The following is a 57,671-nucleotide window of genomic DNA, read 5'->3' as shown; positions in this document are numbered from 1 at the left end:
CCAACGCCCCCACCTTGACGGCAAACGCCACCGCCGCGGGCACCGTCTCTCCCGTTGCCAGCGCATAGGCAAAACCGGCGTTGAACGCGTCTCCCGCTCCTGTCGTATCGACCACGTCCACCTTGTGGCCGGCAACGCGGCCGAACGCCCCGTCTTCCGTCAGATACGCGGCACCCCGGGCGCCGAGCGTGGTGACGATGGTCCGCACCCCTTTGTCCTGCAGGCGGCGCATCGCATCGGCCAGCTCGGTGCGTTCGTCCGCTTCGGCCAAGAGGTACAGCTCCGTCTCGTTCGGAATCATCACGTCCACATGCCGGAGCAGGTCGTCGGGCAGCGGCCGGGCCGGAGCCGGGTTGAGCACGACCGCCTTGCCGAGCCGCTTGGCCGTCTGCGCCGCGTACTGGACCGTCTCCAGTGGAATTTCCAACTGCAGGAGAACCGCGTCCGCCTGCCCGATCCGTTCCAGGTGCCGGTCGATGTCGGCCGGGGTGCAGTGTCCGTTTGCCCCGGCGACGACGATGATCTGGTTGTCTCCCTGGGACAGCAGGATCGAAGCGACGCCGGTGTGGGTGCCGCTCACGGTTTTGACCGCGCTTGTCTCGATGCCTTCCCGTTGCAGGGATTGCAGCAGTTCCGCACCAAACGGATCGCCGCCGACGGCCCCGATCATCGCGGTCCGCGCTCCCAGCCGGGCAGCGGCCACCGCCTGGTTGGATCCTTTGCCGCCGGGGATGAAATGCACCTGGCTGCCGGACACCGTTTCGCCCATCTGGGGCGGTCGGTCCGCTTCCACCACGATGTCGATGTTCAAACTGCCGATCACGACAATCGAAGGGGTCTTGTTCATGCTTCCGCTCTCCTTTTCGTGGATTCCCGCGCGACGAGGGTGACCTCCAGCTCGTACAGCTTTGCCTCCATCACGCCGGTCTCAATGGTTTCCATCAGGACTTTGGCAGCAAGCGATCCCATCTCGTAAATGGGCTGGGCCACCGTGGACAGCTCCGGCTGGGTCAGCTCGGTCAGGCCGATCCCGTCAAAGCCGATCAGCGCCACGTCCTCCGGCACTCTTGCGCCCAGTTGGTACAGCGCTTTCAACGCGCCGACCGCCATCAGATCGTTGCCGCAGAAAATGCCGTCCACGTCCGGATGCCGCTTCCACAGCTCCTTGACGGCGGCAAACCCTCCATCGACGCGGAAGTGGCCGGGCACCATCAGGCTGGGCGTGTACCAGGGAAAGTGCATCACCGTTTCTTCGTAGCCGAGCAGCCGTTTCTTCGCCGTGATCAGCTCCTGCGGGCCGTAGATGTGGGCGATTTTCCGGCACCCCACGTCCAGCAGGTGGCGGACCGCCAGTTTTGCCCCCTCGTAGTTTTGCGAGCGGATCACACTGCACAACTGCCGGGTGGGCGCCCGGTCGAGAACGACAAGCGGGATGTTGCTGCTCCGCATCTGCTCCACGTCTTCCTGCCCCAGGGTGTTGGAGGCGAAAATGATGCCGTCGACGTACTTTTTGCGAAGCATCTCGATGTAAGACTTTTCCTTCTGCCCCTGGTCGTCGGAGTTGCACAGAATCACCGTGTACCCCTGCGCCTGTGCCGCGTCCTCCACGCCGCGGGCCATCTCGGGAAAAAACGGGTTGGTGATGTCGGGCAGAATCAGGGCGATCGTGCCCGTCTGTTTGCCGGCCAATCCCCGCGCCACCGCATTCGGTTCGTACCTGAGCTGCTCGATGGCTTTGCGCACTTTTTGTTCCGTTTCCTTGTTCACGTAGCCGTTTTGGTTGAGCACCCGGGACACCGTCGCCACGGAGACGCCCGCCAGTCTGGCTACATCGCGAATCGTCGCCATCCATGCTTCACCGTCGTCCTTCGGTATGTAACCGGTTACACATGTTTGGAAAAAAATGAATGATCGGAATCTCCAATCATATGTAACCGGTTTCATGTATTCGCTTACACTATACGCCCGTGCATCGGCGGATGTCAATACTTTTCTGCCGCGCCCGAAACGGACTGGACGACGCGGCCGTCGTTCAAGCAGGGCGACGACGCGGGCCGCAGCTTGTCCGCTCCCTGCCGCGCGAAAAAACGGGAAGCGGGCGTCCGCCGAGACACCCGCTTCCGTTTGCTGTCCACACATACACCTTGACTATTCGTCGTCGAGAACCAGCGCGAAGACGATCCCCGGTCCGTGCACGCCGATCGTCAAGTCGTTCTCGATGTCGGCCGAACGGCTGGGGCCCGTGATAAAGTGAATGCCCGCCGGCAGCCCGTTCCCGTTCCATGCGGCGATCTCGCGCAGGACCTCGCCCATTCTCGTCTTGATCGCGGATGCCTTCACGATGCCCATGAACGCGGTGGGCAGCAGGCTGATCGAGCGGCCCTGGGACGGCCCGGAGGTGATCACCACCGTCCCGGTATGGGCGATGGCAAAGTCAACGACGGCGATCCCCAGGTCGGCGCCGGCCGCTTTTTCCAACAGGCGCGAGTGCCCGCCCCTTTCGCCGGTTTCCTTTTGCCAGACGTGAACCTCGGCCTGTTTCAGACGGGCGTCCACCCGCATCTCCTCCAACAGCGGATGATCGGATCGGATCACCTGCTTCACGTTCGTCTCGGCGGCAAACGCCTCGAGAAATTCCCCGAGGGCAGCCGCGTCCGGGAAACGCTTGGCAATCCCGCCCAGGCTCTCCCAGTTTTTCATGAACAGCGCCACGTTTTCCTCCCTGTCCAGGGCATAGCCGTTCCAAAAATCGGGCGCTCCCTTCACCGTGCGCTGCGGCGGCGCGGTGAGCCGCGGCCGTCCCAGGCGTCCTGCGATCCGCTCGAAGAACGCCTGTTCCTTTTCCAGAGACTCGCGATGCAGCCGATCGATTTCCACCTCACGGCCGTTTGGGGAAAGGTTGCGGTTCATGGGCGTTCCTCCTTTGCTCGAGCTGATCCTGCAGCCGTTTGCGGATCTCTTCGCTCATCTCCGTCCTTTCGTCACGCAGCTCCTGTTCCAGGGCGGACCAGCGCTCGCGGAAAGACTGCTCGGCCAAACCCGGCAGCACCCGCCCCGCGTTCCATCCCTTGAACGGGCCCCACTTGGCGCGGATCACGCCGTTTCGCAGAAGCGCCGCCTGTCCGATCCGCCCCAGCCTGATCGTTCGCCGAAACGCGTGGTGACTGGAGGCTGCCAATCGAAACGCCTTCATCCCCAGCCTCTCCGCGGGGGCGGTCAGGCCGCTCTCCACATTTCTTCTCCGGATGTAGACCAGCATGTCGTGCAGGGGAATTTTGACCGGACACGCTTCATAGCAGGCGCCGCAGAGACTGGAGGCGTTCGCCACCTCTCCCCACTTTGCCCGGTCTTCGTTCAGCACGGGCGTGAGCACGGCGCCGATCGGCCCGCTGTACACCCAGCCGTAGGCGTGGCCGCCCACGTGCCGGTAGACCGGGCAGGCGTTGAGGCAGGCGCCGCAGCGGATGCAGTTGAGCACTTCCTGAAACTCCGGGTCGCCCAGTTGGCGGGACCTCCCGTTGTCGATGATGATGACGTGCAGCTCTTCCGGCCCGTCGCCGTCTTCGCTGCGCCGCGGACCGGTAATGGCGGACATGTACACGGTCAGTTTCTGTCCGGTGGCGGAGCGGGGCAAAAGCGTCGCCATCACTTCGAGATCCTCCCAGGAGGGGATGATTCGCTCCATCCCCATGAAGGTGATTTGCGTCTTGGGCACGGTGCTGACCATTCTGCCGTTCCCTTCGTTGGAAAACAGCACGATGGAACCGCTTTCAGCAATGGCGAAGTTGCAGCCGGTCATGCCGATGTCGGCCGCGAGGAACTTTTCCCTCAGCTTGGCGCGGGCAAATCCGGCCAGAATCGCCGTTTCCGCCGGCAGGGAGGTTCCCGCCACCTGGGAAAAGAGCTGCGCCACCTGGCTCTTGTTCTTGTGGATCGCCGGAATGATGATGTGGGACGGCGTTTCCCCGGCGAGCTGGATGATGTACTCCCCCAGATCGGTCTCCACCGCTTCGATCCCGTTCTCCTCCAGCGCCTGGTTGATGTGCAGTTCTTCGGACACCATCGACTTGGACTTCACCACCGATTTCGCCTGTTTCGCCCTGGCGATGCGCATGGTGATGTCGACCGCTTCCCTGGCGTCCGCCGCGAAGTGAACGTACCCGCCGGCCGCCCTGAGGTTTGCGACAAATTGGCTCAGGTAGTAATCCAGATGGGCGATCGTGTGCAGCCTGATCTCCCGCCCGCGTTCGCGCCAGGCTTCCCAGTTGCCCAGTTCGTCCGCCGCCGTCTGCTTGCCTGTGCGCAGCTTCTCGGTGGTAAACTTGACGGCACTTCGCAGAAACTGGTCGCGCAGCGCGATTTTCGCCCGTTCCTTCAAGGTATCGGCCGTATGATATCCGCTCATCGTCTGCCGCTCACCCCTTCGTACAAGAGTTCCGCCAGATGCATCACCCGCACGTGTTTGCCTTCGTGCGTCAATCGTCCCCCGATGTTCATCAGGCAGCCCATGTCCGTTCCGACCAGGACCTCGGCCTCCGTCTCCAGCACGTGCTCCGCCTTTTCCGCCGCCATCGCAAGCGAAATGTCGGGGAGCTTGACCGAAAACGTCCCGCCGAATCCGCAGCAGTCTTCGGCATAGGGCAGCGGAACGAGCCGAAGCCCCGCCACCTTGGACAGCAGGGAAAGCGGTTCGTCCTTGACGCCGAGCAGACGGCTTCCGTGACAGGACGGATGATACGTGACCGTGTGCGGAAACGACGCCCCCAGATCGGTCACCCCCAGGACGTTGACGAAAAACTGCGAAAATTCATGTGTCTTTTCGATCAGCGCTTCCGCCTTTTGCAAATAGACCGGGTCGTCTTGAAACAGCGCGGGATAGTGATGGTGAATCATCCCCACACAGGAGCCGGACGGGGCGATCACGAAGTCGCTGTCTTCGAACGCGTCGATGATGGTCTTGGCCGCATCTCGGGCCGCGTCCCAGTACCCGCTGTTGAACGCGGGCTGGCCGCAGCAGGTCTGCACGTCGGGAAAGCGGAGCCGGATGCCGTACCTGGCGCACAGGCGGGCCACCGCTTCTCCCACGCGGGGATAGACGGCATCAGACAAACAGGTGACAAAGAGCGAGACGTTCATCCATGCTTCTCCTCCAGTTCGTCGGTTGGGTTTGCCTGACCGATAAATACGTCAGGTTATCTGATGAATTTACACCAGACTATCATAATTCAGGAAAAAAGTGTAGAGTGGAATTATCACTGCCATGGAGGTACCCGGATGTTTCTGCATAAAAAAAACTATGAAATCATCGCCGAGGAATTGCAGCGGATCATTGAATCCGGCCTGCTCAAGCCCGGTGACAAACTGGATACGATAGAAAATCTGGCCAAGCAGTACCACGTCAGCCGCTCCACCATCCGCGAGGCGTTGAGCCACCTCAAGGCGCTGGGGCTGATCGAGTCGCGGCAGGGCGGCGGGACGTTTGTCAAAAGCCCCCCGTTCCAATCGGCGGAGACGATGCTGCACCTGAATAACCCGCAGGTGGAACTGCTGCAGATCATGCAGGTGCGCAAGATTCTGGAGATCGGGTGCGTGGAACTGGCCGCCGCCAACCGCACGGACGAGAACATCGAAGAGCTGGAGCGGATTCTCAAGCAGATGAAAGAAGCGCTGGGAAATGAAGAGATCAGCCACCTCTACGACGTCAACTTCCACCTGGCCATCGCCCGCAGCACGCAGAACCCGATCCTGCAGTCGCTGATGGAGAACTTTGCGTCTTCCCTGTTTCGCACGATGCAGGACATACGAAAGCTGTGGCTGCATACCGAGTCGGCCATGAAACTGTACGAGGAACACAAACTGCTGGTGGAAGCGATCAAAAATCGCGACGCCAAACGGGGGATGGAGCTGATGGCCAAACACCTGCAGCGGTCCGAACTGCCCCTGACCAAGGAAAACAAATGAACAGCGAGCCCTCAGCTCCGCCCCTTTTCCGGACGGGCGGGGGCTCGTGCCGCATTCTGCAGCGATCGACCAATCAAAAGATTCAAAAAATTGTCTTGAATCTTTTCTTCCAGCTTTTTATAATCGAGGTAATCCGCTGACAAAATTCATCAGATGACCTTACCATATGATGAATTTTGTCACTCGCGTTCATGTCCACCGGAAAGGAGGGCGCTGCCGGTCATTCGCCTTGACGTTATTGCAAACGCTTTCTTTGGTTCGTATGCTGTTCGCTCGTGACGGAACGGACTGCTCTACCGCCCATTCATCAGGTGACCTTATCACATGATCCGTTCCCTGCGCTGAACTCATGTTGAAACGGGGGTTTTTTTCCATGACGTGGACACAAGCAGTCGCTCCCCTCGGAGGGAGTATGGCTCTCTCGGCCCTGGCGGCACTCGTCCCGATTCTGTACTTCTTTTGGGCCTTGGCGATCAAACGCATGAAAGGGCACGTGGCCGGCATCACCACGCTGTTCCTGGCCGTGCTCGTCGCTGTTTTGGCCTACGGCATGCCGGTCCGGATGGCTGTCATGTCGTCGCTTCAGGGAGCCGTTTACGGCCTCCTGCCGATCGGCTGGATCATCATTTCCGCCGTGTTTTTGTACAAGCTGACCGTGAAGACGGGCCAGTTTGATTTGATCCGCGCCTCAGTCGTGTCGATTACGGAAGACCGTCGTCTGCAGGTGCTCCTGATCGCCTTTTCGTTCGGCGCGTTTCTGGAGGGGGCGGCCGGCTTTGGCGCTCCGGTGGCCATCACGGCCGCACTGCTGGTCGGTCTGGGCTTTCATCCGCTTTACGCGGCCGGCCTCTGTCTGATTGCCAACACCGCCCCGGTCGCATTTGGCGCGATCGGCATTCCCATCCTCGCCGTGGAGGGGCCGACCGGCGTGCCCGCGATGGAGATTTCCAAGATGGTCGGGCGGCAGCTTCCGTTCCTCTCCGCCTTTGTGCCGTTTTACCTGATCGTCATCATGGCGGGGGTCAAAAAAGCGGTGGAGATCCTGCCGGCGATTCTGGTCTCCGGCGTCTCGTTTGCGCTTACCCAGTACCTCACCTCCAACTTCATGGGACCGGAGCTTCCGGACATCCTGTCCGCGCTCGTCTCCATCGTCGCGCTGGCGCTCTTTTTGAAAGTCTGGAAGCCCAAGCAGGTGTTTCGCTTTTCCGCCGAGCAGGCCTCCTTCGAGCTGGCCGTCGCTGCCGCTTCATCCGGCCATGTCGGCCCGAGGCATTCCTCTTTCCAGGTATTCAGGGCGTGGTCGCCGTTTGTCGTGCTCACCGTCTTCATCTTTCTCTGGGGGCTTCCCCCTGTCAAAAAGGCCCTGCTCGGCGCATACGAGGGGAGCAATCCCCTGTTGAACCTGCTCAATCCGCTCGGGAAGTGGCTTACCTTTGCCCCGGAGGTCCCCGGCCTGCACAAGCTGATCATCGACACAACCGGCAAGCCGATTGCCGCCGTGTTCAAACTGGAACTGTTGGCGGCCGCCGGCACGTCGATCCTGGTCGCCGCCGTCGTGACCAAGTTCATCGTCGGGATTTCCTGGAAGGACTGGCTTTCCACCTTCGCCGAAACGCTGCACGAACTGAGGTTCCCGATTGTAACCATCGCCTCGGTTGTCGCCTTTGCTTATGTGGCCAATGCGTCCGGCATGAGCACGACACTGGGAACCCTGCTGGCTTCCACCGGCGTGCTGTTCCCATTCTTCGCGCCGTTCCTCGGGTGGCTCGGCGTGTTCATCACCGGTTCCGACACTTCGTCCAACCTGCTGTTCGGACATTTGCAGAAAGTGACCGCCACACAGTTGGGAATCGATCCCGTTCTGGCGATCGCTGCCAACACCAGCGGCGGCGTCACCGGCAAGATGATCTCGCCGCAATCGATCGCGGTCGCCTGTGCCGCCGTCGGGTTGGCCGGAAAAGAGGCCGATCTCGTCCGCTTTACGCTGAAGCACAGCCTCATCCTGGTGGTGCTGGTCGGCGTGATCACTTTCCTGCAGTCCAATGTCCTGTCGTGGATGATTCCGTGATGCGCTCCCGTCGCCGATGGGCTGGGCATTTGGCATGAAAAAAGAGCGAAGCAGACCGCGCTGCTTCGCTCTCTTGTGTTCCGATGACCGCTCGCGAAAGGCTGACGGCCGTCATCCGTACAGGAAAATGGCCGTCACCACAAAAGGGAGGCCGATCAGAAAAAAGCGTCCCGCCCATTTCAGCCGCTGCTTGCGATCCTCCGCCGTTTCCGTCGCGTGGTTGGCGCGGATCCGGTCGCCGCTCAGCAGCGCTCCCGAACAGACCGCACCGAACAGCCACGCTGCTCCGCCGACGACGGCAAAGGCGTTCCAATAGCCGAAACGCAGTCCGGCCGCCAAACAGGCCAGCCAAAGCCCGGCACATACGACCGCGTACTTCACGAGACCACCCTCCCCCTTTTTGCGTACCATTCCCTTTCTTTCGCTCGTCGGGTCTGCTGCGACGATGCAGCAGCACATGCCGCTCATGCTGCGTCAGACGGCATCTTGTCCCCCGCTGGACGGTGCCATACCCCACGGGACAGTGCCATTGATCAAGCCTGTGCCCGGTACACCCGCCTGCCCGCCACATAGGTGGCCTCCACGCCGTACGACGGGTTCAGCACCGTAATGTCCGCGTCGTACCCCGCCTCCAGGCGCCCTTTTTGTCCGCCCAGGCCCACAATCTCCGCCGGCGTCTGCGACGCCATGGCGACCGCTTCCGGCAGCGGCACGCCGCACAGGGTCACCATGTTCTGCACCGCCCTGTTAAGCGTCAAAATGCTGCCGGCCAGCGTGCCGTTCGCCAGTTTGGCCTGCGTTCCGCGCACGTGCACTTCCTGGCCGCCCAGGTCGTACACGCCGTCGCCGAGCGCCGCCGCCCGCATCGAATCGCTGACCAGGGCCAGGCGGCCGGCCGATTTCAGCCGATACAAAATGCGCATCACGGCCGGGTGCACATGCTCCCCGTCGGCGATCAGCTCCGTGCTCAACTGTTCGTGCACCATCGCCGCTCCGACCACCCCCGGCTCGCGGTGGTGCAGCCCCGTCATGGCGTTGAAGCAGTGGGTAAAGTGCTGCACGCCGCACTCCACCGCATGCTGCGCCTGGGCAAACGTGGCCCCGGTATGCCCGGCGGAGACGATGACCCCCTGCTCCTTCAGCCAGCGGATCGCCTCCAGCGCTTCCGGCTGCTCCGGCGCGATCGTCACCACTTTCAGCAGTCCTCCCGCCAGCTCGTACAGCCGGCGCACCTCCGCCAGTTTGGGCGCGACGATGTGGGCCTCGTTTTGCGCCCCTTTGTAGCGCGGATTAATCCACGGCCCTTCCAGGTGAATGCCCGCGACGGCCGCTCCTTCCGTTCCGGCGCGGCTGACCTCGGCGATGTTGCGGATCGCCTTTTCCAGCTCCGCGTAGGAGGCCGTCATGGTGGTCGCCAAAAACGAAGTGACGCCGAATCGGGCCAGCGCCCGGGAGATCGTCTGCAGCGACTCCGGCGTGCCGTCCATTGTGTCGCAGCCGGCGATGCCGTGCATGTGTATGTCGACAAACCCCGGACAAATCCAGCCGTCCTTCACCATCTCCACCCGTTCCGGCAGCGGTCCGGCGTACCCGGCTGCCGCTCCCGCGTAGGCGATTGTGCCGCCGTCCACGACGACCAGGCCGTCCTCCAGGCACCTTCCCCCCGTGACCACCGTTCCCCGCAGGGCAAATGCTTGATTCATCCTCGATCCCTCCAAATGCTGCCTCTTCTCCTGACAAGTCTCGTGCTGCCGCTCGGTCGGACGATGGCCGTGAGGATCTGCCGGCTGTCTCGGACGGACTGCCGCGCGGCTACGGCGAAAGCCGCTTCTCCAGCTCAATCTCGTCGCGCAGCGGAATGCCGTCGCTGCCAACGGCCGGGATTTGCGGCTTGATCCGGCGCGCCTGCTCCACGGCGTTGCGGTGGACGGCGACCAGCTCGTACCCCCGCTTTTGGTAAAAGCGCAGGGCGTTCAGGTTGTCGTTGGTCGTCAACAGCCACACGCGTTCCATCCCGCTGTCGCGCGCCACCCGTTCCACCGCCAGCATCAGGGCGGTGCCGACGCCGATGCCTTCCCGCACGCTGTCCAGCGAGACCACCTGCAGTTGGCCGTCGGCGATGGCGTAGGTCACCAGCCCGACTGGCTCCTCGCCGCAGAAGGCGACAAATCCGGGCAGCTCGTCACAGGCAAACACCTGCTGCCCGCAGCCGTACACCATCTGCGGGCTGCCCCAGTGTTCGCGGAGAAAGCCGCCCAGCCACAGCCGGTCCGACTCGACCAGGGCTCTGACACGAATCTCGTTCATGCTTGTTCCTCCTCTATTGTACCGCAATCAGCCCCGCCAGCCGAACGCATATTGCGCCGCCAGGAAGACGGGCAGGGGTTCCGGCGGGGTCCCGTCGGCACGCGGGCGAGCAGCTGCGGCGCACTCTCCTACTCTTCATCCACGGCCGACAGCTTGACAACCAGGGCCCACTTTGCCTGTTTCAGCCGCTCGGGGGAGAAATCCATCACGTACAGGACGCCTTCGTCCGTCGCCTGCATGCCCCAGACGGCTGCTTCCTCCTGTTCGGAAACCACTACGCTGTCGTGGAGCTGGATGAGCCCGCTGGCCGTATGCTTTTGGTCGGCGGCCAGTTCCGTCCGGTAGCTGGCGTGTCCCTTGTCGTCGACAAAAGCGGCCGTGATCACGTACCGCGAGTTGCCCGCCCGGTTCTCGTCCGGCTCCGTGACGGAGATGAGAAACTGGCCGTCGTAATACCTGCTGCGGTTGGACGCGCGGGTCAACTCGCCAAACGTTTTCCCTGTCTTCGTGCCGACGCCGTTTTCCCACACCTCGAACACGGCGCGGATCGCCTCTTTCTTCCCTTCGTAGGACACCTTGACGGCCCCCGACATGACTCCCAGGAACGGTTTGAATTTTTTGTCTTCTCCGGCAAACAAGTCAACCGGTTCGATGCGCAGCATGCCTGGCTGCGTCCGCACGGAAGTGGAGCATGCCAGGAGCATCAGCGACGACAGCACAAACAGGACGATGCGCAGCGGATTGCCCATGGTTCGCCATTCCTCCCTTCGCCCGAAAATCCCCGCCCGACCGGATGTTCGCGCGGCCAAGCGGGGGATAACCTGCGGCGTCCGGGAGACTCCGACGGCAGCGCCCCCGGCCGCGATGCCGTTCTACGACCGGCCGGCAAAACGGGCCATCGCCTGTTCCGTTTCCTCAACCAGCCGGCGCATCAGCGCGGCCGCGTCCATCTGACGGGAGAGGCCGACCCCCTGGCCCGCCCACATCGACAGGTAGTCGCGCTGGCGCTGTTTCGCCGCCGCCTGCCGGATGTCGCGGGTCAAGGCGTTTTGCACCGGATAGGGCGGCACTTCGTCCCTGTACGGGGCCATCTCCCGCATGAACCGGTTGCAGACGCCCCGCGCCGGCTTGCCGGAAAAAGCGGTTGTCAGCGCCGTCTGGTCGTCGCCTGCCTCCAGGATCGCCTGCTTGTGCAGCGGATGGGCGCCGCTCTCCGTGCAGACCAGAAACGCCGTTCCCACCTGGACGGCCTCCGCTCCCAGCGCCAGCGCGGCGGCGATTCCCCGCCCGTCCATGATCCCGCCGGCAGCGATGACCGGGACGCTCAGCCTGTCCGCCAACTGCGGCACCAGGGCCATCAAGCCGACCAGGTTGTCGGGCGAATCGGGCAAAAACGAGCCGCGGTGCCCGCCCGCTTCGCTGCCCTGGGCGACCACCATGTCCACGCCGCTCGCCTCCAGAGCCACGCCTTCGCGTACCGTGGTGGCGGTGCCGATCACCGTGACGCCCCGCCGTTTCAGCTCTGTCATCCAGCGCTCCTCCAGGATGCCGAACGTGAAGCTGAACACGGGCACTTCCTCCTCCAGCACCGCCGTCATCTGCTCTTCAAACGGTTCGACAAACCGGCCGACGTCCGGTTCTTCGGGGATGCCCAGCCGCCGCCGCGCTTCGTTCATCAGCCGCCGGACGTTTTCGCCCGGACGCGTGTCGCCGGTGATCTCCTCCGGGATGAACAGGTTGACCGCAAACGGTTTGTCGGTCAATTGACGGATGGCGCGAACCGCACTGCGGATCTGCTCGCCGCTCATGTACCCCGCCCCGAGCGAGCCCAGCCCGCCCGCATTCGAAACGGCGGCGACCAGCTCGGGTGTCGTCGCCCCGCCCGCCATCGGGGCCTGGAGTATCGGCCACTGCACGTGCAGTCGTTTGGTTGCCTCGTTTGTTGGCCACATGAATGATACGCTCCTTTCCCAATCAGAATCAGCGTTTTCCGGATTGGCCTTCGCCGTCCGGGCCCACGAGTTCCAGAAAATGTTCCAGAATCCGCGCGGTCAGCCCCCAGATCACACGTCCCTCCACCCGGTAAAACAAATGGTGGACGGTGCCGGTCCGCCACGGATACCGCTCGCCGCCCGGTATCAGATGATAGGGGTAGTCCGCTCCCGGCTCCACCTTCATCTTCACCGGGTACGCCTCGGGCCGGGTGGCGGCAAGCGTTTGCAGCGGCACGCAAAACACCTCTTCCACTTCGGCCGGATTGGGCGACATGCCCGCAAGCGAGTCGATCTGCCCGACGAACGGGTAGATGCAGGCAAACGGCGTCACCACCGTATCCAGCGTCCCGACCCGGCGGATGCGTTCGGCGGACAGCCCCAGTTCTTCGCTCGTCTCGCGCCGGGCCGTCTCCCACGGAGAGGCGTCTCCCTCTTCGGCCCGCCCTCCCGGAAAACAGATTTCGCCGGCCTGCCGCCGCATCGTACGCGCCCGCTTTTCAAACAGCACCGCCAACGTTCCGTCCTCCCGCTCCACCAGCGGCACCAGCACGCTGAAGCGGCCCAGGCGCTTCTCTCCCATGATGCCGGGCTGGCGCTGCCGCAGCGCGTCGGCAATTCCGGTAACGGACAGAGAATGGTGATGCGTCGGTTCTTTCTGGTTCACTCGCCGCCCTCCTTTTCATGATGGCGCTTCCATGGGGAGAGAGCCGCTCCCCCCTGTACCGCCAGCCGGGAACGAACGGACGCCCAGGCGTTCTCCCCCTCGGCTCCGCCAGTTCCGCCGCATCGTTTCGGTCATGTCGTTCCTGAAGTTCAACTCCCTATGTAGTTGGACACCTCCAGCAGATTTTGGCCGGGATCGCGGGGGCAGCACCGGATGATCCAGCCTGTCGCTTCCACCTCCCGACAGAGGCGCTCTCTTTCGGCGCAGCATGGGCATCGCTCGCCAAAAAGACGCAGTCCCTTTTTTATCAGGGTACCACGTCTTTTGACAGGCTGAAACGGGTAATTGATTTTCGCTGCCGCCATGTTGTATGTTACCGCAGGCTGTGCAGGGCATAGTCCCGCTCCACTTTGCAGATGCGGGCGACGTAGTGTTCGTACCAGACGGTTTTTCCTTTGGCTTGGGCGGCCCGATGCTCCTCATGACGCTTCCACTCGCGGATCGCCTCCAGAGACGACCAGTAGGAGACGGTCACGCCGAAGCCGGACGCGTCACGCACGCTCTCGACGCCGAGAAAGCCCGGCTGCCCGGACGCAAGCCGCACCATGCGCTCGGCCATTTCGCCGTAGCCGTTTTCTCCCTCCGTTCGCTGCGACGTGAAAATGACGGCGTAATAGGGCGGTTCCGGTGTCTGGGCAAAGCGGTCCATCATGGGGGTGTCCTCCTGTCCGATCAACAGCCCGATCCTCCGTACAGCCAAGAATGACTCTTTCCGCTCTCGACCAGCCGGTTACAGACCGCTGAACGTGTGATGTTTTGTTTAGGCTTTTGGTTTACTCTACTTTATCCAGCACGAACAAATTAGATGTTTTCTCTTCTCGATAACCGATAAGTTGTTCGCCGAAAGAGAACGGCAAAAACCATCGGAAAACGTTGTAACTGTTCTCCATCATCTCCTTCACATTGTCTGCATAGGTGATGGTTGTCTCAACGCCAACACCGCCCATCACAAAATCTTTGTGTTCTACCAGACTGCCAATTTCTCTGGAAAGTCTTTCATAAAACCGGCGATTTCTCTCCGACACATGATCTGCATCCAATTCCGGGTATCGGTCCAGATCGTCGATGCCTTTCCTTGTATAGAGGGTTACGTTTAGTTGGGCCCCCATTCAAATCACCTCCGTCTGGTACGCGTAGCACCCTATCCGAAAAGGATGCGAAAAGGCACCACGCATCGTCTGCCAAATGGTTCGTCCTTCAACGCTTTTGCATGTCGAGACGGGTGACGGAGCAGACCTGTCATTCGCGGCCCCAAAGACCTCGTCCGTCCTCATCGGACTCCGATCACATCAAAGCGTTTCGCGGTTATGTACACGCGTTTATCCAGCCAACCGATCGGGATCGTGCTTGCCTCTGAAGGAGCCAGCAGCAATCCCCCGATATCTGTTTGAAACCATATCCAGTCGTTTGGATCACGATCTGCGGAAGAGCCAACGTGCCATACCTCCTTATTGATCGGATACGTTCCCACCCTTCCCGAAAATGCTACCACTCCATCACCGGAATCCCGTTCTCCGGCGCGACCGGCTTCACGGGGCGGCCGCCGGAACGGACCAGCGTGTAATACTCGTAGCAGCCGATCACCCCGTAGTCTCCCTCCATGACGCCGGGGTAGGCGCGGTTGACGGAGTAGACCTGGCTTTGGTGGGCCCGGAGCGCCTCCCCTTTGCGGTCGCGGTAGCGGGTGATGTCCACCTTGCCGGTGATCGGCACGGCGGGCGCCGGTCCTTTGTCCGGGCAATGGTCGTAGTAGTGCGGGATGGAGACGAAGTACAGATCGGGCCAATCGTCCGGCGGCAGTACCTGCTCCGCCTGCTCCACCGCCATGCCGGTCGCGCGGCAGACGGCGATGTGGTCGGGATGGCCCGTCACCCCGTCGGGGGGAAACGTGACCACCACGTGTGGCCTCCACTCCACGATGGCGGACGCCAGCCGTCCGGCCAGTTCGCGGGGATCGACTTCGGCCAGCCCGCCGTCGGGATAGCGGTACAGCTCCAGCCGCGTAATGCCGAGGATGTGCGCCGCTTTGGCCAGCTCCTGTTCGCGGTGGCGGGCCAGCGCTTCCCGGCTGTCGAGCGCAAACGGGCCGGAACGCCCCTTGCAGCCGGACGTGACGCAGATGAGGCAGGTCTCCTGTCCGGCCTCGCTGCATTTGGCCAGCGTCCCGCCGCAGGCAAACGATTCGTCGTCGGGATGGGGAAAGACAAACATCAGTCGTTTCATGACTACACCTCCTCGCTCTCGCCGGCCCGTTTCTCCAGATAGGCCAACCCTTTGGCAATCACGCCGAAGATCGGATCGTTCTGCGCCTTGTCGATGGTCACCTGCGGCGTGTAGCGGCGGGCGTGCTCGATGACGATGCGGCGGACGCGCTCGTCGTTTTGCAGCACGCCTCCCTGCAGGATCATCTTGAACGGCTGCTCTTTCATCCGCAGCCGTTCGATGACGGCGCGGGCGGCGAGAAACAGCTCTTCGCCGGCGGCCTCCAGGATCGACGCGGCCACCCGATCCTGCGAGTCGGCCGCCTGGCTGACGAACGGCGACAGTTCGCCCACTTTTTCCACGGAATAGTCCGGACCGTACGTCCAGTTGAACAGTTGGTCCACCCGGTCGAGCCCCAGGTGCGGCAGCAGCAGGCTCTCCAGCAGCGTCGGCTCGCCGCGGCCGTCCGCCGCTTTCAGCACGGCCATGATCGCCTGTTTGCCGATCCAGTACCCGCTGCCCTCGTCCCCGACGCGGTGGCCCCATCCGCCCGCCCGCGCCGTCTCGCCCGCCCGGTTCACCCCGAAGGCGATCGAGCCGGTCCCGGCGATCACGAGAATGCCCGGCTCCCCGTTGGTCGCTCCCAGCAGGGCGGCAAAGCCGTCGTTCTCCACGATCAGGTGGCGAACGCGAATCCGCAGCATCTCCAGGACGTCGCGGACCATGCCCGTGATCACCTGCCGGTCGTGCTCCGTATCCAATCCGGCCAGGCCGAACACGGCGCACTCGACCTCCCACGCCGCGCCGCTTCCGCTGTCGTCGGTAGCGGCTGCCGGCAGTCGCCCCGCCGCCTCCGCCAACGCCTGGCTGATCGCGGCCGCCAGTTCCCGCGCGGCCGCTTCCCTGCCAATCCCCTGGTAGTTGCAGGAACCCGCCCGGCCCGCGCCGAGCGTCCGCTTTGACCGGTCGGTCAGGACGGCGAGGCATTTCGTGCCGCCGCCGTCCACGGCCAGCAGGGGGATGTGTACCGCCGTCATTTCCGTTCACTCCATTCGGCCATGACCTGATCCAAATGGCGCATCGCCTGGTCGCACGCCTCCCGGGCCTGCTTCAGCCAGGCCATTTCCGCCTGCAGCGACTGCCTCCGTCCGCCGATCATCCGCTTCATCTCCTCCGCGTTGGGCCCGCCGGGCAGCTTGCGAACGGCGACGAAATGAACCGGATCGAGCGCCTGGCGCAGCTGCTCGGCCGTGATCGCCAGCGTCCGTCCGATGACCTCCCGGGCAGCCCGATTGACCAGATCGAGGCTGATTTCGTCCGCCCGCAGCCCTTGGGCTGCCGCCTCCTTCACCACGCGGCTGACGATGTGGTGCGAAGTGCGGAAGGACAGCCGGTCGGTGCGCACCAGCGTGTCGGCCAGCTCCGTCACCGTGGCAAAGCTGCCTTTGGCCCGCGCCAGCAGCCCCTCCTTGTTTACCTCCATCGTGCCGACCACGCAGGCCATCAGGCGGTACATCTGCTCCAGCACGGCCAGGCTGCGCCAGGCGTACGGCTGCATGTCGTCCTCCGTGTCGACGATGTCGCCGAACGGCGTGTTGTGCATCATCGTCAAGACGACGGCGGCGCTGCCCGCGCTGGACGAGAGCAGGGAGCGCATGTGCTCAAACGAGACGGGATTGCGCTTTTGCGGCATGATCGAGCTGATCTGCACGTACGGATCGGCCACTTTCAGCACGTCAAACTCCTGCGTGCACCACTGCAGCATGTCCTGCACCGTCCGCCCCAGGTTGATCGCCGCCAACTGCACGGCGGCCGCCGTTTCACCCAGGTAGTCCGCCCCGCCGATCGCGTCGTAGGAATTCTCCACCAATTCGTCAAAGGCGAGAAGCTGCCGCATCCGCTCACGGCTGATGGGAAAGCCCGAGGTGGTCAGCGCCGCCGCTCCCATCGGACTGCAGTTGCAGGTGCGGTAGGCGCTGATCAGGCGGCGGATGTCCCGCGACAGCGAGTCGGCCGCGGCCGTGACGTAGTGGGCCATCGTCGTCGGCTGCGCCTGCTGGGTGTGGGTGTAGCCGATCATCACCGTCTCTGTGTGTTCTTCCGCAAACAGGAGCAAATGCTCTTTCAGAGAGAGCGCCGAAGCCAGAGTGACCAGCAGTTTTTCGCGCAGCACCATGCGGTAGATGGTGACGCCCATGTCGTTGCGGCTGCGGGCCAGGTGCAGATTGCCGGCCACGTCCCCGGCCAGCTCCAGGAGACGGCTCTCTACCTGAAAGAACAAATCTTCAAACTGTCCGGTATAGGATGAGCGGCGCAGCTGGTCCAAGTCGATGGCGGTGAGGGCGCGGGCAATCGCCTTCGCCTCGTCCTCCGTGATCAGCTCCTGCTCGCGCAGCATGATCAGATGCGCCTTGTTGATCGCCATCATCGGCGTCAGCAGATGGGTTTTCGCTTCCGCAAAAGCCGGTTCCAGCACGGCCTCCGCGTACGTCTTTCCGGGGAACCGGGCTCCCTCCCGTTGAAAAATCCGCTCTCTGTAGTCCATTGTCGTATCTCCTTCCCTGCCGTTTCCTTGCTACTGTTTTTTCCGCGGTCCTCCAGCCTGCCGGGGAGCCGGGAAAAGCGGGGAAGACGGCCGGCTGCGGCCGTCTCTCCCGTCCCGTTTTCCTGCCTTATGGCTTCAAGCTGACCATGTTGACGAACATACGGATGGCTCCCGGCACCAGGGCGGGGATTTCACGGTACCAGACGAGCGAGCTGTAGGTGTACGTCCCTTTGCCGTATTTCGCGGTGAGGAACGTGCCGGTAAACTCCTTCTCGCCCGGATCGCCGTTTGCGATCAGCTCCACGTACTCCTTGCCCCACTGCGACGGGTTGTAGGCGGAACGGTCCTGAATCCAGCCGTTCCAGTCTTCCTCCGTGATCTTGTTGGGCGTGGTGAAAATGGGATGCTCCGGCGCAAGCATGGTAACCTTTGACTGTTCATCGGTGACGCGCCATTCAATCAGCGGCGTGCCGATCGTGATCGGGTACGGCGCCAGCTCCGGCTTCCACTTGTCCTCCGGCTTGTGGTACTGCACCACCAGGTTGCCGCCGTTTTCCACGTACTTCAACAGGCGGGCGTTGCTCGAAATCAGTTCGGGACGGAACCCGTACGCACGGATGCCCAGCACGATCGCATCGTACTGGCCGAGGTCGCCAGACTCGATGTCCTGGGCACTGAGGCGGGTGACGTCAACGCCGACCTGCTGCAGGTACTGGTCGATGTTGTCAAAGCCGCTGGAGACGTACCCCACTTTCAACCCCACCGGCACTTTCAGGTCAAACGCCTGAATCGCCAGCTCCGCCGGTTGGACGAAGTAGGTGGTGCCGATGTGCGGATAGTGGATCACCTGGGCGCCGTGGCGGCTTTCCCTTGCCCCCGCGCGGGCCACGGCCGTCACCGTGTACGTGCCCGGTTTGACGGCGGCGGACGGCTGTACCGTAAACGCGGCCGACTTTGTCTCCCCCTTGGCGGCAAACGACAGCGGACTCGCCTTCGGTTCCACCGACCAGCCGTCCGGGACGTCCAGCGAGATGTCCGCTTCCGCCGCACCCGGATTGTAGTTCTTTACCGTCACCTTCACCGGAATCGGCTCCTGCGGCTTCAGCGTGTTGAGAACAGCTGCGCCTGGGTTGAGCGACAGCGAGAACGGCGGCAGGACGGCGACGGCGTCGGACGGGACGGCGCGGCTGACCGCGGTGGAGCCAAACGCCTTGTACGACACGTCCGCGGTGACGGACGGCGGCAGATACGGCTGGAACAGCGGCGCGTCTTTCGGCACCTCCACCTCGTACGCGGCCGTGACGGTCTGGTTGTACCCCACCTGGTCGAAGCTGGTCGCCCCCAGCGGTTTTGCCCGCCATCCGTCCGGCACGTTCAGCTTCAGCCTGACGTTTTTCAGCGGTACCTGTCCGCCGTTGTACGCCGTCACCTTCACGGTGGTGGTCTGACCGGCGACCAGTTCGCCTGTCTCCGGCCTTACTTTGGCCACCAGCGACAGCGCTTCCGCACTCGCCGTGTACAACTGCCTTTCCTTTACCTCCAGACGGTGCGTCAGGTCCGCCCTGGTCTCCTCGTCCAGTCTGGCTCCCTTCACGGCGGTCAGCGCCCTCTGCACGTCCGTCAGCATGTCGTGCACTTCCCTGGCCACGTCGGCAAAGCGCGGGTAGGCGGCGATCACTTCGTCCGCGTCCTTTTGCAGGGTCCTAAGCTCCCTGGCCAGCGTTTCCCCGTCCGGCTTGCCGGCCACTTCCCTGGCCAGGTCGTCATAAGTGTAGGCGATGCCCTCAAAAAAGTCCTTCTCCCTGGCTTTGGCCGGAACCGTCGACTGCTCCAGCTTGTAGTAGTTGAAGCTGGGCCCTTCGTCGTAGTGGCGCCCCATCCCCTGGCTCTTGTGCATGAAGCGGGATTCCTCTCCCAGCTGCAGGTAAGACGCGCCGTACACCTCGTCGTACTCGCCGACCGGCACGCGAACCGTGTAGTCCTTTTCATCCGCCGGGACGTACAGCTTTTTTGCCTGCCAGGGGCGCAGCCCGTGTTGCAGGTGCTCCGGAAACACGGACGGATCGGCGGCGTCCTTGAACGCTTTTACCGTGATTACGTTGATGGCGCGGTGATGTCCGTGCGTGGAGGGTTCGTTCAAAAACGCGGGGATGACCACGTCCGGCCTTAGCTCGCGAATCTTGCGGATCAGCCGTTCGTAGACGACCTGTTCTCCCCATTTGGCCAGTGTCTCGTCCGGGCTCTTGGAAAAGCCAAAGTCGTAGATGGGATCGTTGATCGCTTCGCTGAGGATGCCCAGCGTGACATTGGTGACCTTGGACGCTTCCTGCAGTTCGCGCGTGCGGATGATGCCCAGCGCGTTGCCCAGCTCGCTGCCGATTTCGTTTTGGCCCCCTTCGCCGCGGTTGGCGATGATGCTGAACGTGTCCACGCCTTTGCCAAGCGACAGGTACGCGAGCATCGCGCTGTGCTCGTCATCCGGGTGAGCCCCCGTGTTCATGGCGCTGGCGATGGTAGTCAGCGGCTTGATCGCTTTCCACAAGTCGACCACGCCCCGGTCGGCATGGGCGGTCCGGGGCGCCAGCGGCCATACCAGAGTGCCGGCCAGGGCCACGGCTGATGCGACGGAAAACAGCTTGGCAAATGTCCCCTTTCTCAATGAACGCTCCTCCCTTTCCTGTTTGGGATTGATGTATGCATCAATCATGGCCTCCCGGGAAGCCGGATCCTGCTGTCGCCATGGATTGACCCGCGGAAGCTGAAACGGACATGCACGGACGCTGCCGTCTTTCGGGACGGGAAAGCGCACGGCGCCTGCCTACACCGCCGTGCCCGCCTTGTCGCCGGCCAGTTTTCTGGAGATGAACAGGACGATGATGATGACCGTAATTTGCAGTACGCCGTATGCGCACGCGGTGCCGAATTCGAACGTGTACATGCGCTGGAAAATGGCGACCGACAGCGGCATTGTCCGCGGCGTGAAGATCAGGATCGAGGCGACGAACTCGCCGATGCACTGGACGAACGCCAACAGCGTGCCGGCCAAAATCCCGCCGAACGCCATCGGAAAGACGACGCGGCGGAAGCTGTACCACCACGACGCCCCCAGATTGCGCGCCGCTTCCTCCACCGACGGGTCCATCTGCATCAGCGTGGCCGACGTGGAGCGGAACACCAGCGGCAGATGGCGGACGAAATAGGCGAGCGGAATGATCCAGAAGGTGCCGATCAGCACCTGCCCGAAGCTGAAGACGGTCGGCTCGCTGAACGCGGCGATCAGGTTGACGGCGACGACGGTGCCGGGCAGGGCCCACGGCAGCATGATCAGCACGTCGAGGAGCGTTTTGCCGCGAAAGCGCAGCCGCACCATCGCGTACGCCGCCGCCACCCCGAACAGGACGATGCCGACGGTGGCGATCGCGCTCAGTTCCAGGCTGTTGGCAATCGGCCGCCAGGTCTTGCTGTCCGTAAACAGGTCGATGTAGTGGTCCAGCGTATACTGCGGCGGGAGAATCTGCACCGTCCAGGTGCCGTCCACCGAGAACGAGATCAGCACCATCACGAGGATCGGCAGCATCAGGATGACGATGCCGATGAAGGCCAGCACCATGCAGACGCAGCGGCCCGCTTTGCTTTTCACCTCGGTCCGGTGCACGCTGATCCCCTTGCTCAGGTTCTGGTAGCTGCGCGCTCCCTGGTACCAGCGCATCAGCAGCAAAAAGGCGATGGAGACGACGGACAGGACCGTCGACTGGGCGGCCGCCATGTCCAGGTCGCCGTTGGTCCGGGACAGGTAGATCTGCATCGTCATCGTCCGGTCGATGCCGAAGATCAGCGGCGCCGTGTAGGATGCCATGGAGATCATGAACACCAGGAGCGACGACGCCACCATGGCCGGCGTCAGCATCGGCAGGATCACCCGCCGCCAGACGGTAAAGCGGTTGGCGCCCAGGCTTGCCGCCGCCTCTTCCAGCGACGGGTCCAGTCCCTTGATCGCCGCCGAAGCCGTCATGAAAAAATAAGTGTACATGGTAAAGGTGTGGACCACGACGACGCCCGGTATTCCTTTCAGCGCAAACGGCACCTGCTCCAGACCGAACAGTTCCTTGAACAATCGAGGGAATATGCCGCTTTCCCCGTACAGAAACGTAAACGACAGCACGCCGATGAGCGGCGGCAGCGCCATCGGCACCAGGGCGAGCACGGAGAGGATTTTCCGCCCCGGAAACTCGTAGCGTTCCAGCAAAAAGGCCATCGTCACGCCGACGATGCCGCAGGTGATGACGCTCAACACGGATATGTAGACGCTGGTCCAGAGCGCTTCCAGGTTGGCCGTGTGCTCCAGGCTGAAGAAGCGGGCGTAGTTTTTCCACGTGAGCTGCCCGTCCACGCTGACGCTGGCGACGAACGTTTCAAACAGCGGATAGATGACGTAGGCCAGCAGGATCAAGAACAGCGGCGAAACCAGCACGTAGACAAAGGACGGCGAAGCGGTGAAGGACATCCGTTTGGACGGTGCCGCGGCTGGCTGCAGTTCTGCTTTCACTAGCTCCTCCTCCTTATCCCGCAAAGTAGATGCTCGCTTTCGGAATGTGCAGGGCAATGGTCTCTCCGCGCTGTTTCAGCGGCCGTCCCTGGCTGATGGACATGCTGCGGAGCTGATGGGGGCCGACGCTGGTCACGTAGTTGACGCACGCGCCCGTAAACTCGGCAAGCACGACAGTGCCCGCCACCACGTTCTCACCGTCCGCTCCCGCGCTTTCCTGCACCGATTCCGGCCGGATCGACAGGGCCACTTTTTCGCCCGGCGCCAGCCGTACCTGCGGCGACGCGTTGTGCATATATCCGGTAAGCACGAGGTCAGGAGCCACCCGCACCCGCACTTCGCTGCCGTCGATGCCCGCCACGATCCCCTCCCACAGGTTGGTTTCGCCGATGAACGACGCGACGAAACGGTTCACCGGGCGGTGGTAGATCTCGTGCGGCGTACCCACCTGCTGCACTTCGCCGCCCTGCATCACCATCACCCGGTCCGACATGGACATCGCCTCCGCCTGGTCGTGCGTGACGTAAATGGTGGTAATGCCCAGTTCCATCTGCAATCGTTTGATTTCGTACCGGGTTTCTTCGCGCAGCTTGGCGTCCAGGTTGGACAGCGGTTCATCCAGGAGCAGAATCTGCGGCTCGATGACGAGCGCGCGGGCCAGCGCCACCCGCTGCTGCTGCCCGCCGGAGAGCTGGTCGATCCGGCGTTCGCCGTATCCTTCCAGGCGGACGAGCTTCATCATCCGCTCCACCCGTTCCTTCACTTCCGCTTTCGGAATGTTGCGAACCTGCAGTCCGAAGGCGATGTTCTCAAATACGGTCATGTGCGGAAACAGGGCGTAGTTTTGGAACACCATGCCCGTGTTGCGCTTGTGGGGCGGCAGCGACGTGACGTCCCGGCTGCCGAAGCAGATCCGCCCCCTGGTGGGATAGTAAAAGCCGGCGATCATCCGCAGGGTGGTCGTCTTGCCGCAGCCGCTGGGCCCCAAAAACGTGAAGAATTCCCCTGATTCGATGTGAATGTGAACGTCTTCGACCCCTTTTGCGTTGCCAAACCGTTTGCTGACGTGATCAAGTGTTACGCTGCTCATCAGGTGTCCTCCCTCTCGAGATTGGCAGGGCGCCGCCCGGCGCACGCGACAGCCGGAGCCGGGCGGGAACCGAACGCGGCCAGACGGAAAGGATCCCCCTTCCCGTCTGGTCCGGCTGCCCTCAACCACTTACTTTTTGCTTTTTCCCTTGATGTTTTCGTCCCAGTACTGCATCCATTCCTTTTCTTTCGCCGCCATCACGTTCCAGTCGAGCTCCAGCGGTTTCAGCTCCAGGTTTTTCATGAAGTCGGGCAGTTCGTCCTTGCTGATGTCGGTGCGGGACGGGAACTGGTAGCGCTCTTTTGCCAACTGCGCGGCGATTTCCGGGCTGAACAGGAACTCGTAAAACTTCTTGGCCGCATCGATGTTCTTGGCCCCTTTGACGATCCCGACGCCGTCGACGAGGATCGGCGCGCCGCTCTTCGGATAGACGAAGTCGTACGGATGGTTGTTCTGCTTGCTTTGAATCAGGATGTCCTGCAGGTTCCACAGGGAAATGACGCCCTCCTGGCGGTCCAGCTTCAGGTAGAGCTGGGTCGGGTCCTGGGTGTACTCCTTGGTGTTGGCGTCCAGTTTTTTCAGCCATTCATACCCTTTCTCCGGCGTGTCCGGACCCTGGCGGTAGATCATCGCCGCGTAGATGGTCCGCATCGTGCCGGACGGCAGGACGTTGCGGATCACGATTTTGTCCTTGTACTTGGGATCGAGCAGGTCGTCCCAGTCCTGCGGCGCTTCTTCCTTCTTCAGCGCCTGCGAATTGAACATGATCACCTCGGGCAGCAGCATTTCGCCGTACCAGCGGTCCTGCGGGTCCTTGTACAGATCGGGGATCTTGTCCGCGAACGTCGGTTTGTACGGCTCCAGGAGTCCCTCCTCCGCCGCCGTGCTCAGCGCGGACTGCGTGCCGCCCCACCAGAAGTCCGCCTGCGGATTGGCCTTTTCGGCACGCACGCGCTCCAGGATTTGCTGCGCACCCATCTCCATCGGTTCCACTTCAATATTCGGATATTTTTCTTTAAACTTGGGCAGGACGATTTCAAAAATGTTTTTGTCCCGCGCGGTGTAGACGACCAGTTTTTGCTTTTCGCCGGATGATGCCGGCTGCGCCTGTTCACCGGACTGGCTGCCGGTGCCGCTGTCCGCCTGTCCTCCGCCGGAACAGGCGGCGACGGTCAGGGCCAGCGAGCCGGCAAACACGCCGCGAAGCCATTTTTTCCATGTGCTGTTGGACGTTTTCACAACCAAATCCCCCTTTTTTTCACCCTATTTGTCCAGCAATTTCGTGGACGGAAACGCTTCCAAGACACTGTGAACGGCCCCGATCAGCCCCGCCTCTTCGCCGAGACTCGCTTTTTCCAGACGGGGCACGACGGGCACCCATTCCGTCAGCCAATCGTGAATCTGCTTCACCCCTTTTTCGTCGATATGGACCATCTCTCCGCTCAGGATCAAAAGCTCCGGGTTCAACACGCTGACGATGTTGGCCATCGCGTACGCCCAGTGGCGGTACACGTCGTCCAGCAGCCGCGCGGCCTCCCGGTTGTCCTGCCGGGCATGACCGATCAGCGCCTCTATGATACTCGACCCTTCCTGAAGGTCGGAGAGAAAGGCCTTCGCCTGCTCTTCGATACCGGGGACGGAGTAATGCGTCTCAAACACGCCGTACGCTCCGTCCCGCCGGCTGTGTACGGGGCCGATCAGCATGTAGCCGATCTCGCCGGCCGCGTCCCGGCTTCCCCGGTAAAACTGGCCGTCCAGCATGATGCCGGAGCCGATCCCCGTGCCGACGTAGATGTAGACAACGTTGGAACAGCCGACACCGACACCGCGGACGCACTCGCCCAGGGTCATCATGTTGACGTCGTTGTCGATGATGACCGGCACACCCAGCCGCTCCTCGATGGTCTGCCTGATCGGCGATCCCATCCAGCCCGTGCTGGGAGCGAAGCTGACCGTGCCGCTGCCCCGCTGGGTGACCCCGGGCAGGCCGACGCCGATGCCCAGCAGCCTGTCGCGCGGCAAACCGCTCTCGGCCAGCAGACGGTCCAGTCCCGCCGCCAGGTCCTCGATCACCCGCTCCCCGTCGGCCGGCTGGGCCAGCCGCTTGCGGTACCGGGCCAAAAACTCGCCTTTCAGGTCGGCCACCGCCATCTCCAGCGCGGAGCCTTCGAACACCGCTCCGGCAATGGCGTACGCCTGGTAGTTGTACTCCAACAGGATCGGCTTTCGTCCGCCGCGCGAGTCGCCCATCCCCACCTCTTGGAGCAGCCCCTCCTGAATCATCTCCTCCACCAGGGCGGAGACGCAGGGGCGGCTGAGCTGCGTCTGTTTGGCGATGTCGGCGCGGGAGATCTGACCGTGCTGAATCACCTGCTGCAAGATCTCTTCCTTGTTCCACTTTTTCACCAGCTTGCTGCTGCCCGTTTTTCTGGAAGAACGCACGCCTTTTCACTCACCACCAAACAGTTAGTTAACCTTACTAACAAAGTTATCCAAATTATACCGCCCAATCGCAGAATAGTCAAACTATTTTGATGCATATGGCTTGCGGCAAAAAAAGATAAACAGGATATTCTTTCCTGCCAACTGCCGGTGTGTACCATCATCCTTTTGGAACCGCGTCCCCCTCATTTTTTCTTGCCGAACTCCGCACCCGCTCAGCGTTCTTCGCCCCGCCGCTGAATACACATGAAGTACGTCTCGGACGTTTTTCCTTTCGTATCACACCGATTCCACCGGCTAAGGAAGTGAGACATCGTGAAGCGAACCGGGAAATCCGGCATCTCCATCATCACCTGCACCAAGCGCCCCGGCATGATGCGCAACCTGTTTCACAATTATCTGCGGCAGCGCGGGGTCAACAAGGAATTGATCGTGGTGCTGAACAACGATGTGCTGAGCGAAGCGCTCTACAAAACATACGCCCGTTCGTTTCCCAACGTGTCCGTCTACAAACTGCCCGGACGGGTGTCACTCGGCGCCTGCCTGAACTTTGCCGCAAACAGGGCCCGCTTTCCCTACCTCGCCAAATTTGACGACGACGACTACTACTCCCCCCGCTACGCGGCTGACACGCTGCGCGCGTTTGCCCGATCGAAGGCGGCGGTCGTCGGAAAACGAACCTTTTTTACGTACGTTCAGGGATTGCGGCTGCTGATCCTGCGCTTTCCGGGGAACGAACACCGGCGGACGCGGCTGCTCGCTGGCGGGACCCTCGCGTTTCGACGGAGCGTGTGGAGCCGGGTCCGTTTTGCCAACCGCTCCCTGGGGGAGGATGTCACGTTCCTGCGGAGCTGCCGCCGACGGGGCTTTCGCATCTACTCCGGCAGCCGTTTTCACTACTGTGCGATTCGCCGGAAAAACGTCCGCAGCCACACCTGGAAAGCGGGCTACCGTTACCTGCTCTCCCAGCCGCACAAGCGGATTGCCCGCACGGCCAACTTTCGCAAGTTCGTCGGCGGATAAAAGCTGTCTGACGCAGAATCGAGGCCAGACGCTTCGAGCTCATCGCCGCTGATCGCCGCGAAGGAATCCGTCCCCGACACCCTCTTCGCCCGCGCTGTTCCCGACCGTTCACTGGAACCGGTGGCGACGCCAAAAAAGAGAAGCCTCCTAGCGAGGAGGCTTCTCTCTCACGGCGAACGGGGTCGCCGCGTTCAAAAAGGGCCGTATCCGATCAACTGCGCAACGACGACGGCGACCACGGCAATGGCGTATTGGGCGACAATCAGGGGAAGGATCCACTTCATCCAGCGCGACCAGGGAATGCCGGCCAAGGCCAGTCCGGCCATAAAGTACCCGGAGGTGGGAATGAAGATGTTGGATATCCCGTCGCCAAACTGGAACGCCAGCACGGCCGTCTGCCTGGTGACGCCGACGAGGTCCGCCAGCGGCGTCATGATCGGCATGGTCAGCGCCGCTTCACCGCTGCCGGAAGGGACGATAAAGCTCATCACCGTCTGCAGCACGAGCATGCCCACGGCGGTGAAAGCGGGCGGAATCGCCTGGATCGCGGCGGAGGCGTAGTACAGGATCGTGTCGAGGACGTGCCCCTCGTTGAGCACGACGACGACCGCGCGCGCCACGCCAATCACCAGCGCTCCGGCGATCAGCCCGGCCGCCCCCTTCATGAAGGAGTCGACGATCGTGTTGGCGGAGAGCCTGCCGATCAGTCCGATGACAATGCCCAAGAGCAGGAACAGGCCGGCAATCTCCGTGATGTACCAGCCGTATCGGATCACGCCGAACGCAAGCACGAGGAAATTGATCAGAAAGCAGATCAAAATCCACTTGTGCCGCGTGGTCAGCACGACGTCCGAACGCAGCAGCTCGTCCGCGTTTGTTCCCTCGAAGCCGCCGAAGAAGCCGAGTGAACGGTCTCGTTTTACCTTCATCGCATAGCGGTAGACAAACCCGACGGAGACCAGGTACATGACGGCAAACACCCCGATGCGGAAGCCCGCGCCGGAAAACGTGGGCAGCTCGGCAATGCCCTGGGCCACTCCGACCGTAAAGGGATTCATGATCGCCGACGTGAAGCCGACCGAAGCGCCCACCAGCACGATCGCCGCTCCCGTGATCACGTCAAAGCCCAAGGCGACCGCCAGCGGAATCATGACCGCGATGTAGGGAATCGTCTCCTCCGCCATCCCCATCAGCGATCCTCCCATGGCAAAGAAAAACATCATGATCGGGATCAGCCACTTCTCCTGGTTTTTCAGCTTGCGGGAAAGGGTGACGATCAGCGCTTCGATCGCTCCCGTGGTCGTCAAGATGCCGAACGTCCCTCCAATGATGAGGACAAAAAAGATAATGCCGGCCGCTTCCTCCATCCCGGTATGAATGCTGTTGACAAGCCCCAGCGGCTTCACCGGCGAGGAGTCGACAAACTGAAAGGACTGCGGATCGACGACGCTTCTGCCGTTTACCTCCACTCGCGAATACTCACCCGCCGGCAGCACGTAGGTCAGCGCGACGGCGATCGCCAGCACGGCAAACAGCAAGACGAATACGTTGATTTCCTTCCCTTTGGAAACAGCGGGAGTGGAAACCGGTTGTGGTTGACTCATAAGCATCCCCCCTTTGTTTTCCTGGTTTTCATCGTAGCACCATTATATTTATGCGATCAACTGTATTTTTATAAAATTTTACCGGTAACCGCCTCCGCTCAGCCGCGGGACCGCAAAAACTCCGACACCTTGACCAGTCCGGCGCGCAGCACTTCGGTATCGCAGGCGTACCCGATCCGCACATGCCCTTCCAGATCAAAACAGCTTCCGGGAGTCAGGAAGACGCCTGTCGCCTGAAACAGGTCGAGGCAGAAGGTCTCGGAGGGAACGGGCAGGTCGTATTGGAGCAATGCCGTGGTCCCCGCCTGCGGCTTCACGTACGAGACAAGCGGCTCGCGCTGCACCCACTCGTCCAGGATGTGCAGGTTGCGCCGGACGATTTTCCCGTTCCGCTCCATGATCTTGTCGCAGTTTTTCAGCGCGTGGACGGCCAGCGCATCGTCCAGCAGGCCGCAGCTTATCGTGGTGTAATCCCGATGCTTGAGGCACTCCCGAATCACTTCCAGCGGAGCGGCGATCCAGCCCAGGCGCAGCCCGGCCAGCGAAAACGCCTTGGACATGCTGCCCGTGCTGATGCCTTTCTCGTACAGGTCGACGATGGACGGAACCTGGGCGTCCGGGTCCTGGTACAGGCCGCGATACACTTCGTCGCACAGGACGAAGGCGTTCACGGAGCGGGCGATGCCGACGATGTCCGCAAGCTCCGCTTCGCCCATCAGCGCTCCGGACGGGTTGTTCGGGTTGTTGATGACGATCAGTTTGGTCTGGCTGCTGACGAGGGAACGGAGCTCGTCCGGGTCGGGACGAAACCCGTTTTCCGGCCGCAGCCGCAGCAGTTTCACCTCCGCGCCGAACGATTCCGGCACCGAGTAGAGCTGCTGGTAGGTGGGATGGACCACGATCACTTCGTCACCCGGCTGCACGAGCGAATAGAGCACCAGGTAGTTGGCGCCGATTGCGCCGTTCATCGCCAGGACGTTTTCCGGCCGCATGGAACGGTACAGACCGGCCACCAGCGAGCGAAACTCCGGTGAGCCCTCGATGTGGCCGTACGTCAGCTTTTGCTGGGACAGCTCGCGAAAAAAGCGGTCCGGCTCGTCGGACAGCCGGATCAGCTCCTCCAGTGTCAGCGAATCGACGCACGTCTCCGCGATGTTGTAAACGGCGTCCTTTTCATACGTGTTCATCCACTCTTCCACTTTGAACGGTTTGACCTGCATGGCACTCTCCTCTTCCTTTCCACGCGCACCACGTATTCGCGCCGTTTGTTCTTTTCCTAACATTATCATAGTTTTCAAAAGTGAAAAAATAAAAATGCGCACGGATGACAATGGCACAACCGCAGGGGCGCAAACAAAACGGCTGCCCGGGAGGGGGGTGATCCTTCCCCCGCCCGGGCAGCCTGAATACGCACGGACCGTGCCTGCACCCGCACGGTTACACGTTGAACCTGCCCACCATCTCCTGCAGGTCTTCTGCCATCTTCGCCAGCGCCGCGGCCGACGCGTTGATCTCTTCCATGGAAGCCAACTGCTGCTGAGCTGCGGCCGAAACGTTCTGCGTGCCCAATGCCGCTTCCTCCGCCACTTCCCGGATCGTGTACGTCGTCTCCACCACGCGCTTCGTGCCTTCGGTCAACTGCTGCACCGCGCCGGACACCTCCCGGATCCGGCCGGCCAGCTCTTCCACTGCCGAGCGAATCTCTTCGAAGGAAGCGCCTGCCGCATGCACCACGTCAATTCCTTCCGCCACCTCATGGGTAACGGTGTGCATGGAGCGAACCGCGTCGTTCGTCTCCTGGCGGATCATCGCGATCAGTTCGGCAATCTTTTGCGTGGATTGCGTCGTCTGCTCCGCCAGCTTCCGCACTTCGTCCGCCACCACGGCAAATCCCCGCCCGTGCTCACCGGCCCGCGCTGCTTCGATGGCGGCGTTGAGCGCCAGCAGGTTGGTTTGATCGGCAATCTCGGAGATGACGTCGACGATGCTGCCGATCTCCTGCGAGCGCTTGCCCAGTCCGTCCACGGTATGCGCCAATTCCTTGACGGTGGCGTTCATTTCCGTCATCTGGTTGATCGCCGTTTGCACGGTCTGGCTGCCGGAAGCCGCTTTGCCCGCCGCTTCGGAAGCCAGCCCGGCCACCTGCTGCGTGCTGCCGTTGATCTGTTCCGCGGCGCTTGCCATCATGTTGACCACCTGGTACGCCTCTTCCACGCTGGCTACCTGCTTGTCCGCCCCGACGGCCACTTCCTGAATCGCGGAAGAGATTTGTTCGCTCGCCTTGCTGCTCTGGTCCGCGCTCGCCATCAGCTCCTCCGCCGACGCCGCCACCTGGACGGCTCCCTGGTTCACCTCGGCCAGGACAGACTGCAGCGACAGGCGCATGCCCTCGAAGCTCTCCGCCAACCGGCCGATCTCGTCCCTGGCGTTTACCTTGACCGGTTCGGACAGGTCGCCCTCGCTGATTTTGGCGGCGGCAGCCATCAACACGCCGAGCGGACGCGTGATCGAGCGGACGATCCACAGCACAATCGCGGCGCCGCCTATCACAGAGCCGGCCACAATCGTCAGAATGGCGGGCAGCACGCGTGCGGCATCCGCATCCGCTTCGCTGACGTAATAGGTGCCCGCCAGCTTCCAGCCGGTCAGCCCGTTGGTGACATATGCCATTTTCTTGCTCAGTCCGTCCTGGTTGACGTACTCAAACGTGCCCGCTTCTGTCGTATAGAGGCGGTCTATGTAATCCGCCTTCTCCGCTTCCGTCCCCGCTTTCTGCTCGGGATGGACGATGAACTTCCGGTGTTGGTCCATCAGTACGACGTAACCTGATTTGCCGATTTTGACCCGGCTGGTGATCTTGGCCAGTTCCTCCAGGTTGAGGTCGAGCCCGACCACCCCGTGCCCGTCCTTGGTAGTCCGGGCAATGGTGATGACGACGCGGCCCGTGGACGCGGCGACGTACGGGTCGGTGATGACCGTTTTTCCCTTGTTCTCCATGGCCAGTTGGTACCAGGGTCTGGTACGCGGGTCATACCCGGCCTTATTGACCGGCACCGTACTGACGAACGCGCCCGTCTCCGTTCCGATGAACAGATTTTCCCACTCCTTGTGGAGGGTGTAGGTTTCCTGCAAATACGCATGCGCTCCGGGGTCGTTTTTCTTGAGCCCCTGTCCCGCCAGATGGGAAGCAATCCGCTCCGCCTCCTTCACCTGCAGGCCCAGGTAGGAATCAATCGTTCCGTCCAGGGTCTTCACCTGCTCGTCAGCCCGCTGCAGCAGTTGGTTCTCAATTTCCTTCTTGGCGCTGTAGAAAGAGACCCAACCGATCAGCAGACTCGGCAATAGCAGAATCACGGCAAAGGTCAGCAGCAGTTTTCCTTTCATCTGCAGCGAAAGGATTCGTTTTCGCGCGGTACGCCCATTCATGTCGATTCCTCCTGTTGTTGATCGAGCTGAAAGAAAAATAAAAAAAACAGGCCATTCCGAAAAAAATGAACAGCCGTCCATCATTATACAAATATTTCCCGAAAATTACAAGGCATGCATATCCTTTTTCTCCATATTTTTACCCGGACTGTTTTTCCCCAGCTCATGCTTGATGAACAGATAGCGCTCGATCTCCCGCAGCAGGTAAAACAGGGCCGCGCGGGTTTCAAACTCCTCCCGCGTCTTGGGCAGGGCCGTCTGCTGGATCTCTTCCCGCATCACCCGCAGCTTGTCCAAAAAGCGGTACGCCGTGTTGCCGGGGTGGATGGCGCGGCTCAGCCGCTCGAGAAAATCGGCGATCTGATGCCCCTGCGGCACCTGCACGTCCAGCGTCGAGACGATCGGCAGCATCCGCTCCAGCAGTTCAAACTGCTTTTCCCGCATGACGAAATACTGGTAGTAGGTGTCGTCCCGCCGGCCGATGCGGTTTTCCACTTCGCGCCAGGCCAGCTCTTTCGCCTGCTGCAGCAGCCTCTCCGTCTCGATCATCTCCCGGCCGTCCCAGTCGCTCTGGCCGTGGCGCAGGTAGTAGCAGAACTCCTGCAAAATGACGGCAAAGTTGTTCTCCACCGCCGCCTGCATCGCTTTCAGCTCTTTTTCCATGCTGGGCATGTACAGGTTGGCGAGAAGCGCCACCCCCACCCCGATGGTGAGCAGGGCCAGCTCGTTTGCAATCGTGGCCGCGTCCATCCGCTCAGCGGAGTAGAGATGCAGCAGCACGACCATGCTGCTCACGAATCCTTCCTGAATGCCGAAGCGGACAGCCAGCGGCAAAAAGACCAGAATCAATAGCGTCAGCGCGGCGGGATGATAGCCGAACAGCGCGAACACGCCGATCCCGACCGCCAGCGCCAACAGGCAGGCGAGGATGCGGTTGACGGCCGCGCGTATCGACTGTCTTCGCGTCACCTGGATGCAGAGGATGGTAATGATGCCCGCCGATGCGTAAAACGCCAGGCCCAACTGCTGCGCGATAAAAATAGCCAGGCCTGCGCCGATCGCGGTTTTGATCGTTCGGTATCCAATCTTCATGGCCATAACGTCCCCATCCTTCTCTTCCGGGGTTGTCTCGGGCCGTTTCGGGCGCGTGCCGGCGAACAGCCGGCTTCGCCGAAGCGAAACGGCGGAGGCTCCTTTTACGATAGCAAAAACCGGCGGCAAATCAAAGTGATCCGCTGCGATCTCCCGCGCAAAGCGAAAAAAAAAAAAGCGGAGGACGTCCTCCGCTTCAGACTGACGGCAACCCGATTGCATCGAAGGAGAAACGCCGGAAGCGGCGCGGGACCGCACGTCACTTCAGGTCTCTCGCCTCCAACAGCGCCTTCATCAATTTGGCCGCCTCCGCCCGGGTCAGCGTTTTGTCCGGCTGGAACGCGTCGGCTGACGCGGAAGGAAGCAGTCCGTAGGCATGGACCAGGGCGACGGCGGGCACCAGCCGCTTCTCCACATCCCGATACGGCGACACGAACAGCCCCGGTTTTTCCAGCAGTTCGCCAAATCCCAGCAGGCGGGCGGCCATTTCCGCCGCTTCCCCGCGGGTCGCCGGGCGATCCGGCTCAAACCTTGTCCCCTCCTCGGGGATCAGTCCGTATTGAATGGCTTTTTGGATGACGCCGTACAGCGGATGTTTCACGTCGACGTCGGCAAACTGGTACGCCTTGCGATCTTCGTCTCCGAAATAGGGAGGCCGCAAAGGCAACCCGATGCGGTTGACCATGCGCGACAGCATCTGCACCATGTCTCCACGCGTCACCGCTTTGTCCGGTTCCACCTTGCCGTCGGTGACCGCCAGCAAGCCCTCCCGGATGGCGAACTGCAGCGCTTCCTTCTCCGCATGACCGTCAATGTCCTGCGGGATTTCTTTTTGGCGCAAGTCGGCAAAACTGAGCCACTCCCCGGTCACGGCGTCCACGACCCCCTGATCGCCGACGTAGCGGTAGACGAGCAGCGGCTTGGAAGTGCCGGCCGGCATCCCGTTACGCGGCAGCTCCGGCAGGAAATAGGTAAGCATCAGCTTCTTCCGCTCTCGCTCCGCTTTGGCCGCCGCCTTTCGGTCAATCTTGGCCGCCGTCTCCTCCGCTCTGACAGGTCCTTCTTCGAACAGGAGCAGCTCTTCCGCTTCCCCGGTTTCGGGATTGACCGTCACGCGGAACTCCCTGTCCTCGATCGGGACGCCGTCCTTCAGCCAGCCGAACGTAATCGCGAAATTCCGCCCCCGCTCCAGCACCTCCTCCACGTTCGCGCGGGACGGCTCGCGGTCAATGAGATAGATGTCCCCCAGCCGGTCGGACAGCAGCGTTTTTACCAGCTTGACCGCGCTCTCCTGCGCCGCTTTCCACGACACCGCCTTCTCGATTTTCCGTCCTCGTTCGTCGGGATATCCCGGTTCCCCGACGCGGTATTCGACCAATTCCCCGCGGTCGCTGACGCTGATCTCGACCGGCTCCACGTTTTTGCCCTGGACGTGCAGCGGGGTAAATTCAAAACGCCAGTGTCTCGTTTCCACGCCGTCCGGTCCCGAGCTGGAACCGCCGCCCCTGCTGCCCTCGGAACGATAGCTGCCGGGGAGCCGCTTGACCAGCTCTTCCGCGATCTTCTGCGCCTCTTCCTTGCCGATCAGCCTGTCCGCTTCGCGGCTGTTGTCCGTGCTCCCCAACGGCTTGATCCCGCCTTCCTCGGCCGGCTCGCCGAGTGCGTTCAGCACCGTTCCGGTCGCCGCGTCCACAAACTGCGGATCGGTCTGCCCGTAGCGGTAGACCAGGCGGTACCGGTTCCGGTCCGCCTGGTAACGTCCCGTCAGCTCGTTCGCCCGCGTGTAGACCAGCGACGGCGCGGCTTTTTCAGCCAGGAGCCGCTCCGCCTCGTCGACCCCGATCGCCGCTTTGGCGTCAGGCAGTTCTCCCTGGTACCACATCCGTAGAAACGAGACCACTTCGCCGTTTCGGCCGACGATCACCTGAAAGCCGTTTCCCAAAAAAGGCGTGTCGCCTTCCATGCGCGTAAAGGAAAAGACGCGCTCTCCCCACGGATCAAGCGAAATATGGAGCAGGCCGGGGTATTCGTTGGGCTTGGACAGCTTCTCCCGCTCCGCTTTGGGGACGGCCCGCTCGAGAAACTGCTCCGCCGTCCGCAGCGCCTGTTCCTCGCTGACGGCCGGCGACGAATCGCTTTCCCGCTTTTCGCTGTAGTGTGAATACTGCATCAATTGTCCCGTCACCGCGTCGACGGCGGCAGACACATATCCCTCCCTGTCTTTTACCCAGGACAGGTTCCACAGCGGCCGGTCGTATGGCGAATTCCGGCTTTCATCGAGGTACGACGTCCGTTCCATTTTGTAATCCGCCGGTATGTCCAGAAGCTGCCGCACCTGTTGAACCGCTTGCTCCTGCGTCAAGCCGCCCGCCTGCTGTTCGGCGGCGTAGGCTTTCGGCAGGCTGTTCCCCCACACGCCGGCAAGCGGGACGGGAACGCCGGTCAGCAGCACGGCTGTCGAAAGTCCCGCCGCCACCTGCAGCGTCTTTTTTTTGGTTGTCACGCAAACACCTCTCCCTTCATTGTCGTTGGAAATTGATACCATTTTACCTCAGAGGCTCTTCGTTTGGACACCCTTTCTTACCAGTAGAGTTTGTTGTAGTAGCGCGGCTGTACAACAATCTGAGCCCGGTTCAATACCGGGCTCAGGTTCCGAATCGGGGGTTTCTTTACCAGATTGCTGGATGGGAGTAAGACCCAATCTTTGAGAATAATAGATCGACAGAAAATTTTAAACCATTAGCAATTGGAGTATGTGGCTTCCCAATACGTTCCTCTATCATAGAAGTACTGCAGTTCCAAGGTTTCTCCGGCATAAGGCAAATAGTTTGGTACGTAATCCCAATCATCCTTATAGAGTTTAAACGTTTTCGTGATACATGCAGCAACCGTTACCTTAGCATCTGCTGCTTTAACCGCTTCCACTCCTGCACCAGTTAGAAAGGTCAAACTGGAGAAAATCGCCACTGCACTTAGCAATACCTTTTTGCGGAACACAAAAATCACCTTCCATAAAATGTATTTCATCTTTCTAATTGGAATTATATACAAAAAAGGTAGTTTTTTCAATCCTCTTTTTGAAATAGTAGTCTCCCTCTCTCCATCCGGATTCAACTCATTTCAAACTAGGTCACTATGGCAGCGGCGTCGTAAATTTTTTGCAATAGAATGGTCGGTAGTTTCTGTTAACAATCAACCTAAACAATCCATACATGGAAGAAAATACTATATTTTCGCTGTTTAGTAAATGAGGTTTGCCGATTTTTATCGCAACGAATACGGAACAATCAGGACAAGTACGACAAATGCTAACTCTCCCAACTGATCTCCAGCAGTTTCTTCATGCCCACAACGAAAAGGATTATCAGTGTTTGCCGACGTTATGTTTTGGGAGAAGGACACAGGTGAGAAGCAGGATATGGTTCCTGTACAGCGGTTTCATTCTTTTTAAATATAAATAAAAAAATCTACCCCGGCTGCACCGCGGGTAGATTGTGGTTGATGGGTTACACCTGCAGCATCTGCGTGAGCGACTCGGGCGTGACGATGTTGCCCACCAGGAAGTTGCCGAACTCCCCGTAGCGTGCGCTCACTTCGTCAAAGCGCATTTCGTAGACGATGTGCTTGAACTCGAGCGGGTCGTTGGCAAACAGGGTCACGCCCCACTCCCAATCGTCGAAGCCGACGGAGCCGCCGATGATCTGCTTCACTTTGCCGGCGTACTTGCGGCCGATCATCCCGTGCGAGCGCATCATCTCGGCACGCTGCTCCATCGTCAGCATGTACCAGTTGTCCTGCAGGTTGCGTTTTTTGTTCATCGGGTAGAAGCAGATGTGCTCCCACTTCGGCAGAATCGGGTAAAGACGCTCCCGGATGTGCGGATTGGACTTCGGGTCTTCGCCGGGATTATGTACGTAGTTGCTCAGCTCCACCACGGAGATGTAGGAGTACGGCGCTTGGGTGTAAGCGGCGAAGCGGGTCTTGTTGAACGCCGTCTTGATCGCGTCCAGCTCCTGCATCGTCGGGCGCAGGAACAGGAAGACCAGATCCGCCTTGTGCCCCAGGATGCTGTAGATGGCGGTGCTGCCTTCCTTCTCCTGTTCGTTTGCCTCCCACTCGCGGATCAGGCCGAGCAGCTCGTCCAGCGCGGCCTGGCGCTCTTCGGCCGAAGCGGCTTTCCACTTCTCCCAATTGATCGTGCGGAAATTATGATAGGTATACCAGCCTTCCAGCGTAAGCAACGCCTCGTTCGTGCTCATCAGGATCAACTCCTTACGGTAATCTGGTGCATTCTCCTTGGACACTCCCAGTATAGCATAACGAACGAGGCGTTATTCGAAACGAATTGGTGAACAAGCGCAGCAAAACGGACCGCTCACACCAGGCGGCCTCTGCCTCTCGTCTCGGCTGCCAGCAGCGCGGCCGCGTCCTTGTCCACGATGACGGTCACGTCCGGATGAAGCTGCAACAGCGACGCGGGCACGTCGGGCGTCCTCTCCCCTTCCAGCATGCGGCGCACCGCTTCCGCCTTGGCCTCGCCGCTCGCGAGCAGGAGGATCCGCTTCGCCGCCAGAATCGTTTTGATCCCCATCGATACGGCTTTCGTCGGCACTTCGTCGATCGAGTCGAAAAAGCGCGCGTTCGCCTTGATCGTACTTTGCGCCAGCTTCACGACCCGCGTGGTCGTCTCCGCGTCTGACCCCGGCTCATTGAAGCCGATGTGGCCGTTTCTGCCGATGCCCAGCACCTGTATGTCGATGCCTCCCGCCGCCGCGATCGCCTCTTCATACCGCCGGCACTCCGCCTGCAGGTCGGGTGCATCCCCGCGCGGGATGTTGGTCTGCTCCAGCGGGATGTTCACGTGGCGGAAAAAGTGCTCCTGCATGAACGTGCGGTAGCTTTGCGGATGATGCGGTGGCAGTCCGACGTATTCATCCAGGTTGAACGTCGTCACCCGTGAGAAGTCAACGCCCTCCTCGCGGTGCAGCCGCGCCAGTTCCCGGTACATGCCGATCGGCGTGCTGCCCGTAGCCAGTCCCAAAACGGCCGTGGGCTTGGCTGCCACCACCTGCGCCACGACGCGCGCCGCCTCTTTGCTCAACGCCTCGTAATTCTCCGCAATCAACAGCTTCATGCTCTCTCCCCCATCCAGCCGTTTCAGTATTTTTTGTCCAGCACCGCTTTTGCCGTTTTTTCCTTGTAGGTCAGCGCTTTCTCCTTGATGCGCATGGCGAGTGCCGTGCACAGGATGTCGATGACGTGAAGCTGGGCGATTTTGGCCGCGAGCGACCCGCCCTGCAGCGGCCCTTCCTTGGCTGCCGTCAGAAGCGTGATGTCAGCCACGTTCGTGATCGGCGAGCGGCGGTAGTGGGTGATGCACAGCACCGTCGCCCCCGCTTCCTTCGCCACTTTCAGCGAGTCAATCGTATCCTTGGTGCTGCCCGACACGGAGATGCCCACGGCCACGTCACCGGGGCCCAGCGTGGCGGCGGCCATGGCCTGCAGGTGCGCCTCGTAAAAGGCGTCCACTTTCAGGCCGAGGCGCAGGCACGTGTATTTGGCATCCTGGGCGGTCACCCCGGATGTCCCCACGCCGTAAAAGTGGATCGTGTTGGCGGCTTGCAGCAGGTCGACACACCGTTCCAGCTCGATCGGGTCGATGAGCGAGCTGGTGTCGCCGACCGCCTGCACGTTGGTGGCCGTCACCTTTTGCGCGATGGTCGCGAGCGAATCCTCCTCCGTTACCTCGCCGTGCAGGTTTTTGACCGGATGGACCAGCTCCTGGGCCAGCGCCAGCTTGAACTCCTGGTAGCTGCGAAAGCCGATCTTGCGGCAGAACCGCAGCACGGTGGTTTCGCCCACGTCCGCTTTTTCCGCCAGGTCGATGACGGAGGAGTAAATCACGCTCTCCGTCTGGCTCAATACGATCTCCGCCACTTTTTGCTCAGATTTGGTAAACGACGGCCGCAAACTCTGAATGCCCAGCAGGGTGGTATTGGTTTTGGCCGCGCCGCCGGACGCTCCGGCCGTCCGCTCTTCCTGATATGCCGTCATCGGTTTCCTCCCCCGTCCATCGCCAAAAGAAAACGGCTGTATTCCTACAGCCATTATACGCAAAAGCGGAGCATTCCGCCATATTAGACGACAAAAGTGGAGAAGTTCTCCGATTCATACCCGACCGCCCGGATCGTTGGGCAATCCCGTTTCCGCGATCATCCGCCGGTCTTGGGGGCACTTGTCCGGCCGCAAAAAAGGTTCCCGCAAAAAAAGGCCTCCGCCCGGATCCTTTCGATCCGAACGAAAGCCTTCCGACTTGAACCCCGCGCCTGCCGCCTACATGATGACGCGGTACCCGATCAGGATGACGACCACCATCAGCGCGAGGGCACCGACGAAAAATCCGGTGCTGGCTTCCTGCCGGCGCGCCCGTCCCAGCGCCATCTCCATCAGCCCGAAGACGAACAGCCCCAGCACTCCCTTCACATAGTAAAGGACCTCTCCCGCGCGGAACTGAAACAGCATCCAGGCGCCCGACACGACGATGATCACGATCATCAGACGCAGCAGCATGTGGACGATTTTGCCCGCCTTTTCCCTGCCGGTACGGTACAGGATGTACCCGACGATCAGCAGGACGAACGCCACTTCCCAGCCGCCCACGTGGGATTCGATCAACGCTTTGTACACGACTCGTTCACTCCTTGCCCAGTGACAATCTTCATACTCGTCTCATTATAACAGAACGGCAAGGGAAAAACAGGGCGGGCAATGCTTGGCGGTTTTGTGACAGCGAGCGGCACTTCCGCGGACAAACAGTTCTCCTTGTTTCACCACCCTGCGGTAGAAAAGGGCTGATCGAGCCGTTACGAAGATTGGCTCAGTCGAAAGGCTGGAATTACTCCAGCTTTTCCGCGATGGCCAACAAGTCCTGCTTGGTAATTTCCGGCGACGACGTCCATACATGATAAAGCAATTTCGCTTCGTCTTTGAAATATTCGATTGACTGTTCCATCGATTCTGTTTTTCCATCCGCTCCCTTTATTTTCCTCAGATGATATAACGCCTCTCTTTTGTCCACCTTTACTTTTTCCACAGTGTCGTCCGGACCTGCTTCGGTGCTCACATACTTTACTTTCTCAAAATTCTCGATGCGTATCCGTACTTCACCCTTGTGATTCGCGTAGGTGGCGCCCAATTGCTCAATCGTCGGTTCTACTTTCAGCTCCTTCACGATCACGTCTTTCTTTGTCTCTTCCGCTTGCTTATAAAAATCTTCCTTCTTGTAATCGTGGATGATCATATGCTGGACAAACCCTTCTTTAAACGTGTACCCGCCAGTCAGTTCGGCCGGGAAGGCAAACATGTTTCCCGCTTCCGCCTGAATCACCCTACGGTCTGTAGACGTAATCGGCTTTTGGAAGAAAGCAACGATTTTCTGAGGATTATCCGGCACAATGTACACAGCGACAGCGGTGCCCGGTTTGACCGATTCGCGAACCTCCTTCAACATCTGGCCATACGTTTTGTGTTGGCTCGTAACCGGATCCTTGGCTGTCTGGTTGATCTGTACCACTACTTCTCCTTTTTCATTCTTCAGCTCATACACTTTCATGGCCGCGTATGCAGACGTTACCCCAAAGACCAGACACGCCGCTACAATCAATCCGATTTTCTTTTTCACTCGAACCGCCTCCCTTTGATTTTTCCGCTCCCGCAGTTTCTCGAGCACCCGATCCTTGACGTCAATTTTCGGAACGGGTGTATCCATGATCAGATGCTCCACATCACCGAATGGCTTTGTAGGCTTCATTCACTTCCCCTCCTTTCTGCAATTGCAAATAGTGTTTACATTTTCGTAAAGCCCGCTCATATTGTTTTCGCAGGGTTGCTGGTTTTTTGTTTAGCAGTACAGAGAGTTCTTCGTACCCTTTTTCTTCAATCACGCGCAGGATGATCAAATTTCGATCCTCCGCAGACAGACGGGACATCGCCTGATGGAGCGGATAGCTTACCTGCTCGTGATCCACCCGGATCTCTCCTTCGTTTTGACTGACGGCCGCCATTCCTCTTTTCAAGAAAGGGACCATTCGGTATAGCTTTCTCCGATTGATGAGATTCAAGCAGTGATGATAGGCAATCTTGTACACCCACGCTGAAAAGGAAACGGACTTTGTGTACTTGTCGATATGTTCGTATGCTTTGATAAAAACCTCTTGCACGGCATCCTCTGCTTCCTGCCTGTGTCCGAGCATATGATAGCAGTAGGTAAAAATCGGCTGCTGCAAAGCTTCGATGATGTCTCCAAACATCTCCAATGAACCGGAAGACTTGATCTCCTCAATCACCCGCTCGATTTGATCTTTGTCCAAACCGTTCACCTCCTTTGCCAGATATAACAAATCATCCTCCCGTTTTGTGACATTTCGAGAAAAATATTTGCAGAAAAAAAGCGTTCGAGTACCGACGAGCAACAACGCTCCATTCATCGTGTTGTTCCTGGAGAATCGATTCCCATGACCGACTCACGTTTCGGGAAGACTTTACCTGAACGAGACAATCACAATACTTTGTTTAAAAAACAACCTAAATTTTCTAAACTCGATCAGATCTGGCAGGGAACATCACTGGCATGGAAAGAGCCAAAGTTGGGGACTGCCAAACGGAAGAAGGGGGAAAACACCGCACCTATTCGTCGCGAACGCGGCGCTTTGCTCCCGGAAGGACTGCGCGGCGCAAAGGATTTTCTCGATTCGTCCCGAACATATTAGGAAACGACGAACGTGAATCGAGTGATGCCGATGCCCAAGGAAGACCTGTCAACCGAACACTTCGAGCAGTGGCGCTCGTGGTACTTCACCCATGTGGGGCCGCGGGAGCTGCCGCAGGTATGCGCTCGCTACGACCTCTGCCCCCCGGGCTTTCGCAGCGTCAAACATGTTCCCTATCCCACGCTGAACGCGTTCTTTCGCAAACACCTGTTTTGCGGCGGAGAACCCGTGCTGCCGCGCTACCATGCCGCCGCACGCCTGTATGAAACGTACCCTGACCTGGAGAAAAAGATCGCCTCGCTGCCCATCCCCTGTACCCTGGCGGACGCGCTGGCGCTTGAAGCCAGAATCGATCTCGGCGATGTGGTCCTGGGCCTGATCCTCTCGGGCCGCGACGACCTGACGCAGTTGGCGCTGTCCTGCATGAACGAGATGCGTCCATTTGAACCGGCCACGGCCCGCCGCGCGCTGCCGTCCGCCGGCGAGACGCTAGAAAAGGAGAACCGCCGTTTGAAGCGGCTGCTCGAAGACGTGAAAAAAACGACCGCCCGAAAACAGAAGAAATGGGACCGCGAAACGGCTGCACTGCGTGACGAAATCGCCGCGCTGCGGAAAGAGGCCAAGGAAATCGACAGGCTGCGGATGGAACAGGACGCCCGCCTGCAGGCGCAGCTTCAGGAAGAGCGGACGATGCGCCAGGCGGCGGAACGGCACTTGGCCCTCATGGAGCGAAACTGGCAGCGGGCCCTGGAGCAGAATCGAAAGCTGGAAGCGGAGGTCGCAGCATTGACGCAGCGGCTGAAAGAGCAGCAGGAGACCGTCTGTCGGCTGCAGGCTGAGTCAGCGCGCCTGCACGCATTGCTGGCTCCTCCGCCCGCGCCGTCCATCCGCCTTCCCGCCGCGAGCCCCGAACCGGAAGCACTGACCGCTATTGGGCCAGCCGTTTCCCCAAACAGTGACGAGGCCGGCGGCGACGATCCCGGCACCGCACAAGCGGCCCCTAATCCGGAGTTCGATGCTCCCTCCTATCCGCCGGTGGTCCGGGGGATTCTGCGCATTCCCGTACGCGCTTCGTTCGGGCTCCTGTCCACGGAAGCGGGCACGGATGTGTACGTGTCGGAAAAGATCCTCCTCGCCATCAAGGCAGAAGACGGCGACGAACTGGAAGGGGTGCTGGTCGGAGAGTATTCGCCCGGATTTCCGCAGTACCGGTACCGCGTGCTGCGAAAAGGGGCCGCGCCCTCCCATCACCGAGAACTGCTGGGGATTGTGGACGAGCGCGCCGGCTGGATCGGCGTCCGCGACCTGTACGATGACGATCTGTTTATCCCCCTTCACGCCTACGAACTGGAGAAGGTAGCCCCCGGCGATGTCGTCACGCTTTTGTTTGACGCGGCCCATCCGCACAACAACCGCATCCTGACCGTCCACGAGCATCTGCCGCCGGACGAATCCGGACCGGAGCGCCTCTCCCGCCGCAAAGGGGGACGGACCGAGCATTCCCAAGACGGCGAAGCGGCGGAAGCGGAAGCGACTCCGGCGCTCCAGGATGTTCACGTCTTGATCTGCGGGGCCCAGTCCAACATGGTCGCACAATACGAGGAAGCGATACGGGCCAGGGGAGGCTCCGTCATCGTTCTGGAAAGCCAGCCGCAGACGCTGCAGCCCTATGTGGCCAAAGCGGATCTCGTCATCTGCAACACGCATCAGATCAAGCATTCGTTCTACTGGGCGGTAAAAGAAGAAGCCTCGCGCCAGCAGAAGCCCGTCCGCTACCCGCTCTCGGGCGGCGTTTCCTCCATGCTGCGCGAGGTCACCATGTTTGTGGCGGAAAGTGCGTTTCGCTCCGCGTAGTCCAAAGGCGGCCCCCAACGGGAGCCGCCTCCTTCTTGCCCGTCCTGTGCCGATTTACGCAGGACGGAAGCCTTCGCCCAGCACCTCCTGGGCGGGGCAGAGAATGATAAACGCGTCCGGATCGACGGAGCGCACGAGCATTTTCAGCTTGCTCACTTCGCTTTGGCTGACCACGGCCATCAGCACCTTGCGTTCGTCCCCGGTGTAACCGCCGGCGCCGTCCAGCAGCGTCAAGCCCCGGTCCAGATCAAACAGGATCGCTTCGCGCAGCCGTTCCGTCTGCTCGGAAATGATGTAGGCCACCTTGGAGGTGTTCCAGCCCATCTGCACGATGTCGATTGTTTTGCTGGTGACAAACAGCGCGAGCAGGGCGTACAGCGCCTTTTCCGGATGGAAGACGACGCCCGCCAGCAGGATGACCAGCCCGTCAAAGACGGCGACCGACGCGCCCAGGCTGATCCCCGTGTACTTGTGCAGGATTTGCGACGCGATGGAAAACCCGCCGGTCGACCCTCGGCCGCGAAAGACAATCCCGATGCCAAGCCCGACGCCCATGCCGCCGTAAATGGCAGCCAACAGCGGATTGTCGGTCAGCGGCGGCAGATGGCTGGTCAGCGCCACAAACAGCGGCAGAATGAGGGAACCGACCGCCGCCTTTACACTGTACTGCCGGTCCAACAGCCACAGGCCGAGCAGAAACAGCGGGATGTTAAACGCCCACTGCACGACAGAGGGGGGAAAGCCAAACAGATGGTAACAGATCGTAGACAGGCCGGAAACGCCGCCCGACGCGAGCTGGTTGGGGTTGAGAAACAGGTTGAAGCTGGCGGCCAGCACCAGCGATCCCAGCGCCAGCATGCCGTATTCAACCGCTTTCCGCTGCGGGCTGTTCAAACTTACGGCCGCCCGTCGTTTTCGTGCCACAGCTCTCACTCCTGCCATGTTTTCACGGATACGAAACTGTTCCATACAGTACCATGTTTTTTTCCAAAAAGAAACCCCCGCCAGCTTGGCCGTATCACGCCAGCTTGCCGCGTCACCAGCGGAACCAACCGCCGCGCAATACCGCTCAATACGCAACAACCGGCCCAAAGGCATACGCCCGGCATCCGCCAGACGGAAAGCCAACAGGAGGCACATTTTGGACAACTGTTATAATATAGAATATTCAGAAAAAATATTGACAACTGCCGCCATCCAATGACATAATAGAAACGGTTCACGGGCAGAGAGCCGACTTTTCGCCCCTCCCTGCCGCTCTGAACCGGTTTCCTTCCCTACCCCGTTTGAATCGGTTCACCATTGGGATTCGCGATCACAGCTTGATATGAAATTTCTGCCTTCATTCGTCCGATCTTCCTCGCCGGAAGACACACGCGAACGACAGCCAGGAAAATGGCAACGGAATCACCTGTTGCGGTTTGCCTGGCTGTTTTTATTTTCATGACGAAAAAGGAGGGATTTCCTTGGACGGCGCACTGCGGGGCATCACGGTTCTCGATTTGACGCGCGTGCTGGCGGGGCCGTTTTGCACGATGATTCTCGGCGATCTGGGCGCCGACGTGATCAAGGTGGAGGCAGTCGGATCGAAAGACGACACCCGCGCCTGGGGCCCCCCGTTTGCTGGCGGGGAAAGCGCCTACTACCTCTGCGCCAACCGCAACAAACGGGCCATCACCCTCAACCTGAAGTCGGCCAAGGGGCAGGACGCGTTCAAAAAGCTGGCCGCCGGGGCGGACGTGGTCGTACAAAATTTCAAAACCGGCACGCTGGAGCGGCTGGGGCTGGGGTACGACACCCTCAAGCGTATCAACCCGCAGATCATCCTCGCCTCGATCACCGGCTTTGGACAGACCGGCCCATACAAAAACGAACCGGGGTACGACTACATCATCCAGGCGATGGCCGGTCTGATGAGCATCACCGGTGACGAACGCTCCGGACCGCTGAAAGTGGGTGTCGCCATCGCCGATGTGCTTACCGGCTTGTACGCAGCGATCGGAATTCTCGCGGCGCTGCACGAGCGCAGCTATTCGGGCGAGGGGCAGCAGCTCGACGTCTCCCTGTTTGACGCGCAGCTCTCGGCACTGGTCAACGTCGCCAGCAGCTACCTGACCACCGGCGCCGTGCCCCGCCGGCTGGGCAATCAGCATCCCCACATTGTCCCCTATCAGGTCTTTCCCACACGGGACGGCGAAATGGTGGTCGCGGTCGGAAACGACGCCCAATTCCGCAAATTGGCGGAGGCCCTGGGCATGCCGGAACTGGCGGCCGACGAACGCTACCGGACCAACGCCGACCGGCTCCGGCACAGAGACGGGCTGGTCGCGGTCATCTCTGCGGTGATGAAAGCCAAACCCACCACTCACTGGAGAGCGCGGCTACAGGCGGCGGGCATCCCCCACGGACCAATCAACGACCTGCAGGCCGTCTTCGCCGATCCCCAGGTGCAGGCTCGAAATATGGTGGTGGAGATGGCGCATCCGACGGCGGGCAGCGTGAAGCTGGTGGGCAGCCCGCTGAAGCTGTCGCGCACCCCGGTGGAGATGAAACGGCACCCGCCGCTGTACGGCGAACACACCACGCAGGTGCTGTCCCGCCTCGGCTATTCGCCGGACGAGCTGGACGAGATGAGACGAAATGGCGACATTTAGGAGACATCTAACCCAAAAAAAAGGAGGCACCCGACGATGATGAACTTTGCCTTGACAGAAGAGCAGGAAGCGGTGCGCAGGATGGTGCGCAGTTTTGTGGACAAGGAAATTATCCCGCACATTCGCGAGTGGGACGCCAACGGCCATTTTGAACCGTCCATCATGAAGCGGCTGGCCGAACTGGAGCTGATGGGCGTCTGCATCCCCGAGCGCTACGGCGGCGCCGGCATGGACTACAACACGCTGGCCATCGTTTGCGAGGAATTGGAGCGGGGCGATACGGCGTTCCGCACCGCCGTCTCCGTGCACACCGGGCTGAACAGCATGACCCTGCTGCAGTGGGGCGACGACTTCCACAAGGAGGGCTACCTGATTCCCCAGGCGCGCGGGCAAAAAATCGGCGCCTTTGGCCTGACCGAGCCCAACGCCGGATCAGACGTGGCCGCCATGGTGACCACGGCGCGGCGCGACGGCGACGACTACATCCTGAACGGGGCGAAAACCTGGATCTCCCTCTGCGACATCGCCGACCACTTCCTGATCTTCGCCAAAACGGACAAGGATAAGGGGCACCACGGCATAAGCTGCTTCATCGTCGAACGCACCTTCCCCGGCGTCACCACCCGGGCGATCAAGGGCAAGCTGGGCATCCGCGCGGGCAACACCGGCGAAGTGATTCTGGACGAGGTGCGCGTGCCCAAGGAAAACCGGCTGGGCGAAGAAGGGGAAGGCTTCAAGATCGCCATGTCCGCCCTGGACAACGGCCGCTTCACCGTCGCCGCCGGGGCCTGCGGCCTGATCAACGCCAGCCTGGAAGCCAGCCTCGCTTACTGCCGCGAGCGGAAGACCTTCGGCAAGGAGATCGGCAGACACCAGTTGGTCCAGCAGATGATCGCCAGGATGGCGGCCAACCTGGAGATTTCCCGGCTGCTGGTCTACCGCGCCGGCTGGCTGAAAAACCTGGGCAAGCGCAATACTCGGGAAACCTCGCTCGCCAAGTGGTTCGCCTGCGACGCGGCGTTTGAGGCGGCCAACGACGCCGTGCAGATCCACGGCGCCTACGGCTACTCCAACGAATATCCGGTGGAGCGCTACCTCCGCAACGCCAAGGCGCCGGTCATCTACGAAGGGACGCGGGAAATCCACACGATCATGCAGGCCGAATACGCGCTGGGCTACCGGCGGGACAAACCGCTGCGCCGCATGCTGCCGGCCTGGCCGTTTGCCCAAGAGGGAGAGGCCGAGAGGTGAAGGAGACCTTTCTGGCCGTTTGAACGGAAAATGATTCGACAAAAAGAAAGAATCGACGCGGCAAAAAAGACCGTATCCCCCGGCAGGGATATGGTCTTTGCGCTGCGAACCAGTCATCAAAACGTAAAGTGGTTGATCATTAGCAGAAAGGTGGCGCAGTCATGCCGTTGCCCAACACGTACTTTATTGCCGGCCACGCCAGGCTCCCGCAGGGGATGGCGGCCAAAAGCGTGTTTGACTCCCTGACGATTACCGCCGAGGTGGACAAGCGATACGGCGTGATCGTGGAGGCTTCCTGCACACTGGCGACCGAGCACGGCCGCGATTTTGTCGGCCGGCTGCTCAGGGGGTTCAGCCTGAAAGACGGGGTGGACGAACCGATTCAGCACCTCCTGACCCACTACCGGGGAAAGGCGGCCAACGCCCTGGTGGCGGCGCTGAAGGACCTGCACGCGCAATACGAACTGCTGCACGCCGCCAAGGGAAAAGACTAGAGGGGAGCGTCTGCCCTTCCCTCTAGTCTCCCGTCTGTCGGATGGTCGCCAAAATCATGCCGGCGATCACCCGGTCCCCCCGCTCCACTTCCAGCGAATCGGCATACCCCGTCACCGGCGACAAGATGTCAAACGACAAGCCGTCTTGGACCAGTGAGAAGAAGACCTCTCCTTCTTCCACCTTGTCGCCCTTACGGAACCGGATGCGTTCCACCGTGCCGGCAAAGGGGGAAATTACGTCATATGTTACGCCCAATCTGCTCACCCCGACTCATCTTCTCTTGGATTTCCTGAAACTTTCGGCTGACGGTGGATTGGCTCACTCCCAGCACCTTGGCCGCCATCGAGGTCGTTTTGTACTCGTCCATGGCCATTTTGATCAACTGCTCCTCCACCGCCCTGGTTGCTTCCTTGAGCGGAATGATCTTGTGAATACGCTGCTGCATGTACTGCCGTTTTCCTTTTTTCAGAAGGGGCGTGATGTGGCACGCCTCGATCAGGTCGTCGTCGGCCGTGACCACGATGCGCTCGATGATATTTTGCAGCTCCCGCACGTTGCCCGGCCAGGCGTACGATTCCAGCACGTCCAGGGCATCCTGGGAGAGCTGGGTACTGCGCCCGTATTTTTCGTTAAAGGTGTGCAGAAAGTGCAGGGCGAGCAGCGGAATGTCCTCCGGCCGCTCCCGCAGCGGGGGAATCGCCACCGGAATGACGTTGAGCCGGTAGTAGAGGTCTTCGCGAAACGTCCCCTCCTCCACCATTTTCTCCAGGTTCTTGTTCGTCGCGGCGATGATCTGCACGTCCACCTCCACCACTTCCGATCCGCCGATCGGGATAATCTCCCGCTCCTGCAGGACGCGAAGCAGCTTCACCTGCAGGTTGAGCGGCAATTCGGCGATCTCGTCGAGGAAGATGATGCCCTTGTTGGCCATCCGGAAATACCCCGGCTTGCCGTTGGAATGGGCCCCAGTAAACGCCCCTCTTTCGTAGCCGAACAGCTCGCTCTCCAAAAGCGTCTCCGGGATGGCGCCGCAGTTTACCTTGACGAAAGGCTTGCTGCTGCGCGGACCCAGCTCGTAGATGGTGCGGGCAAACACCTCCTTGCCCACGCCGGACTCGCCGGTGAGCAGCACCGTGGACGAGGTGTTGGCGATCTTCTGGATGTACTTCATCACCTTTTCGATCTTGTCGCTGGCGTAGATGAGCTGCCGGCTCTTGGCGTACCGCTTTTGGTCGCGCAGGTGCTCCAGCTATTTTTTGTACTTTTCCGACATCTTCTTCGCCTGGAGCAGTTCCTCCTTCAGCATCACCGTCTCCGTGATGTCGCGCAGGGCGATGACGATCCGCTCCAGCCTGCCCGCCTCGTCAAAGATCGGGTTGCCGACCGCCAGCACGTTTTTTCCGGAGCGGCTTTCCTGGGTGACGGACACCTTTTTTCGCCGCTCGATGACCATTTTCACGATGGCGGAGAAAAAGGTCCCTTCATGCTCCAGCTCCATCAGGTTGAGCCCGATCAACTGCTCCTTGTCGATCTCCCAGAAATCCTTGATCAGATTGCCGCTGTAGCGCAGCAGGACGCCTTTGGCGTCGAGGACGAGAATCTCGTCGTAGATGGAAGAGAGGATCCCCTGCAGGTCCTTGTTGAGATTTTTCACATACTCCATCTCCATCGCCATCTTCTCGATGTAGGGCAGATCCTGCAGGACGATGATGGCGCCGGTCACGTTTCCATGCCGGTTGCGAATCGGCCCGAAGTCGGCCAGCACGCCGATCCGTTCATTGACGATGATGTGGTTGAGAATCGTTTCGCCGTTCTCCACGACCTTCTGAAACACCTCGGGGTCGAGCAGTTCCCCCACCCGCATTCATACCCACATGTGCTACTGCGAGTTCCAGGACTTCATGGGGGTCATCAGTGAACTGGACGCCGACGTGATCTCCGTGGAATCTTCCCGCAGCCACGGGGAACTGATCGCTTCGTTTGAACGCGAGTCGTACGACAAGCAAATCGGGCTGGGCGTCTACGATATTCACAGTCCGTGCATTCCTTCCGTGGAAGAAATGGCGTCGACGATCGAACGCGCCATTCGGGTCATCGATCCGGCCCGGTTCTGGATCAACCCCGATTGCGGACTAAAGACCAGACAGCCGGCGGAAACGATCGCGCCGATCAAACACATGGTGGAAGCAGCCCATCGCGTCAGAGCACGCCTGTCCCGTTTCCAGCAGGCGTCAAAGGAGTGAACCCTTCCCATGCCAGGCATACCCGTCTCACAATCCCGAACATCGCTGACCGATCTGGTGCTGCCTCCCGACACCAACCACCATCACACCATCTTTGGGGGCAGGGTCATGGCCTATGTGGATAAAATCGCGTGCATTGCCGCCATGCGCCACTGCCGGAAGCCCGTCGTTACCGTATCGAGCGACAGCTTTGATTTTCTCGCTCCCATCAAAACCGGGGAAGCGATCAACCTGGAAGCCTATGTCACGTCCACCTACCGCACCTCGATGGAGGTCTTTGTGAAGGTAGAGTCCGAGAACCTGCTGACCGGGGAACGAAAGGTGACCGCCCGGGCGTATTTGACGTTTATCGCCCTCGATGAACAGGGGCGGCCCACGTCCGTGCCGGAGGTGATCCCGGAGACGGACGAGGAACGCAAGCAGTTTCAGCAGGCTCAGCATCGCTATCTGTTGAGGAAAAAACGAAGAGAAGAATCGTGAGAACTGGCGGGCGTTGACGCAAACGCCCCCTCTTTTTTGGAAGCTGCCAGCCAACATCACGCTTTCATTTCACAACATATTGTGTTATAGTACCATCATAAAACCATATATAGTGTACTTTGTGGTGCGCTTGCCCAGGATTCCGGCAAGCGCTTAAAAGGGAAGACCGGTGAAAGTCCGGCGCGGTCCCGCCACTGTGAATGGGGAGCGACTCTGTCAGATGCCACTGTCGATCGCATCGACGGGAAGGTTCAGAGAAGCGACGATCCATGAGCCAGGAGACCTGCCACAAAGAAAACACCGTTGGAACCACGAGGATGGGGAGGTGTGGAATCGGTCACCGGAGGCGTGCCGCTCTTTCTGGCGCACGTTCCGCTTTGGCACAGGCATGTCTTTTTCCACGTTGTCATCATCAGCATCCTCTACCTGACGGGAGAGGATGCTTTTTTCATGAACCGCAAAGGAGAGGGAGAGATTGCAAACGGTTGTTTCTGACATCGACAGACGGATTACGTCGCTGATTGGCGACATGTTGGCCGATTTTCCCCGGCTGCGCGCGGATGCCGTCATCCAGGGTGCGGCCACGAAAGCCAAACACAAGGAACTCACGGAACAGGAAGTGGCGAAAATCGTTTCCATGTCGGCCGCCGAACTGATTTCCAAAGAGGAACCGGAATGGACCTACGTCGCAGCCAGGGCGTACCTCGCTGCCCTGTATCACGAAGCGGCCCGCAGCCGGGCATATTCCTTCAGTCCTTCGCGTCCCTACGGTTCGTTCCTGAACCTGTTGGAGCAGTTGGTTGAAAAGGGCATTTACAAACAGGAACTGCTGGCCGCCTACCATCCGGAAGACATTGCGGAGCTGGAACGGGAGATCGATCCCGAAAAGGACAAGCTGTTTACCTATCTGGGGATTGTGACTCTCGCCGAGCGGTATCTGGCCAGGGATTACACCGGCAGCCTGTTTGAACTGCCCCAGGAGCGGTTTATGGTCATCGCCATGCACCTTATGATGCAGGAACCCCGCCAAAAAAGACTGGCGCTGGTGAAAGAAGCCTACTGGGCGCTGAGCCATCAGTACATGACAGTGGCAACGCCCACCATGGCGAATGCGGGCAAAGCACGGGGCGGACAGCTCTCGAGCTGCTTCGTGGACACGGTCGACGACTCTCTGCAGGGCATCTACGATTCCAACACCGACATCGCCCGGCTGTCCAAAATGGGAGGCGGCATCGGCGTATACATGGGAAAAGTGCGGGCTCGCGGCTCTTCCATCCGCGGCTATGAAAACAAATCAAGCGGGGTCATTCCGTGGATTCGCCAACTGAACAACACGGCGGTCAGCGTCGACCAGCTCGGAACGCGAAACGGCAGCGTTGCCGTTTATCTCGACGTGTGGCACAAGGATATCCTGGCGTTTCTGGATCTGAAAATGAACAACGGTGACGAACGCCTGCGGGCGCATGACATCTTTACGGGTGTGTGCATCCCGGATCTTTTCATGGAAGCGGTGGAAAACCGGGCCGAGTTTCACTTGTTTGATCCGCATGAAGTGCGCACCGTCATGGGCTTTTCGCTGGAGGATTTCTATGATGAGGAGCCCGGGCGAGGCAGCTTCCGCGAACGGTACGAAGCGTGCGTGCAGCATCCCCGCTTGAGCCGCGTGACGGTACCGGCCATCGAGATCATGAAGCGGATCATGATCTCCCAGTTGGAGACGGGCACTCCGTTCATGTTCTACCGGGATACCGTCAACCGCGCGAACCCCAACAAACATGCGGGAATGATTTACTCCAGCAATTTGTGCACGGAAATTCTGCAGAACATGTCTCCCACCACGGTGCGCGAAGAAGTGCTGCAGGACGGAGAGATCGTGATTCGGAAAACGCCGGGCGATTTCGTCGTCTGCAATCTCTCCAGCATCAACCTGGGGCGTGCCGTACCTGCAAACGTGTTGGAGCGGCTGATTCCCATCCAGGTGCGCATGCTGGACAACGTGATCGATGTGAATCAGATCGACGTCCTGCAGGCCCACCAAACCAACAAAAGGTACCGGGGCATCGGGCTGGGGGCCTTTGGCCTGCATCATCTTCTGGCCCTCCATGAAATCAAATGGGAAAGCGAAGAGGCGGTCGCCTTCAACGACCGGTTGTTCGAACGGATCCATTACTTGACCATTCGCGCGTCCCTGGAACTGGCGAAGGAAAAAGGCGCCTATCCGCTCTTTTCGGGCAGCGAGTGGGAAAGCGGCAAATATTTTGTCCGCAGGGGCTACAATTCTCCCGAGTGGAAGGCGCTCGCGGAAGAAGTGGCTGCGCACGGCATTCGCAACGGTTATGTGATGGCCATCGCCCCCACCGGCTCCACGTCGCTGATCGCCGGCTCCACTGCTTCCGTCGATCCGGTGTTCGAACCGGTCGCCTACGAGGAGAAGACGACGTACAAAATCGCCAATCCCGCTCCCGATCTGTCTCCCCGCACGATGTGGTACTACAAGGGAGCATATCACCTGGATCAGCACTGGTCGATCAAACAGGCGGCCGCCCGCCAGCGCCACCTCGATCAGGGGCAGAGCATCAATTTGTATGTGCGCCCCGACATCCATGCCAGAGAGCTGCTGCAGCTCCATCTGGAGGCATGGAAGCAGGGACTGAAGACGACCTACTACGTCCGCAGCCGGGCGGTAGAGATCGATGAATGCGAAGCCTGCACCTAACCGCGGAAAGGAGAACGGACATGCTGCAGAAGCAGAAAGTGTTTCAGACAAACGCTCCCAACAAGTCAACCAAAATCATCAACGGCGAGTGTTCCGGGGTGTTGAACTGGGATGATATCCGCCACCCGGCGATGTACAAGCTGTACAAGGTGCTGATTGCCAATCACTGGATTCCGTCCGAGATTCCGATGAACAAGGACAGGCAGCAGTTTTCCGAACTGACGCCGACCGAACAGGACGCCTTCAAGAAGATCATCGGGCTGCTGGCTGTGCTGGACAGCATGCAGACCAACTTTGTGACCGATGTCGGCCAATACTTTACCGATTCCTCCCTGGTGGCCATTGCCGCCATTATCAACCAGCAGGAGGTGATTCACAACCAGTCGTACTCCTATGTGCTCTCCAGTCTGGTCGATTACCAGACCCAAAAGGACGTGTTTGAATACTGGAAACACGACCAGGTGCTCCTGGAGCGCAATCTGTTCATCGCGGACATGTACCAGCGCTTCCGAGACGAAAAAAGCCCCCAGACATTCCTGGAGGCGCTTGTCGCCGACATGATTCTGGAAGGGGTCTTCTTCTACACCGGGTTCGCGTTCTTCTACAATCTGGCCCGTCATCAAAAGATGCTGGGAACCAGCCAGATGATCAGCTACATTCAGCGGGACGAGGCGCAGCACACGTTCTTTTTCGGGGAAGTGTTCCAGCTCCTGCTGGCCGATTTTCCCGAACTGGATACGGAACGGAACCACTCCTTTGTGTATGAAAAAATGAACCAGGCGGTTGAATTGGAGATGAAGTGGGCCCGCCATGTGCTGACAGGCGTCGACGGCATTGACTTTGACGAATTTGACCGCTACATCCGTTATATTGTCAACAAGCGGTTGACCATGATGGGACTGGAAAAAGCGTATGAGGGCGTGGATAACTGCATGCCGTGGATTCGGCCGTTTTCCGACGAAGCCCTGAATCAAACCAAAACGGACTTCTTTGAGGGCAAATCCCGCACCTATGCCAAGGTGACGAAAGAGAACGGATTTGACGAGCTGTAATGGCTGTAAGGGAAGAAGCGGCGGTGGACATCCATCGCTGCTTTTTTTCATCCCTGGCGCTCTGTGTGAGCAGGGATTGACCGAACGGCCGCCCGCCCGCAGACGAGGGGGCTCCCGATTTGCTCTTTGATTCGTTGGCTATTTCCTGTTGCCAGGTACTATTTCTTCTTGCAAATTCTCTTGCTTCTTCGTGCATACATCCCGAAGTGCCGAATCATTTTAGATTGTTCATCGGGAATATGACAAATGCACCGGGCAATGAATTGCTCCACCGTCAATGTTTCCTGTTTTCCTTGGCCACTCGTTTTACGTGATAGCAAAATGTTACGGTCTGTCCGTCGTACTCTTCTCTTCGACGCAAGGCAATCGCTGGTCAGGGTTTTACCGATTTGTTTTCAGATGTTCGAGATAACCTTTCGCTACGGAATCTGTGGTATGAAGCATCTTGATCTCCGATTGGAGAAAAAGGTCGAGATCAGGAATGCCTCGTGATTCATTTCCCGGAACGAACCCTTTAAAATTCTCTCCGAGGTAAGGCTGAATCTCTTGTATAAAACGTTGATCGTTATCGTAGATATAGATAATCTCTATATGTTTTACTGCATTCTCGGCTAGTTCCCTTATCTTGCCAAGATTCTTTCTATGGTAGATATATAAACTCTGCAGCCAGCGATAATGAGCGGGGTAACCCGGAAAATGGCGAATCGCCTGCAGCAGATACTGTTCACAAGTTGGGAAGTCCTTAGAGAAGTAGTACCAAGCAATAGCCAAGTTCAGCAATGAGCGTTTTTCAGGATTCTTCTCCTTGTCAAGAAGGTTGACAAGGGAATCTTTTACGTCCTCGTGCAATTCCTCATGGGTTTCTTGTATATAGGCAAGAAGGATCCAGGCAATCGTATGGTTTGGATCATAACCGAGTATGTTTCTGATATACTCCAAGCTCCTTATGTAATCCACAACGGGAACTTCCAATGCCAACAAGGCCCGCAGGATCCAAAGCTGCGTGTTGGTAGGATCTTGTTTTAATGCTCCTGCCAATATGGAATCGCCCTTTTCTATCTTTTCACTATCATCCAGTTTGTCTGAGATAAAAATCTTTTGTATTTCCGCGATAACAGTGTCCATGCTGCCTCCCCCTTTTGTTGAAAACGATATAAATGGACGAGAAAGGCTTACTTTCTCGTCCTCTATCATTCTAGTCATCATAATCTGGTACAAGATACACGATATTACCGAAATTAGTATTCGGCCATTCACCTGTTACCAGAAAAGCGTTCAGGTTCTTTAATTCTCCGTCTTTCACATAAGCTCTTACTTCCACTTTATAGCCATTAATGATTGTTCGTATCTGGTTGTTTGTATTATCTTTCAGCACTCCATATTCATCGGCGTTTTCAATCATATCCCTAAACTTTTTAAGAATTGCTTTTTCATTTTTCCCCAATTTCATTATGCCTTTGTCTTTGTGATCTTTGGAAAAAATATGTTCAGTTTTTACTTTAAAGTCTGCCTTTTTGATTATACTACCTTTTTTACTAAGCTTAATAAAGTACTCTGTGCCTTCTTCAATCAATTTTAAAATGAGTCTTCGAATGAACCGAGGCTCTACTTGATCATCAGAGTGTGATTGATCAGTACCAATGGATTGACTCGTCGCATTACTCTGAACAATAGAGTTATCGTTATGTACGATATTCTTCTGTGCGAATGTCGGAACACAAAAAGAAAGCGTAAAGATTACAGATAGTAATAACGCTGTAATAACAGTCTTTTTCATGGTTCCCCCTCCAGAATTTTAGTTACTTATCCTTCCGAACTGTTGTACGCAAAAAACAACCTCCTTCTATGAATGTAATTTACAGTTTTTATAATATCGGATAACATTTTCCATATAAAGAGGGATATAATCGAATTTTTATGTCATTTTTCCGCATTTTTCGACAATGCTTGCAAAAATGTAATCCAGCAGCATTCCCACTCATACTTCCCAGCTCCCAGCGCTGGGAAACGCCATACCGTTTCCGCCCGCCGACTTTTTCGCTTGGCATCCTGTTTGCAGAGATAACAGGCCAGCAGCCCACATTTCATAACGCGAAGTAAGGAGCAGATGCCTATTGATTACCTGTACGACGAATCGGAGCAGCTGCTGTCCCGATACGGATCCTTTGCCACCACCCACAACCGGTACGATTTCGGCCTGAACAGACGCCCGCCCATTAGCAGTTCCGGGATTGGCAATGAATGAGCAATAAAACCAGCGGGCGGCCGTGCTCCCGCTGGTTTTGCATATGCGCCGGTTACCGGGTATCCGTTTGCGCCGTGAAATGATGCCGGAATTGTTCCCGCAAGGCCCGTTTCAGGAACTTTCCCACGGTTGTCTTGGGAATCTCGCTCATGAAGACGATGTCATCCGGCAGCCACCATTTGGGAAACTGGGGAGCCAGGTACGCGAGCAGCTCTTCTTTGGTCACCTTGTCCTTGCTGGCCTCCTTTGGCACCACGCAGGCCACGGGCCGCTCGTCCCACTGCGGATGGGGAACCCCGATGCAGGCCGCTTCCAGCACGGCCTCGTGTGCCATGAGAGCGTTTTCAAGATCGACGGAAGAAATCCATTCGCCGCCGCTCTTGATCAAATCCTTCGTCCGGTCGACCAGCTTGATGGTCCCTTCTTCGTCAATCGTCGCCACGTCCCCTGTATGCAGCCAACCATCCTGAAACGCCTCTCGGGTTCGTTCATCCCGGTAATATTCGTCGGCAATCCACGGTCCGCGGACGAGCAGTTCCCCCATTTCCTTTCCATCCCATTTCACTTCGCCATGGGGTCCGACCACCTTGACTTCCAGCCCGGGTACCACCATGCCCTGTTTGGCGTACAGATCCAGTTTGGTTTCGAACGGCAGCTCCTGCTGGTAGCTTTTCAAGCGGGAAACGGTAACAAGGGGGCTGGTTTCGGTCATGCCATACGCATGCAGAACGGGGATATTGAACTGCTCCGCAAACGCCTTGATCAACCCTCTAGGCGCAGCGGAACCGCCGCAGACGATGCCGCGCAGGCTGCTGGTGTTGTAGCGCCCCTTTTCAAGCTGCTGGTACAGCCCCAGCCAGATCGTCGGAACGCCTGCGGCAACGGTTAC

53 protein-coding genes, 2 pseudogenes and 1 riboswitch (2 of these 56 running past the window's edge) are annotated in these 57,671 nt (G+C 59.7%); of the genes and pseudogenes, 14 read left to right on the top strand and 41 right to left on the bottom strand.

The window, feature by feature from the left end; translation table 11 throughout:
• The 5 genes from rbsK to FOI68_RS05215 all read right to left on the bottom strand — a co-directional run.
• On the bottom strand, positions 1-847 hold the 5' portion of the coding sequence (rbsK, locus tag FOI68_RS05235) for a ribokinase (protein ID WP_143862537.1). Its footprint begins 71 nt before the window's first position; the window shows 847 of its 918 coding nt (coding positions 1-847); it begins with the start codon at positions 845-847; its stop codon lies beyond the left edge, outside the window.
• Positions 844-1,848: a LacI family DNA-binding transcriptional regulator gene (locus tag FOI68_RS05230; RefSeq protein WP_143862536.1), complete on the bottom strand. Its 1,005-nt coding sequence runs from the start codon at positions 1,846-1,848 to the stop codon at positions 844-846. The genes rbsK and FOI68_RS05230 overlap by 4 nt, the downstream gene beginning before the upstream one ends.
• Before the next feature lie 300 nt (positions 1,849-2,148).
• On the bottom strand, positions 2,149-2,910 hold the full coding sequence (locus FOI68_RS05225; RefSeq protein ID WP_143862535.1) for a LutC/YkgG family protein: 762 nt from the start codon (positions 2,908-2,910) through the stop codon (positions 2,149-2,151).
• The gene (locus FOI68_RS05220; RefSeq protein ID WP_143862534.1) at positions 2,879-4,405 is read right to left on the bottom strand and encodes a LutB/LldF family L-lactate oxidation iron-sulfur protein; all 1,527 of its coding nucleotides are present in this window, start codon (positions 4,403-4,405) and stop codon (positions 2,879-2,881) included. The genes FOI68_RS05225 and FOI68_RS05220 overlap by 32 nt, the downstream gene beginning before the upstream one ends.
• Positions 4,402-5,136: a (Fe-S)-binding protein gene (locus tag FOI68_RS05215; RefSeq protein ID WP_035299681.1), complete on the bottom strand. Its 735-nt coding sequence runs from the start codon at positions 5,134-5,136 to the stop codon at positions 4,402-4,404. Before FOI68_RS05215 ends, FOI68_RS05220 begins: the two co-directional genes overlap by 4 nt.
• A 138-nt stretch (positions 5,137-5,274) precedes the next feature.
• Between FOI68_RS05215 and FOI68_RS05210 the strand changes: the two genes are divergently transcribed.
• Both FOI68_RS05210 and FOI68_RS05205 read left to right on the top strand, forming a co-directional pair.
• On the top strand, positions 5,275-5,961 hold the full coding sequence (locus tag FOI68_RS05210; protein WP_035299680.1) for a FadR/GntR family transcriptional regulator: 687 nt from the start codon (positions 5,275-5,277) through the stop codon (positions 5,959-5,961).
• Between the two features lie 373 nt (positions 5,962-6,334).
• A complete protein-coding gene (locus tag FOI68_RS05205) occupies positions 6,335-8,029 on the top strand; it encodes an L-lactate permease (protein WP_143862533.1) in 1,695 nt (564 codons plus the stop codon).
• 111 nt (positions 8,030-8,140) lie between these two features.
• Here the strand turns inward: FOI68_RS05205 and FOI68_RS05200 are convergent, their stop codons facing one another.
• The 16 genes from FOI68_RS05200 to FOI68_RS05125 all read right to left on the bottom strand — a co-directional run bounded on the left by FOI68_RS05200 (position 8,141) and on the right by FOI68_RS05125 (position 25,879).
• On the bottom strand, positions 8,141-8,410 hold the full coding sequence (locus FOI68_RS05200) for a DUF5316 domain-containing protein (RefSeq protein WP_052660115.1): 270 nt from the start codon (positions 8,408-8,410) through the stop codon (positions 8,141-8,143).
• A 152-nt stretch (positions 8,411-8,562) separates the two neighbouring features.
• The gene (nagA, locus tag FOI68_RS05195; protein ID WP_143862532.1) at positions 8,563-9,732 is read right to left on the bottom strand and encodes an N-acetylglucosamine-6-phosphate deacetylase; all 1,170 of its coding nucleotides are present in this window, start codon (positions 9,730-9,732) and stop codon (positions 8,563-8,565) included.
• A gap of 109 nt (positions 9,733-9,841) precedes the next feature.
• Positions 9,842-10,336 (bottom strand): GNAT family N-acetyltransferase, encoded by a 495-nt coding sequence (locus FOI68_RS05190; protein WP_052660117.1) that lies wholly within the window; start codon positions 10,334-10,336, stop codon positions 9,842-9,844.
• A 128-nt stretch (positions 10,337-10,464) separates the two neighbouring features.
• The gene (locus FOI68_RS05185) at positions 10,465-11,085 is read right to left on the bottom strand and encodes a hypothetical protein (RefSeq protein WP_143862531.1); all 621 of its coding nucleotides are present in this window, start codon (positions 11,083-11,085) and stop codon (positions 10,465-10,467) included.
• A 123-nt stretch (positions 11,086-11,208) separates the two neighbouring features.
• Positions 11,209-12,288 carry an NAD(P)H-dependent flavin oxidoreductase gene (locus tag FOI68_RS05180; RefSeq protein ID WP_143862530.1) on the bottom strand — a complete coding sequence of 360 codons (1,080 nt, stop codon included), beginning with the start codon at positions 12,286-12,288 and terminating at the stop codon, positions 11,209-11,211.
• A 28-nt stretch (positions 12,289-12,316) separates the two neighbouring features.
• Positions 12,317-12,994 (bottom strand): NUDIX hydrolase, encoded by a 678-nt coding sequence (locus tag FOI68_RS05175; protein WP_255433371.1) that lies wholly within the window; start codon positions 12,992-12,994, stop codon positions 12,317-12,319.
• Between the two features lie 373 nt (positions 12,995-13,367).
• The gene (locus FOI68_RS05170) at positions 13,368-13,703 is read right to left on the bottom strand and encodes an antibiotic biosynthesis monooxygenase family protein (protein ID WP_044897338.1); all 336 of its coding nucleotides are present in this window, start codon (positions 13,701-13,703) and stop codon (positions 13,368-13,370) included.
• Positions 13,704-13,827: 124 nt separating this feature from the next.
• Entirely contained in the window at positions 13,828-14,163 is a 336-nt protein-coding gene (locus tag FOI68_RS05165) for a hypothetical protein (protein ID WP_143862529.1), read from the bottom strand.
• Positions 14,164-14,539: 376 nt separating this feature from the next.
• Positions 14,540-15,277, bottom strand: a complete 738-nt coding sequence (locus tag FOI68_RS05160; RefSeq protein ID WP_035299673.1) for a PIG-L deacetylase family protein — start codon at positions 15,275-15,277, stop codon at positions 14,540-14,542.
• A gap of 2 nt (positions 15,278-15,279) precedes the next feature.
• On the bottom strand, positions 15,280-16,293 hold the full coding sequence (locus tag FOI68_RS05155) for an N-acetylglucosamine kinase (protein WP_143862528.1): 1,014 nt from the start codon (positions 16,291-16,293) through the stop codon (positions 15,280-15,282).
• Positions 16,290-17,801, bottom strand: a complete 1,512-nt coding sequence (gene argH / locus FOI68_RS05150) for an argininosuccinate lyase (RefSeq protein ID WP_143862527.1) — start codon at positions 17,799-17,801, stop codon at positions 16,290-16,292. Before argH ends, FOI68_RS05155 begins: the two co-directional genes overlap by 4 nt.
• A gap of 127 nt (positions 17,802-17,928) precedes the next feature.
• Positions 17,929-20,460 (bottom strand): NEW3 domain-containing protein, encoded by a 2,532-nt coding sequence (locus FOI68_RS05145; RefSeq protein WP_143862526.1) that lies wholly within the window; start codon positions 20,458-20,460, stop codon positions 17,929-17,931.
• A 159-nt stretch (positions 20,461-20,619) separates the two neighbouring features.
• Positions 20,620-22,347: an ABC transporter permease gene (locus FOI68_RS05140; RefSeq protein ID WP_143862525.1), complete on the bottom strand. Its 1,728-nt coding sequence runs from the start codon at positions 22,345-22,347 to the stop codon at positions 20,620-20,622.
• Between the two features lie 13 nt (positions 22,348-22,360).
• A complete protein-coding gene (locus FOI68_RS05135; protein ID WP_143862524.1) occupies positions 22,361-23,437 on the bottom strand; it encodes an ABC transporter ATP-binding protein in 1,077 nt (358 codons plus the stop codon).
• Between the two features lie 129 nt (positions 23,438-23,566).
• On the bottom strand, positions 23,567-24,676 hold the full coding sequence (locus FOI68_RS05130; protein ID WP_035299666.1) for an extracellular solute-binding protein: 1,110 nt from the start codon (positions 24,674-24,676) through the stop codon (positions 23,567-23,569).
• A gap of 24 nt (positions 24,677-24,700) precedes the next feature.
• Positions 24,701-25,879, bottom strand: coding sequence for an ROK family transcriptional regulator (locus FOI68_RS05125; protein WP_143862523.1), 1,179 nt, complete (start codon positions 25,877-25,879; stop codon positions 24,701-24,703).
• Between the two features lie 315 nt (positions 25,880-26,194).
• Between FOI68_RS05125 and FOI68_RS05120 the strand changes: the two genes are divergently transcribed.
• Positions 26,195-26,902 (top strand): glycosyltransferase family 2 protein, encoded by a 708-nt coding sequence (locus FOI68_RS05120; RefSeq protein ID WP_143862522.1) that lies wholly within the window; start codon positions 26,195-26,197, stop codon positions 26,900-26,902.
• Between the two features lie 191 nt (positions 26,903-27,093).
• Here FOI68_RS05120 and FOI68_RS05115 read toward each other — a convergent pair whose 3' ends face one another.
• The 12 genes from FOI68_RS05115 to FOI68_RS05060 all read right to left on the bottom strand — a co-directional run bounded on the left by FOI68_RS05115 (position 27,094) and on the right by FOI68_RS05060 (position 41,393).
• Positions 27,094-28,506 carry a YfcC family protein gene (locus FOI68_RS05115; RefSeq protein WP_029098503.1) on the bottom strand — a complete coding sequence of 471 codons (1,413 nt, stop codon included), beginning with the start codon at positions 28,504-28,506 and terminating at the stop codon, positions 27,094-27,096.
• A 98-nt stretch (positions 28,507-28,604) separates the two neighbouring features.
• On the bottom strand, positions 28,605-29,726 hold the full coding sequence (locus tag FOI68_RS05110; RefSeq protein ID WP_143862521.1) for an aminotransferase: 1,122 nt from the start codon (positions 29,724-29,726) through the stop codon (positions 28,605-28,607).
• Between the two features lie 217 nt (positions 29,727-29,943).
• Positions 29,944-31,932, bottom strand: a complete 1,989-nt coding sequence (locus FOI68_RS05105) for a methyl-accepting chemotaxis protein (RefSeq protein WP_185973874.1) — start codon at positions 31,930-31,932, stop codon at positions 29,944-29,946.
• A 105-nt stretch (positions 31,933-32,037) separates the two neighbouring features.
• Positions 32,038-33,024: an aromatic acid exporter family protein gene (locus FOI68_RS05100; RefSeq protein ID WP_082059460.1), complete on the bottom strand. Its 987-nt coding sequence runs from the start codon at positions 33,022-33,024 to the stop codon at positions 32,038-32,040.
• A gap of 259 nt (positions 33,025-33,283) precedes the next feature.
• Positions 33,284-35,527, bottom strand: coding sequence for an S-layer homology domain-containing protein (locus tag FOI68_RS05095; RefSeq protein ID WP_185973873.1), 2,244 nt, complete (start codon positions 35,525-35,527; stop codon positions 33,284-33,286).
• Positions 35,528-35,763: 236 nt separating this feature from the next.
• Positions 35,764-36,021, bottom strand: a complete 258-nt coding sequence (locus tag FOI68_RS05090) for a hypothetical protein (protein WP_143862519.1) — start codon at positions 36,019-36,021, stop codon at positions 35,764-35,766.
• A 509-nt stretch (positions 36,022-36,530) separates the two neighbouring features.
• The gene (gene hemQ, locus FOI68_RS05085; RefSeq protein ID WP_029098499.1) at positions 36,531-37,283 is read right to left on the bottom strand and encodes a hydrogen peroxide-dependent heme synthase; all 753 of its coding nucleotides are present in this window, start codon (positions 37,281-37,283) and stop codon (positions 36,531-36,533) included.
• A gap of 116 nt (positions 37,284-37,399) precedes the next feature.
• Positions 37,400-38,158, bottom strand: a complete 759-nt coding sequence (gene nagB, locus FOI68_RS05080; RefSeq protein ID WP_035299658.1) for a glucosamine-6-phosphate deaminase — start codon at positions 38,156-38,158, stop codon at positions 37,400-37,402.
• Positions 38,159-38,181: 23 nt separating this feature from the next.
• On the bottom strand, positions 38,182-39,078 hold the full coding sequence (locus FOI68_RS05075) for a MurR/RpiR family transcriptional regulator (protein ID WP_029098497.1): 897 nt from the start codon (positions 39,076-39,078) through the stop codon (positions 38,182-38,184).
• A gap of 279 nt (positions 39,079-39,357) precedes the next feature.
• The gene (locus FOI68_RS05070; RefSeq protein ID WP_044897380.1) at positions 39,358-39,711 is read right to left on the bottom strand and encodes a YisL family protein; all 354 of its coding nucleotides are present in this window, start codon (positions 39,709-39,711) and stop codon (positions 39,358-39,360) included.
• 208 nt (positions 39,712-39,919) lie between these two features.
• Positions 39,920-40,705 carry a hypothetical protein gene (locus tag FOI68_RS05065; RefSeq protein WP_143862518.1) on the bottom strand — a complete coding sequence of 262 codons (786 nt, stop codon included), beginning with the start codon at positions 40,703-40,705 and terminating at the stop codon, positions 39,920-39,922.
• A gap of 103 nt (positions 40,706-40,808) precedes the next feature.
• Entirely contained in the window at positions 40,809-41,393 is a 585-nt protein-coding gene (locus FOI68_RS05060; protein WP_029098494.1) for an RNA polymerase sigma factor, read from the bottom strand.
• A 144-nt stretch (positions 41,394-41,537) separates the two neighbouring features.
• Between FOI68_RS05060 and FOI68_RS05055 the strand changes: the two genes are divergently transcribed.
• Complete coding sequence (locus tag FOI68_RS05055; RefSeq protein WP_141669664.1) at positions 41,538-41,792, top strand: hypothetical protein; 255 nt, start codon at positions 41,538-41,540, stop codon at positions 41,790-41,792.
• Positions 41,793-41,804: 12 nt separating this feature from the next.
• Positions 41,805-43,646 carry a DUF2325 domain-containing protein gene (locus FOI68_RS05050; RefSeq protein ID WP_143862517.1) on the top strand — a complete coding sequence of 614 codons (1,842 nt, stop codon included), beginning with the start codon at positions 41,805-41,807 and terminating at the stop codon, positions 43,644-43,646.
• 54 nt (positions 43,647-43,700) lie between these two features.
• On the opposite strand, the gene FOI68_RS05045 is transcribed toward FOI68_RS05050, so the two are convergent.
• On the bottom strand, positions 43,701-44,570 hold the full coding sequence (locus FOI68_RS05045) for a YitT family protein (protein ID WP_029098491.1): 870 nt from the start codon (positions 44,568-44,570) through the stop codon (positions 43,701-43,703).
• A gap of 542 nt (positions 44,571-45,112) precedes the next feature.
• On the opposite strand from FOI68_RS05045, the gene FOI68_RS05040 reads away from it, so the two are divergent.
• The 3 genes from FOI68_RS05040 to FOI68_RS05030 all read left to right on the top strand — a co-directional run bounded on the left by FOI68_RS05040 (position 45,113) and on the right by FOI68_RS05030 (position 48,045).
• Positions 45,113-46,300, top strand: coding sequence for a CaiB/BaiF CoA transferase family protein (locus FOI68_RS05040; protein ID WP_065067138.1), 1,188 nt, complete (start codon positions 45,113-45,115; stop codon positions 46,298-46,300).
• Positions 46,301-46,339: 39 nt separating this feature from the next.
• The gene (locus FOI68_RS05035; RefSeq protein WP_143862652.1) at positions 46,340-47,551 is read left to right on the top strand and encodes an acyl-CoA dehydrogenase family protein; all 1,212 of its coding nucleotides are present in this window, start codon (positions 46,340-46,342) and stop codon (positions 47,549-47,551) included.
• Between the two features lie 161 nt (positions 47,552-47,712).
• Positions 47,713-48,045 (top strand): DUF3870 domain-containing protein, encoded by a 333-nt coding sequence (locus tag FOI68_RS05030; protein ID WP_029098487.1) that lies wholly within the window; start codon positions 47,713-47,715, stop codon positions 48,043-48,045.
• Between the two features lie 22 nt (positions 48,046-48,067).
• On the opposite strand, the gene FOI68_RS05025 is transcribed toward FOI68_RS05030, so the two are convergent.
• Genes FOI68_RS05025 through FOI68_RS23890 form a run of 3 tightly spaced genes read right to left on the bottom strand, consistent with a single transcriptional unit; the run spans position 48,068 to position 49,709 of the window.
• The gene (locus tag FOI68_RS05025; RefSeq protein WP_255309678.1) at positions 48,068-48,310 is read right to left on the bottom strand and encodes a biotin/lipoyl-containing protein; all 243 of its coding nucleotides are present in this window, start codon (positions 48,308-48,310) and stop codon (positions 48,068-48,070) included.
• Positions 48,285-49,247: a sigma-54 interaction domain-containing protein gene (locus tag FOI68_RS23895; RefSeq protein ID WP_255433384.1), complete on the bottom strand. Its 963-nt coding sequence runs from the start codon at positions 49,245-49,247 to the stop codon at positions 48,285-48,287. Before FOI68_RS23895 ends, FOI68_RS05025 begins: the two co-directional genes overlap by 26 nt.
• A gap of 48 nt (positions 49,248-49,295) precedes the next feature.
• Complete coding sequence (locus tag FOI68_RS23890) at positions 49,296-49,709, bottom strand: transcriptional regulator (protein WP_255433383.1); 414 nt, start codon at positions 49,707-49,709, stop codon at positions 49,296-49,298.
• Positions 49,710-49,902: 193 nt separating this feature from the next.
• Between FOI68_RS23890 and FOI68_RS05015 the strand changes: the two are divergent.
• The 5 genes and pseudogenes from FOI68_RS05015 to FOI68_RS05000 all read left to right on the top strand — a co-directional run.
• Positions 49,903-50,289, top strand: a pseudogene (locus FOI68_RS05015) (5-methyltetrahydropteroyltriglutamate--homocysteine S-methyltransferase); the annotation flags it as partial.
• A gap of 9 nt (positions 50,290-50,298) precedes the next feature.
• Entirely contained in the window at positions 50,299-50,769 is a 471-nt protein-coding gene (locus FOI68_RS05010) for an acyl-CoA thioesterase (protein WP_035299640.1), read from the top strand.
• A gap of 105 nt (positions 50,770-50,874) precedes the next feature.
• A riboswitch (cobalamin riboswitch) is annotated at positions 50,875-51,074 on the top strand.
• Positions 51,075-51,096: 22 nt separating this feature from the next.
• The gene (locus FOI68_RS23295) at positions 51,097-51,264 is read left to right on the top strand and encodes a hypothetical protein (RefSeq protein ID WP_156110508.1); all 168 of its coding nucleotides are present in this window, start codon (positions 51,097-51,099) and stop codon (positions 51,262-51,264) included.
• Between the two features lies 1 nt (position 51,265).
• The gene (locus FOI68_RS05005; protein WP_370512103.1) at positions 51,266-53,485 is read left to right on the top strand and encodes a ribonucleoside-diphosphate reductase subunit alpha; all 2,220 of its coding nucleotides are present in this window, start codon (positions 51,266-51,268) and stop codon (positions 53,483-53,485) included.
• Between the two features lie 23 nt (positions 53,486-53,508).
• On the top strand, positions 53,509-54,537 hold the full coding sequence (locus tag FOI68_RS05000; protein ID WP_143862650.1) for a ribonucleotide-diphosphate reductase subunit beta: 1,029 nt from the start codon (positions 53,509-53,511) through the stop codon (positions 54,535-54,537).
• 161 nt (positions 54,538-54,698) lie between these two features.
• Here FOI68_RS05000 and FOI68_RS24220 read toward each other — a convergent pair.
• From FOI68_RS24220 to FOI68_RS04985, 3 genes and pseudogenes are all read right to left on the bottom strand, one after another.
• Positions 54,699-54,910, bottom strand: a pseudogene (locus FOI68_RS24220) (transposase); the annotation flags it as partial.
• 8 nt (positions 54,911-54,918) lie between these two features.
• Entirely contained in the window at positions 54,919-55,662 is a 744-nt protein-coding gene (locus tag FOI68_RS04990; protein ID WP_143862515.1) for a tetratricopeptide repeat protein, read from the bottom strand.
• Between the two features lie 70 nt (positions 55,663-55,732).
• Positions 55,733-56,314: a polymorphic toxin type 35 domain-containing protein gene (locus FOI68_RS04985; RefSeq protein WP_051188124.1), complete on the bottom strand. Its 582-nt coding sequence runs from the start codon at positions 56,312-56,314 to the stop codon at positions 55,733-55,735.
• A gap of 330 nt (positions 56,315-56,644) precedes the next feature.
• Between FOI68_RS04985 and FOI68_RS23290 the strand changes: the two genes are divergently transcribed.
• A complete protein-coding gene (locus FOI68_RS23290) occupies positions 56,645-56,782 on the top strand; it encodes a hypothetical protein (RefSeq protein WP_185973871.1) in 138 nt (45 codons plus the stop codon).
• Positions 56,783-56,834: 52 nt separating this feature from the next.
• On the opposite strand, the gene FOI68_RS04980 is transcribed toward FOI68_RS23290, so the two are convergent.
• Positions 56,835-57,671: the 3' portion of a long-chain fatty acid--CoA ligase gene (locus FOI68_RS04980; RefSeq protein WP_029098481.1), read on the bottom strand. It continues 792 nt past the right edge of the window; only the last 837 of its 1,629 coding nucleotides appear in the window; its start codon lies beyond the right edge, outside the window — the gene reads right to left on this strand; it ends in the stop codon at positions 56,835-56,837.

Source organism: Brevibacillus sp. LEMMJ03 (assembly GCF_007197875.1).
Classification (GTDB): domain Bacteria; phylum Bacillota; class Bacilli; order Brevibacillales; family Brevibacillaceae; genus Brevibacillus; species Brevibacillus thermoruber.
The sequence above is the reverse complement of the archived record's forward strand: the minus strand, read 5'-3'. Positions and strand labels throughout refer to the sequence as shown.

What these genes read in the sequence shown, in the direction of transcription:
- FOI68_RS05100 (WP_082059460.1), bottom strand. Translation starts at nt 33,024, where the DNA reads ATGAAGATTGGATACCGAACGATCAAAACCGCGATCGGCGCAGGCCTG.
- FOI68_RS05010 (WP_035299640.1), top strand. Translation starts at nt 50,299, where the DNA reads ATGCCAGGCATACCCGTCTCACAATCCCGAACATCGCTGACCGATCTG.
- FOI68_RS05185 (WP_143862531.1), bottom strand. Translation starts at nt 11,085, where the DNA reads ATGGGCAATCCGCTGCGCATCGTCCTGTTTGTGCTGTCGTCGCTGATG.
- FOI68_RS05210 (WP_035299680.1), top strand. Translation starts at nt 5,275, where the DNA reads ATGTTTCTGCATAAAAAAAACTATGAAATCATCGCCGAGGAATTGCAG.
- FOI68_RS05230 (WP_143862536.1), bottom strand. Translation starts at nt 1,848, where the DNA reads ATGGCGACGATTCGCGATGTAGCCAGACTGGCGGGCGTCTCCGTGGCG.
- FOI68_RS23290 (WP_185973871.1), top strand. Translation starts at nt 56,645, where the DNA reads ATGCCTATTGATTACCTGTACGACGAATCGGAGCAGCTGCTGTCCCGA.
- FOI68_RS05115 (WP_029098503.1), bottom strand. Translation starts at nt 28,506, where the DNA reads ATGAGTCAACCACAACCGGTTTCCACTCCCGCTGTTTCCAAAGGGAAG.
- FOI68_RS05075 (WP_029098497.1), bottom strand. Translation starts at nt 39,078, where the DNA reads ATGACGGCATATCAGGAAGAGCGGACGGCCGGAGCGTCCGGCGGCGCG.
- argH (WP_143862527.1), bottom strand. Translation starts at nt 17,801, where the DNA reads ATGGACTACAGAGAGCGGATTTTTCAACGGGAGGGAGCCCGGTTCCCC.
- FOI68_RS04985 (WP_051188124.1), bottom strand. Translation starts at nt 56,314, where the DNA reads ATGAAAAAGACTGTTATTACAGCGTTATTACTATCTGTAATCTTTACG.
- FOI68_RS05155 (WP_143862528.1), bottom strand. Translation starts at nt 16,293, where the DNA reads ATGACGGCGGTACACATCCCCCTGCTGGCCGTGGACGGCGGCGGCACG.
- hemQ (WP_029098499.1), bottom strand. Translation starts at nt 37,283, where the DNA reads ATGAGCACGAACGAGGCGTTGCTTACGCTGGAAGGCTGGTATACCTAT.
- FOI68_RS05215 (WP_035299681.1), bottom strand. Translation starts at nt 5,136, where the DNA reads ATGAACGTCTCGCTCTTTGTCACCTGTTTGTCTGATGCCGTCTATCCC.
- FOI68_RS05225 (WP_143862535.1), bottom strand. Translation starts at nt 2,910, where the DNA reads ATGAACCGCAACCTTTCCCCAAACGGCCGTGAGGTGGAAATCGATCGG.
- FOI68_RS05135 (WP_143862524.1), bottom strand. Translation starts at nt 23,437, where the DNA reads ATGAGCAGCGTAACACTTGATCACGTCAGCAAACGGTTTGGCAACGCA.
- FOI68_RS05055 (WP_141669664.1), top strand. Translation starts at nt 41,538, where the DNA reads ATGACCGACTCACGTTTCGGGAAGACTTTACCTGAACGAGACAATCAC.
- FOI68_RS05180 (WP_143862530.1), bottom strand. Translation starts at nt 12,288, where the DNA reads ATGTGGCCAACAAACGAGGCAACCAAACGACTGCACGTGCAGTGGCCG.
- FOI68_RS23890 (WP_255433383.1), bottom strand. Translation starts at nt 49,709, where the DNA reads ATGGAGTATGTGAAAAATCTCAACAAGGACCTGCAGGGGATCCTCTCT.
- FOI68_RS05030 (WP_029098487.1), top strand. Translation starts at nt 47,713, where the DNA reads ATGCCGTTGCCCAACACGTACTTTATTGCCGGCCACGCCAGGCTCCCG.
- nagB (WP_035299658.1), bottom strand. Translation starts at nt 38,158, where the DNA reads ATGAAGCTGTTGATTGCGGAGAATTACGAGGCGTTGAGCAAAGAGGCG.
- FOI68_RS04990 (WP_143862515.1), bottom strand. Translation starts at nt 55,662, where the DNA reads ATGGACACTGTTATCGCGGAAATACAAAAGATTTTTATCTCAGACAAA.
- FOI68_RS05220 (WP_143862534.1), bottom strand. Translation starts at nt 4,405, where the DNA reads ATGAGCGGATATCATACGGCCGATACCTTGAAGGAACGGGCGAAAATC.
- FOI68_RS05165 (WP_143862529.1), bottom strand. Translation starts at nt 14,163, where the DNA reads ATGGGGGCCCAACTAAACGTAACCCTCTATACAAGGAAAGGCATCGAC.
- FOI68_RS05035 (WP_143862652.1), top strand. Translation starts at nt 46,340, where the DNA reads ATGAACTTTGCCTTGACAGAAGAGCAGGAAGCGGTGCGCAGGATGGTG.
- FOI68_RS05160 (WP_035299673.1), bottom strand. Translation starts at nt 15,277, where the DNA reads ATGAAACGACTGATGTTTGTCTTTCCCCATCCCGACGACGAATCGTTT.
- FOI68_RS05170 (WP_044897338.1), bottom strand. Translation starts at nt 13,703, where the DNA reads ATGGACCGCTTTGCCCAGACACCGGAACCGCCCTATTACGCCGTCATT.
- FOI68_RS05105 (WP_185973874.1), bottom strand. Translation starts at nt 31,932, where the DNA reads ATGAATGGGCGTACCGCGCGAAAACGAATCCTTTCGCTGCAGATGAAA.
- FOI68_RS05205 (WP_143862533.1), top strand. Translation starts at nt 6,335, where the DNA reads ATGACGTGGACACAAGCAGTCGCTCCCCTCGGAGGGAGTATGGCTCTC.
- FOI68_RS05110 (WP_143862521.1), bottom strand. Translation starts at nt 29,726, where the DNA reads ATGCAGGTCAAACCGTTCAAAGTGGAAGAGTGGATGAACACGTATGAA.
- nagA (WP_143862532.1), bottom strand. Translation starts at nt 9,732, where the DNA reads ATGAATCAAGCATTTGCCCTGCGGGGAACGGTGGTCACGGGGGGAAGG.
- FOI68_RS05190 (WP_052660117.1), bottom strand. Translation starts at nt 10,336, where the DNA reads ATGAACGAGATTCGTGTCAGAGCCCTGGTCGAGTCGGACCGGCTGTGG.